A 57671-nucleotide genomic window follows, 5' to 3' on the forward strand; every position below is an offset into this window, starting at 1 on the left:
GGCCGGTCACGCGTGATCTGCTCGCCTGCTACACGACTGTCGTACGCGCCGTTCCGGAACTGGTCCTGATCGTTCTTCTTTACTATGCGGGCACCGATGCCATCAATGCCCTGCTTCGGCTCGCGGGCCTCGGCACCGTGGACATCAGTGGCCTCACTGCGGGCATTCTCGTCATCGGTATCGTGCAGGGAGCCTATTCGACGGAGGTTCTGCGTGGTGCGATCAAGGCGGTGCCGGTCGGGCAGATCGAAGCAGCCCGCGCCTATGGCATGTCGCCATGGAAAGTGATGCGTCGTGTGACCCTGCCGGCGATGTTGCCTCATGCCATTCCCGGTCTGTCCAATCTCTGGCTGATCGCGACCAAAGATACAGCACTGCTTGCGGTGGTCGGCTTCAGCGAATTGACGCTGGTAACCCGCCAAGCTGCGGGAACCACGAAAGCCTATATTCTTTTCTTCTGCGCAGCCGGCGTGCTCTACCTGGCGCTGACGCTGGTTTCCAATGTGATCATCAAGATCATCGAGCGGCGGTCGCGCCGCGGATTTGCTGAGGTGATCTGACCATGAGCACCGTCACTCCGCCGCTCCAGAAGACGGGTGAGTTTGCCAACCCATCGAGCTTCTTCAGACCGCATCGCATCATCTTGATGCTCATTTTCGTTGCCATTGTCGCCAGCTGCGCATGGTTCATGCGCTGGGACTGGCTGCCGCGCTATATTCCGCGTCTTGGGCAAGGGGTCCTGGTGACGCTCGCCATGCTGTTCAGCACTGCGTTCCTGGGTTTCCTGCTTGCTGTTCCTTTGGGGTTGGTGCAGGTGATCGGCCCCTGGCCGATCAAGTGGCTTGCCTCAGGCTTCTGTACCGTCATTCGCGGCACACCACTGTTGCTGCAACTCTGGCTACTTTACTACGGGCTCGGATCGCTGTTTCCTCAGTTCCCCGAGATCCGCCAGTCCTTCCTCTGGCCCTATCTTCGCGAGGCCTGGCCCTATGGCGTTGCCGCGCTGACGATTTCCTTTGCCGCCTATGAAGGCGAAGTGATGCGCGGCGCCTTTGCCGGCGTGCCTGCCGGCGAACTTGAGGCTGGCCGTGCCTATGGCATGAAACCCTTTACGCTGTTTCGCCGCATCTGGCTGCCGCGCGCGATTCACCGAGCGCTGCCGACACTCAACGGTGAGATGGTGCTGCAGCTGAAGTCTACGCCGCTGGTGGCAACCATCACGGTGGTGGATGTCTATGCCATCATTTCGCGTGTACGCCAGGAGACCTTCCTGACTTATGAACCACTGCTACTGCTTGCCTTGATCTACCTTTGCCTGACCGGTGTCCTGGTCTACGGTTTCAAGAAGCTCGAAGATCGCATACCCACTCGTGGCGTATGATTTCGGCGGCTATCGACGGTATCGTGACCAGCGCGCTGTTGCGGTGGACATATTCTTCGTTGTGCCACTGAACGAAGTCAAAGCCTCCAGGTCTCGACCGAAGAAGAGTCTTCGCTGCGGAGTGACGGCTTTTGCACTGCTTATTCTCCGCGCCGCGCAGAGCGCTCGGTTCAGCCGCCAAAGCGCATCGGCGATGCGGGCTCGCTACGTCTGTCGCCTGCCAGATTGAAGAATGCAGCATCGCTCCTTCCAGGAGGCTGCATGATCTATCCGTCTGGCGACAGGCCTCCTCATCAAACAATGTGGGAGTTCATGTCGGACGCGCATCCCTGTCACGTTGGGCTCTCAGATCGCGCGGCGTGATGGAAAACTCCTTGCGGAAGGCGCGTGTCATCGCGCTGGCATCGCGGTAGCCGCAACGCGTCGCGATTTCGGCAACAGAAATGCTGGATTGCTCGACCATTCTTTTCGCCTCGCGCAGGCGCGTTGCCAGATAGAGCCGACCGGGGCCGATCCCGTAGCGGTCGATACAGCGTTTTTCGAAAGCCTTGCGGCTCATGCCGAGTTTGCGGGCAATCTCGATCACCGGAAGAGGCGCTTCGATCGAACGGCGCATCAGTGCGATGCCGGCCTCCGGCACCTTGCCGGGGCGTACCGGTTGCACAGGTGAAGCATCGCCGGTCATGAACAGGGCGCCAAGCTCGAGCCGCAGCATCGCGCCATGATGGATCTCGACAAGATCGAGCACGAGATCGAATGCGGTTGTGGCGCCTCCGCAGGACAGAATATTGCCGTCATGCACGACGCGGTCGGATGATACATCAACGTCTGGAAATCGTTCGGCAAGATTGTTGAGCTCTTCCCAGTGGATCGTGGCACGCCGCCCGGCGAGAAGGCCTGCCGATGCCAGGAGCCAGGTTCCGGTATCCATGCCGACCAGCGTCGTGAAACGATTTTGTGCGGCACGCAGCGAGCGTGCGCAGGGCGCTGTGGCGTGACTGAGGAAGTCGTAGCTTGGCATCACGAAGAGATAGTCGGCGCCCGGATGATCTGTCAGCGCGCTATCGACCTGCACGGTCAGCCCGCTTGATGACGTGACCGGACGGCCGTCCAGGCTCAGATATTTCCAGCGATAGAGGGTTTTGCCCGAGAGGTTGTTCGCCCCGCGAAGCGGTTCGATCGTGTTTGCCAGGCAAAGGTTGGAGAAGGACCGGAAGAGAAGCACGGCGACGTCGCGCGGACTGTCGGAATTTTTCCGTTTCTGCATGATGATCGGCCCGATCTGCATGATGACATATGACCCTGCCTCTCATGTTTCTCAAGGACAGACAAGGCATTTCGCGCCTTGCTTCGCGGCCTTTGATGGAGTTGGCAATGCAATTCGGGTTAACGGACGAACAGGAGATGATCGTCTCCACCGTGCGGAGTTTTGTCGAGAACGAAATCTATCCGCATGAGGCCCTGGTCGAGAAGACAGGCGAGGTCCCGCACGAGCTGGGCGAGGAGATCAAGCGCAAGGTTATCGAGCTTGGTTTCTATGCGCCAAACTTCCCGGAAAGTGTTGGCGGCGCTGGTCTTTCGCATCTGGATTTTGCCCTTGTGGAGCGCGAACTCGGGCGCGGGTCCATGGCGTTGAACCACTTCTTCGGCCGTCCCCAGAATATCCTGATGGCCTGCAAGGGAGATCAGATCGAACGCTATCTCCTGCCGGCTGTGCGCGGTGAGCGCATGGATGCGCTGGCGATGACGGAGCCGGATGCGGGCTCTGATGTCCGGGGCATGAAATGCAGCGCCGTGCGCCAAGGCGGTGACTGGGTGGTCAATGGCTCGAAACATTTCATCTCGGGCGCCGAGCATGCTGATTTCATCATCGTCTTCGTGGCGACCGGCGTCGACGAGACCCCGCGCGGCCCGAAAAAGCGGATCACCTGCTTTCTCGTCGATCGCGGCACACCTGGCTTTGAAATCCGCCCCGGCTATAACTCGGTCTCGCATCGCGGCTACAAGAACAGCATTCTCTATTTCGACAATTGCCGTCTGTCTGACGCCCAGGTTCTGGGGGAGGTCGATGGCGGTTTTGATGTGATGAACGACTGGCTCTATGCGACGCGGATCACTGTTGCGACGATGTCGGTGGGGCGTGCCCGCCGTGTCTTCGACATGGCGGTCGACTATGCCGCGCAGCGTCGGCAGTTTGGTCAGGAGATCGGGCGGTTCCAAGGCGTCAGTTTCCAGATCGCCGACATGATCACGGAGATCGATGCCGCCGATTGGCTGACGCTTGCCGCGGCCTGGCGTCTCGATCAGGGCCTGCCGGCCAATCGCGAGATTGCTTCCGCCAAGCTCTATGCTTCCGAAATGCTCGCCCGCGTGACCGACCGGGCCCTGCAGATTCACGGCGGCATGGGCCTGATGGACGAATTGCCGATCGAACGCTTCTGGCGCGATGCGAGGGTGGAGCGGATCTGGGACGGAACCAGCGAAATCCAGCGTCACATCATCAGTCGCGAACTCTTCCGGCCACTTGGGGTGTGAGCATGCAGATGGAGCCCCTGCATCGTCTCTTCAGTCCTCTGTCCATTGCCGTGATCGGCGGCGGCACCTGGTGCGAGGCGGTTGTCCGGCAGTGCCGTGCGACCGGTTATACGGGTGAAATCTGGCCGGTTCATCCGACAAAGGACATGATCGGTGGCATCAGCGCCTATCCTTCACTCGCCGCCTTGCCGGGTGTTCCGGATGCCGCCTTTATCGGCGTCAACCGCGAGGCGACCGTTACGGTTGCGGGCGAGTTGTCAGCCATGGGCTGCGGTGGCGCTGTCTGCTTTGCCGCCGGCTATCGTGAGGCAATCGCCGAGCTTTCCGATGGGGCCGAATTGCAGGACAGGCTTGTCGCGGCTGCCGGGCCCATGCGCATTCTCGGGCCGAATTGCTATGGCTTCGTCAATGCGCTGGATCGCGTCTCGCTCTGGCCGGATCTGCATGGACTGGTGCCGGTTTCAAGCGGTGTGGCCATCGTTGGACAATCGTCCAATGTGCTGATCAACATGACCATGCAAAGGCGCGGCCTGCCGATTGCGACCGTGGTCGCGGCGGGAAACCAGGCGCAGGCGACGATGGCCGGCATTGGTGCCGCACTGCTCGAAGATCCACGCATCACGGCGCTTGGCCTGCATGTCGAGGGTTTGACCGACCTGCCGGCCTTTACGGCGCTCGCCGCACGCGCCTTTGACTTGCGAAAGCCGGTCATCGTGCTGAAGGTCGGGCGCTCCGATCAGGCCCAGCAGGCGGCGATTTCCCATACCGCCTCACTTGCCGGCTCCCATGCGGGTGCCCGCGCCTTGTTCGAGCGCCTGGGCATGGGCCAGGTTGACAGTCCCGCAGAGATGATGGAGGCGCTGAAAATTGCCCATGTCACCGGTGGTTTGAGATCTGCCCGGATCATGTCGGCCTCCTGCTCGGGGGGGGAGGCCTCGATCATGGCGGATCTAGGCCTGGCAAAAGGCGTCGAATTTCCGCCGCTCATGCCAGACCAGACCGAAGCGCTGCGCAAGGCTCTGGGGCCGAAGGTCGCCCTGGCCAATCCGCTCGACTACAACACCTATATCTGGGACAACGAGCCGGCACTCGTCGATGCCTTCGGGGCCATGATGCACGGTGATCTGGCCATGGGATGCGTGGTGCTGGACCTGCCGCGTGCCGACCGGTTCGAAGCGCCATCCTATGACAAGGTGGTACGCGCGGTGATCACCGTGGCGCAGTCGACCGAAACACCGATGGCGGTTCTCTCCCTGTTGCAGGAGGGGCTTCCGGAGGATGTGTCCGAGCGGTTGATTGCGAACGGTGTCATCCCGCTCTGCGGCATGGCCGATTCCCTGGCCGCAATCCGGGCTCTGGCCGGCATCGGGCAGAGGGCTCCCGGCACAGTCTTGCTGCCGGCTCCCGGCTTTGATGGCGCGGGGCGTGTGATCGGCGAGGCGGAGGCCAAGCGTCTGTTGACGGCGGCGGGCCTTCCGGTTCCGCGCTCCATCGCGGCTTCAAGCCCCGCAGAGGCTGGTGCAGCAGCAGCTGAACTCGGTGGCCTTGTTGTCCTGAAGGGGGAGGGCATTGCCCACAAGACCGAGGCAGGCGCTGTCGTTTTGAACCTCAGCGATCCAGCCAAGGTCACTCTGGCCGCCGAGGCGATGCCGGCCAGGAGCTTTCTGGTCGAGGAGATGATCACCGGCGCCGTCGTCGAATTCCTGGTCGGCGTCCTTCGCGATCCCGCACATGGCTTTGTCCTGACGATCGGGCTCGGCGGGGTTCTCACCGAACTGATGCGGGATACGGTCTCGGTGCTGGTTCCGGCGTCGCCGCAGGATGTCCGCGCGGCCCTGGCATCGCTTAAAATTGCTCCGCTGTTGAGCGGCTATCGCGGCAAGCCGGGGGCATCCATCGATCATGTTGTGGCCGCCATCATGGCGGTCCAGAACTTTGTGACCGCCCATGCCGATACGCTGGACGAGTTGGAAATCAATCCATTGATTGCCACAGTGGACAGGGCCGTTGCGGCTGATGCGCTGATACGAATGGGAGAGGCGGGATGACCATGGAAGCGCTTAAAATCGAACGTCGCGGCGCCGTGCTGGAGGTTACCCTCGACCGGCCCAAGGCCAATGCGATCGACCTTGAGACCAGTCGCGCGATGGGCGAGATCTTCACCGGTTTTCGCGATGATCCGGATCTCAGGGTCGCCATCATCACCGGGGGTGGGCCGAAATTCTTCTGCGCCGGATGGGATCTCAAGGCTGCCGCCGGTGGGGATGCCGTTGACGGCAATTACGGCAGAGGCGGCTTTGGCGGCCTGCAGGAATTGCGTGGCCTGAACAAGCCGGTGATCGCAGCCGTCAACGGCATCTGCTGTGGCGGTGGCTTCGAACTGGCGCTCAGCGCGGACATCATCCTGGCTGCCGAGCATGCCACATTCGCGCTTCCCGAAATCCGCTCCGGCACGGTGGCTGATGCCGCCTCGATCCGGCTGCCGAAGCGCATTCCCTATCACATCGCGATGGAAATGCTGCTGACCGGTCGCTGGTTCGATGCCGAAGAGGCGCATCGTTGGGGCGTCGTCAATCGTATCCTGCCGGCTGACCGACTGATGGCTGAGGCCCGCATCCTGGCCGACGACCTTGCAGCCGGTCCTCCCCTGGTGTTTGCGGCGATCAAGGAGATCGTCCGTGAAGCCGAAGACATGAAGTTCCAGGATGCAATGAACCGCATTACCCGCAGCCAGTTTGAAACGGTCGAACGGCTCTACCGGTCGGAAGACCAGCTCGAAGGCGCACGCGCCTTTGCGGAGAAGCGCGATCCGGTCTGGAAAGGCCGCTAAGGAGAGACGAGACCATGCCGCTGACCATGACCAAAGAGGTCTTCATCACCTGCGCCGTGACCGGCTCCGGCAATACGCAGGATCGTTCGGCCCATGTGCCGCGCAGTCCAAAGCAGATTGCCGACAGCGCGATTGCGGCTGCAAAGGCCGGGGCGGCAATCGTCCATTGCCATGTGCGGGATCCGGAGACTGGTCGGCCCTCGCGCCGTCTTGATCTCTACCGCGAGGTCACCGAGCGCATCCGGGATGCCGAAGTCGATATTGTCCTGAACCTCACGGCAGGCATGGGCGGCGATATCATGCTCGGCCCGGTCGAGACGCCTCTGCCACTATCCGCCGGCACCGACATGGCCGGCGCGACCGAGCGCCTTGCCCATGTCGCCGACTGCCTGCCGGAAATCTGCACGCTGGATTGCGGCACGATGAATTTTGCCGAGGCCGATTACATCATGGTCAACACGCCGGGCATGCTGCGCGCCATGGGGGCGATGATGGAGCAGCTGGGCGTGAAGCCGGAAATCGAGGCTTTCGACACCGGGCATCTGTGGTTTGCCAAGCAATTGGTGGCGGAGGGCGTCTTGTCGAGCCCGGCCCTTGTGCAGCTTTGCATGGGTGTGCCCTGGGGCGCGCCGAATGATCTCAATACCTTTCTTGCCATGGTCAACAATGTGCCCGCCGATTGGTGCTGGTCGGCCTTCAGCCTCGGTCGCGACCAGATGCCCTATGTGGCTGCAGCTGTGCTCGCCGGCGGGCATGTGCGTGTTGGTCTGGAAGACAACCTCTGGCTCGGCAAGGGACAATTGGCGACCAATGCGCAACTGGTCGAGCGGGCGGTCACGATCGCCGAAAATCTCGGCGCGCGGGTGATCGGTCCCGATGAGGTGCGCAAGAAGCTTGGCCTGATCAAGCGCCAGCCGAAGGAAAAGGCTGCATGAGCAAGGCGGCAATCGTCGGCGGCGGGGTTATCGGTGGCGGCTGGGCCGCACGCTTCCTGCTGAATGGCTGGGACGTGGCCGTCTTTGATCTGGACCCTGAGGCCGAGCGCAAGATCTCAGCGGTTCTCACCAATGCGCGCCGGTCCCTGCCGTCCCTTTACGATCGGGCTCTGCCGCCGGAAGGACGACTGACATTCCATGCCGATCTTGCCGAGGCGATTGACGGTGCCGACTGGGTGCAGGAAAGCGTTTCGGAACGGCTGGAGGTGAAGCTGCGGGTTTACCGCGAGATTTCCCGCCATGCGCCGGATCTGCTGATCGGTTCCTCGACATCCGGCTTCAAGGCGAGCGAGCTTACATCCGAAGGCGCAAAGGTCGTCGTCGTCCATCCCTTCAATCCCGTCTATCTGCTGCCGCTCATTGAGCTTTCCGGCGATCCGGCGCTTTGCGCCAGGGCGGAAATCCTGGTTCGGTCGATCGGCATGTATCCCCTGACACTTCGCAAGGAGAACGACGCCTTTATCGGCAACCGCTTCCAGGAGGCCGTCTGGCGCGAGGCCTTGTGGATGATCCGCGATGGCTATGCCACGACAGCCGAAGTCGACGAGGCGATCCGCCTTGGGTTCGGCCTTCGCTGGGGACAGATGGGCATGTTCGAGACCTATCGGATCGCAGGCGGTGAGGCGGGCTTTGAGAGTTATCTGGCACAGTTCGGGCCGTCTCTCTCCTGGCCCTGGTCGAAGCTGACAGATGTGCCGGAGCTTGATGATGCCCTTGTCCGGCAGATCACCAGCCAGTCGGATGCGCAATCGGGCATGCGCTCGATCCGCGAGCTTGAGCAAATGCGCGACGACAATCTCGTCGGCTTCATTCGCTCGCTGCGCCACAGCGGAACGGCGGCAGGCAAGGTCGTCCTCGACCATGAAGCAGGCCTTCCCGAAGGCGGCGACCATCTTGGCCTGCCGATCACCTCGTCCCGCCAGGTTCCCCAGACCTGGACGGATTATAATGGCCACATGAACGAGGCCTGCTATCTGGAGGCCGGCAGTTGGGCGACCGACGGGCTGATGCGCCGGATCGGTGTTGACGCGGCCTATATTTCGAGCGGCTACAGCTTTTTCACCGTCGACACGCGGCTCCGCTATCTGGCCGAGGTCCATGCCGGTGACCGGCTGACCATCACCACACAGGTTCTTGCCGGCGAAGGCCGCAAGATGCAACTGTTTCACCGGATCTGGCGCGGCGATGGTGTCTTGTCAGCGACGATTGAGACGCTGCTGCTGCACACGGATCTCGCCAGTCGACGCAGCTGTCCGCCAATGCCTGCCGTGGCCGACAGGCTGGCTGAGCTGCACGCCGCCCATGCCGGCATGTCGGCTGAGGGAGCCGGCGGCGCGGTGGGCGACCGGGGTTGACGCAGGATGGCCGATTTCCGGCCCAATCTGGGTCTAAAGGAACAACGATGACACCGAGTGCAAACGTCACTATGGCAGCCCCTCGGCGGCTTTAGTCAATCTGGCGATGGCCAAGAGGTTGGTATCTTCGGGATTGGGGATATCCTTGTATCAAACACGCTTCATTGAGCTGATGCGACGCAGCGCAGACTGAACCGCGCCGCGTTTGCCGGAGGCGATTTCGTTTAAGTTATAGAGCCATGGTGGGGTGCCCAGCACGGCGCAGGCCCGCTGCTCGGCCGCGGTTTTTGGTAGCTTTCACGATAACTGTCTAACCCGGGGATGGCTTATTCTTGTGGCTCGACTCCACAAAGTTAGCCCAAGAGAAAAGTATGGGGGCGCGGACTGTTATCCCGATCTGCCAGGGACCGTTCCCCAGAGTTGACATTCCACGAATTCGACAGACGGTCTGCCTCGCTGTTTCAGTGTTCGAGTGGTGCACACAGGCGTCAATACCCGGCTTTGATCTTCTCGAATTCGGCGATCATCTTCTGCCGCAGTTCGGTCGGCATGGGAGACTGGAACAGGGTATTGGCCGTGAATTTGTCGATATCGGCGAAGCCCTTGTCGGCAAGGATGCCGGGGGCGACGGCGGCCATGCCGCGGGCATTGGAGTGACCATAGCCCCAATTCTCCACCATATAGGCGCTGATTGCGGGTTCGGTGATGGCATTGAGAAAGGCATATTGCTGCTCTTGGCTGCCTTCGGCCCCCTTCAGCCGGACATAGCCGCAGACCCAGGTGGATAGACCTTCGACGGTGTCCTTTTTCATCGCCACCGGCACGCCATCGGCCAGAAGCGTGGTCGCCGTTTCATTCCAAGCCCAGGCAAGATCCACCTCGCCGCCGGCAATCGCCTGGCTGAGATCGGTATTGTCCGTCCAATAGAGCCTGACATTCTGATGCACGGCGCGCAGGAAGTCGGAGGCCTGTTTGAACTGCGCGTCCGATAGCGTGGTCCAGTCCCGCACGCCGATGGCAAGGCTTGCCAGCGCATAGGCATCGTCAACATTGTCCCCGATCGATACCCGATCCTTGAACTTGGGATCGGCGAAGGCTTTCAAGGAGGTGACCTCCTCCGGCTTCACCGTATCGGTGCGATAGGTCAGCACGGTATTGCCCCATTCGAAGGGCAGGAAATAGGCGGTACCGTCAGCCGCCGTCATCAGGCCCTGCATCGCCTTGATGCCGGGCAGGACATCGTTCCAATGGGTAAGCTTCGATGTGTCGAGCGGCTCCAGCAGGCCGGCGTCACGCCACTTGGCCACGCTCTGCGAACAGGGATGTGCCAGATCCGCCTTGAAGCCGGAACGCAGCTTCTGGAACGCCTCTTCCTCATCGCCGAAAAAGGAGAAATCGGGCTCCGTTCCGAATTTTTCGGTATAGGCAGGGTGGAAGGCCGGATCCTCGTAGCCGGCCCAGTCAAAGACCACAATGTTATCGGCGGCCATCGCCGGCGGCGCGACACCCGAAAGGAGACCAGACAGCAGGACGGACGGAATGGACAGTCGCATTGCAATGATGGGCTTCATGGCCGGTCTCCTTGATCGATTTCAGGATGTGCTATGCTTTGTTGGGTCCCTCACGGGTGATGTGCTGCGGAAAAAGCCCGACGAGGAATTCGATTGCTGCCGCATGCGCGTCTTCGCGCGTCAGCCCGTCACTCATCATCAACCGCCACCAAAGGCCTTCAAGCGTGGCGCAGAGCGCAAGCGTTGTCGATCTGGGCTCGAGGGCATATCCGCCTTCCGCCTTCAACCCGACGATCAGATCCTCGAACAGCTGCTGGTAACGGGCATCGCGCGCGCCGCAGAGTGCCTGATAGGTCGGTCGCGATTTCGCCTCCCCCCAGAAGGCGCACCAGGCTGCAAGCTTGCGTCGCGTCGTGATCCGGCGGTCGAAATCCGCAGCCACAAGCGCCCAGAGCTTGGCGGCAAGGGAAGGGCCGGCCTTCTCGTAGGCCGCCATCCAATGGGTAGAATACTCATCCGCCATCGACTGCAGGGTCGCGACCAGCAAGCGCTCCTTGCTTTCAAAATGGAAGTTGACGATGCCGCGCGACAGGCCGGCACCATCGGCCACATTGGCAAGCGTCGTCTCGGCATAGCCACGCTTGGCAAGCGAATCGATCGTTGCCTCAATCAGCTGCTGCTGACGGGTTTCCTTGGAGGCCTTGCGCGTTCTCCTGTCCCCTGGAGCTGTCGCATCGGCGAGCGCGCCCGCATCCGAGTGAACGTTTGTCGATTTCATGCTATCGGTCCAGTCCTCAGCGTCTTGTCCTGAATGCAAGGGCATCATCACCTCACACACGGTTCATCAGGACCAAGATGAGTGCGACCGCACGCTTCCCTGTCAAGAACCTTCTGGCCGATCCTGCGGCTCTCCACGCAAAGACGGCGGCCTACATTCGCGGAAACCGGATCTCGTGGGTCTGAACCGCTACCAATCATCGCCATCCTCTCGTCTGACAAGAGATTAGCGCATTAATCGGGCTTTGCAATGATTTTGCTGAATGTTCATTCAGTATCTCTGGACAAACATCCGTTTTCCATGCCAATTTCCGTAAACACGGAGAACGGGGACAAGATGAAAACCCATGACGTGGTGATGATCGGTGGCGGCCATAACGGCCTTGTCGCCGCCTGCTATCTGCAAAAGGCGGGGCTTGATGTCCTGGTGCTCGAGAAAAATGACTGGGTCGGCGGCGCAGCCACCAGCCGTGAGATGACGCCGGGCTTTGTCTATTCAAACTGCTCCTATGTCTGCTCCCTCTTCCGGCCCGAGATCATGCGCGATCTCGAATTGCCGAAACATGGATTGCAGGTCATTTCCTACGAGGGTGGCGCGGTTTTCACGCGTGATGGCGACTACCTCGCCTCCTACCGCGACCATGACAGCCATCGGCGCGAATTCGCCCGCTGGTCGAAACGCGACGCGGAAGCCTATGACCGCTATGCACGCGACGTGACGCGCCAGTGCCGCTTCATCCAGCCGCTTCTGATGCGCACACCGCCCGACCCCTTCTCCTTCAAACCGCGCGACATCGGTGAGCTCCTGTTTCTTGCGAAACGCTTCGGCACATTTTCGCCAGAGGATATGGCCGCGACCCTGCGCTTCTGGACCATGTCGATCTCGGATTTCCTCGACGAATACTTCGAGACCGACCTGGTGAAGGCTTATCTGGCGCTATCAGGCATTATCGGCACGGCGCTTGGGCCCATGTCGCCGGGAACCGCCTATGTGCTTCTGCACCATTACATGGGCGAAGTGGACGGCTCGGTCGGCGCCTGGGGTTATGCGCGCGGCGGCATGGGGGCCATCAGTCGAGCGCTTGCCAGTTCCTTTCAGGCCGCCGGCGGCACGATCCGCACCGGCGCCGATGTGATGAAGGTTCTGACGCGCAACGGCGAGGCGGAAGGCGTCGTGCTGGCCGATGGTGAAGAGATCCGCGGCCGCACGATCGTGTCGAATGCCGACGTCAAGCGGACCTTCCTCAAACTCGTCGACGAAAAGGACCTGCCCGAACGCTTCTTGCACCGGGTCAGGCATTTCAAGATGCGCGGATCCTCGGGCAAGCTGAACATCGCGCTCGACAGCCTGCCGGAGTTTCCAGCCCTGCCACAGGGTTCAAATTGCATTCGTGGCGACATGCATTTCACCGACAGTGTCGAGCGCATGGAACGTGCCTATGACGACTGGAAGGACGGTCGCTGGTCCGCCGATCCCTTTGTTGACATGATGATCCCGACCACGCTCGATCCGACCATGGCCCCGCCCGGCAAACATTTCATGAGCTGCTTCGTGCAGTATTGCCCACCCAAGGTCGAAGGACGCGACTGGACGGATGCCGACCGCGATGCCTTTGCCGAAACCGTCATCAGCCAGATTGCTGCCTATTCCCCCGGCTTCCGGGATCGCATCCTGCATATGGAAGTGCGCACCCCGCGCGAGATCGAGGAAGAGGTCGGTCTGACCGAAGGCAATATCTTCCAGGGCGAACTGACCTTCGACCAGCTTCTCTTCAACCGACCGGTCCCCGGCTACGCCCAGTATCGCAGCCCCGTGAAAGGCCTCTATCTCTGCGGCTCCTCCACCCATCCGGGCGGCGGTGTCATGGGCGCACCAGGCCGCAATGCTGCCGCTGAAATCCTGCGCGACCTCAAACGTGGCCGGCAACATATGAGTGGGGCCCATGACGTCATATGATGCGATCGTGATCGGCGGCGGCCACAATGGCCTGACCGCGGCAGCCGCACTGGCCAGCGCTGGGCGCCGGGTCGTGGTTCTGGAGGCGGATACAGCTGCCGGCGGGATCCTGCGCGGCGACGAGTTTCATCCGGGCTTCCGGTCGAACGGCCCTGCCCAGATCATCAACCGGCTCGACCCCGATGTGATAAAGCTGCTCAGCCTGCCGGCTCATCTGTCCGACGGCCCGCAGCTTGAAACCATCCTCCTGTCGCAGGGCAGGCCTCCGGCCATTCTCGAAGGGGCCTATGGCGAGCGGATCACCGGCGTGCCGGATGATGAGGCTGAGGCCTTCCGCATGCTTCGTGACAAATTGCTGTTTCAGGCCGGCATCTTGCGGCGTTTCCTCAAGCGGACGCCGCCAAGGATGGGCAGTGTGCAAGGCGGCGATCTTGCGGCGTTCGGCGCAGCCGGCCTTGGTCTGCTTGTGACGGGTCGCGAGGAGGGCCGTGATTTCCTGCGCATGCTCTTGATGAATGTCGCCGATGTCGGGGATGAGTATCTGAGTGACGACCGCCTGAAGGCATTGCTCGCCTTCGACGCCACGCTCGGCATCCAGCTGGGACCCCGCTCGCCCACCTCGCTTCTCGGCCTCTATTACCGCCTGACCGGCACGCTGAACGGACGCGCGGGTGGCCAGTTCGTTCCGGAAGGCGGGATAGCGGCACTGGGCGAGGCCTTCGTCGCGGGTGCGATCAAGGCAGGCGTCACCATCCGCACCGGGACACCGGTCGCCCGCATCCTGGCCGACAGGGGCATTGCCAGCGGCGTCGTTCTCGCCGGAGGCGAGACCCTGAGGGCACCGCTTATCGTGTCGGCTGTTCACCCGAAGACCACTTTCCTTACCCTTGTGGATGCCGCAGAAATCGGCACGGGCTTCCGCCGTGCGGTCACCAACATCCGCTCGCAGGGCAACGTCGCGCGGCTAGACCTGGCGCTCGATGGACAGCCTGCCTTTTCAGGCCTGCCGCAGGAGGCGCTTCGGGGTCGGCTGGTCATCGCCCGTTCCATGGACCATGTCGAGACCGCCTTCAATGCGTCGAAATACGGTGAATTCCACGAGGACCCGGTCATGGAAGTGACGGTACCCAGCCTTGCGCAGCCCTCGCTCGCGCCAAAAGGCGCGGCAACCCTGTCCGCGCTGATCCCCTTTGTTCCCTATGCGGCAAAGGGCGGATGGGACGATCAGAGAGCAAGACTTCAGGCCGCCATCCTGTCCGTGCTGGAGAGCCATGCACCCGGGATAACGGCAACGGCAAAGGGCGCAAGGCTGATGCTGCCGCCGGATATCGAGGCTTCGTATCACCTGCCCGGTGGCCATTGGCATCATGGCGAGTTGCAGGCGGATCAGCTTCTCGTCAACCGACCGGTCCATGCCGCTTCACGTTACGCAACTCCGTTGCAGGGCCTTTTCCTTGCCAGTGCAGGCTCGCATCCAGGCGGCGGCATATCCGGCCTGCCGGGACTGCTCGCGGCACGCCAAATTCTCGCTGGAGGCAGATGATGACGCTCACCCCTGCCCTGCGTCGTGTCGGACAAGCCCATATCGCCACGCCACGGCTCGAAACACCGTTCCATCCCAGGCTACAGGCGCTTTCAACCACGAATGACTGGTACACCTGGGCGGGCTACAAGGCGCCGCACTCGGTGTTTGACGAGGAGCTCGAGTATTTCGCAATCCGGTCCACTGCCGCGCTTTTCGATATCTCCCCCATGGTGAAATATCGCATCAGCGGCGGCGACGCCGAGCGCTTTCTCAATCGCGTGACGCTACGGGATGTCCGAAAGCTGCGCCCCGGCCGCGTACAATACACAGCCTGGTGCGACGATCACGGCCATGTGCTGGACGATGGCACGCTGTTCCGGCTGGCCGAAACAGATTTCCGCCTGTGCTGTCAGGAACGTCACCTGCCGTGGTTGGCTGACAGCGCCGAGGGCTTCAGTGTCACGATCGAGGAGGAAACCGAAACGCTCGCGGCGCTCGCGCTTCAGGGGCCAACCAGCTTTTCGGTGCTCGATGCCGCGGGATTTTCGGGCATCGAGACACTGAAACCGTTCCAGCTTGCTGCATTCCTGCATGAGGGCCACGAGATCATCGTATCGCGCACAGGTTTCACCGGCGACCTGGGTTACGAGCTGTTTGCACCAGCCGGCATCGCCCTGTCGCTCTGGGACCGGCTCTGGCAGGCCGGCGAACTCTTCGGCCTTCGGGCGATCGGCTATAACGCCCTCAACCGTGCCCGTATTGAAGCTGGCTTCATCGTCGCCAATGCCGATTTCACCACTGCCGAGACGGCCCTGCGGCCCGATCGCGAACGGATGCCGGACGAAATCGGCCTCGACTGGCTGGTTGATCCCGAAAAGCCGTTCTTCAACGGGCGCGATGCGATCCTGAACGCACGGCAGAAGAAATCGTTGCGCTACAGTCTCGTCGGGCTTGAAATCGAGGGAAATATCCCGGCAGAGCACGCCATCGTCTACCACCGCAAGAGCCGTGAGGCGGGGATTGTCACCGCCGGCATCTGGTCGCCCCTGGCCAAGCGCAATATCGCCATCGCCACGCTGTCGCGGCCCTTCGGCGCGTCCATCGTCGATGACCTCTGGGTCGAAATCTATGCGCTGAAGGAACTGCAATACCAGAAACTGATGAAACGCGCGAAAATCGTACCACGCCCCTTCATCAAACTGGAGCGGCGAACGGCGACGCCGCCGTTTCGGTTCTGAGGCGAAAGCGATGGACAGCGATCCGGATGGCGAAGCTGCAACCCAATGGCAGACAGTCACACTGCTGCCGGGCATAGAATGGTCCGGGCGCGCGCGCTATGCGGCAGCCATGTATTTCCATGCGCGCGGCGACATGGATGGACAAACGCTGGAGGTCTATCGCTACCTCGCGCGCCTTGATGACGAGGATCCCACAGATGTTCTACGGCGCTACAGGATCGGCGCAGACTGGCTCGTCAGGCTGACGGGATCAAGGCTGGACTGACGTCTGCGCCGCCCGTCAGACCAGCGTGCGGATGCGGTCTTCGACCTTGTCGTCGGCCAGCGCGACAAAGGCCTCGGGATCATAGGCAAGCCGGATCCTCTCTCCGATCGGCAGGTCATCGGCCCCATAGGTATTGGTCTCGATCATCTGGAGAGGCTGTTCCAGCCCCTCAACCCGGACGGACAGATGTGTCGTCTCACCGAAATAGGCCCGATCGCTGACGATGCCGTGCAATTCGTGGTCGGCGTGATCTCCGTCCCACAGGAGACGCAGACGCTCTGGCCTGATCCCGAGCGTGATCCGATCCCCCAGCCTGCCACCGGAAGCCGCCGCCGCAAGCCGCAGCCGTCCAAAGCGCTCGGTGTCCACCGCCAGCATGTCACCAACCGTCTCCACGACGCGACCGGAGAGGAAGTTCATACCGCCGAGGAAATCGGCGGTGAGCCGCGTCAGCGGATGCTGGTAGAGCTCCTTCGGCGTCGCGACCTGCGCGATACGCCCGCCGAACATGACGGCGACCCGGTCAGAGAGCGCCAGCGCTTCATATTGGTCATGCGTGACCAGGACAAAGGTGATGCCGACCGCCTTCTGCAACGCGCGCAGTTCGGATTGCATCTCCTCGCGCAGTTTCTTGTCGAGGGCAGACAGCGGTTCGTCGAGCAACAACACCTTGGGTCGAAGCACCAGGGCGCGCGCCAGAGCCACCCGTTGTCGCTGGCCGCCTGACAATTCGTGGCCACGCCGCCTGCCGAGATCGCCAAGCCGCACCTGCTCAAGCGCCTCGGCCACGCGGCGACGCTCCTCGACCTCTCCGAGTTTCAGGCGTTTCAGCCCATAGGAGACGTTTTCCTCGACATTCAGATGCGGAAAGATCGCATAGCTCTGGAACACCATGTTGGTCGGCCTGCGGTTTGGCGGAACGCCGATCACCGACTGACCATCGATGCGGATATCGCCGGAACTGGGGGTCTCGAAACCGGCAATGGAGCGCAGCAAGGTGGTCTTGCCGCAACCCGAGGGGCCAAGCAGCGAGAAGAATTCCCCGGAGGCAATGTCGAGCGAGATATCGGTCAGCGCCTTGTAGATCCCGTAGAACTTGTTCACCCCCGAAATTGCGATCATCGGCATATCAGACATGGGCTGCGGCTCCCGCGGACAGGTGTCGCTCGGCACGCCGGCGCAAGAGCTCGGCGGCAACAAGCAGGCAGATGGACAAGACAAGCATGATGCTGCCAAGCGCCAGGACGCCCGGCAGCTTGGCGGTGAAACGAAGCTGTCCCCAGATGTAGACAGGCAGCGTCGGCTCGGTGCCGGAGAGAAAGAAAGCCAGCAGGAATTCATCAAGCGAGATGGTGAAGGACACAAGAAGACTGGACAGGATGGCAGGAGCGACGACAGGCAGCGTGACCCGGAAAAACGTGCCGAAGGCTGTCTCGCCAAGATCGAGTGATGCCTCCTCCAGCGATCGGTCAAACCCGTCGAAGCCGGCGGTCAGAACGGCCATCGAATAGGGAAGGCAGAAAACCACCTGCCCGAGGATCACGGTGGCGAGTGAAAGCTCCAGGCCAACCTGGAGGATGATCATCAGCAGCGAAACGGCAACGATGATCTCGGGCAGGAACAGCGGGGCCATGATCAGGCCATTTGCAGCCGCCCGCCCCCGGAATCGATAGCGCGTGACCGCACGCGCCGCGCAGATCGCCAGTCCCGTTGACAGGACGGAGACGCAGAGGCCGACGACGAGACTGTTGAAGGCCGCATCGAGCATTTCGCTATTGCCCCAAAGTGATGCGTACCATTTGGTGGTGAACCCGGAGAGCGGAAAACGGGGGGCCGCCGCATCATTGAAGGAAAACACCGGAAGCAGCAGGAGCGGCAGATAGAGAAAGGCAAGATAGATCGCCATGTAGATGGGCAGGAGGCGCCAGCGGGAGGGGTTGAGAACACTCATCGGATCCGCCTCGCCACCAGTTTCACTGCAAGCGCAATGGACAAGGCCATCAACGATACAATGACCATCGTGGTGACGGACAGAGCAGCACCAAGGGGCCAGTTCGCAGCCTTGCCGAATTGCGCCTGGATGGCATTGGCGATCATGACGCCGTCCTTGCCGCCGACAAGACGGGGCGTGACATAATCGCCGACGGTCGGAATCATGACGATCAGCAGTGCGGAAATGACACCCGGCATGGAGAGCGGCAGCACCACACGCAGGAAACTGCGAACCGGCCCGTCGCCGAGATCCCGCGCCGCCTCGACCAGCGATCGATCGATCTTTTCCAGAGAGACATAGATCGGCAGAATGGCAAAGGCCGCCCAGCTATGGACAAGGGTGATCGTCACGGCGGTGGAATTGTAGAGCAGCGAACCGATCGGCTCGGTGATGGCACCCGCCGACATCAGCCCGGTGTTCAAAACGCCCTGATAGCCGAGGATCATCTTCCAGGACATCACGCGCAGAAGGTAGCTGGTCCAGCACGGCACCGTGATGAGGAATAGCAGCAGGTTCTTGTGCCGCCCGCCATGGAAGGAAATGAACCAGGCGACCGGATAGGAGGCGACGAGCGTGATGACGCTGACGACGAGGCTGATGGTCAGCGAGCGGGTCAGCAGATCGCGGTAGATCGGCTCCGTCAGGGCAGCACGGTAGTTTTCCAGCGTGAAGCTGCGGTCGATCTCAAGATAGTTCTGCGACCAGAAACTATAGGCAAAAACCATGAGAATGGGGATGCCGAGCATGAAGAGCGCAAACAGCACCGTCGGTGAAATCAGCGTGAGGCCGACCGCCTCTTCGCTGCGCAGCCAGGCGCGTCGTTGGTCCGTGGGCTCGTCCAGCCCCTTGGCCGATTGATCCGCCGCCAGAACCATCAGGACCCCTCCCCACAACGGCAACAGGCATAAGACAGCAATCGTCGCATGACAGGCCCCCGGCTTTTCGCGGTGTTCGCGTCCCTTGAGCATGATGAACGCAATCGGCAGCAAATTGCAAGCACACCTCTCGATATTTGATTGAACGTCCATTCAATATGATGCTATTACATAAGAAGTTTCAGTTGCTTGAAACGATAGCTGAAAGGCAAGCCCATGGTTGAAATGCGCAAAGTCAAAGGTCTGAGCCAGCAGGCGCGGGACGCATTTGCCGAAAGCGCCAGAGCGCATCTCATTCAACCCTGGCCGGTGGCTGGAGAGATCGGTGCGGAATCGCGCGGCGGCATCGTCTCCGGCAACGGCATTTATGTGACGGATATCGAAGGCCGGCGGCAGATTGATGGCCCGGCTGGCATGTGGTGCACCAATGTCGGTCATGGCTGCGAGCCGATTGCCCGGACGCTTTACGAACAGGCCATGGCGCTTTCCTACAATTCGCCCTGGTACACGGCAAACGACCCGTCGGTCCGCCTGTCAGAGCGCCTAGCGAACCATGCCCCCGGAGATCTCAATCACGTCTTTTATACGACTGGCGGCTCTTCAGCGGTGGAGACCGCGCTGCGCTTCATGCAGTTTGCCAACAACGTGCTGGGGCGAGCCGACAAGAAGATGATCGTGGCGCGCCAGGGCGCCTATCACGGCTCGACCTATCTCTCGGCCTCCTTGAACGGTCGCCCCCGCGATCACGACTGGATGGACAGTGCCGGCGAGTTGGTCATCAAGCTCACTTGCCCCAATCCCTTCCGCCGCCCGGCCGGTGTCTCGGTCGAGGCCTTCTGCGACATGCTCGTCGACGAGTTCCGCAACACGATTGAAACCTATGGCGCCGAGCGCATCGGCGCCTTCATTGCCGAGCCGATCATGGCCTCGGGCGGCGTGATCGTGCCGCCGGAGGGCTATCTTGACCGCATGCGCGCACTCTGCACCGAACACGATATCCTGTTCATTGCAGACGAGGTGGTGACAGCCTTTGGGAGGCTTGGTCATGTCTTTGCCTCGAAGGAAGTCTTCGGCATCGAGCCCGATATCATCACCTTTGCCAAGGGCGTCACCTCAGGCTATTTCCCGCTCGGCGGCGCGATGATCTCGTCACGGCTTCTGGAGCGGCTGCGCCAATCCAATCATGCCGACGCCATGTTCGCGCATGGCCTCACCTATAGCAGTCATCCGATCGGCTGCGCGGTGGCTGAAACCAATCTGGATCTTCTGGAAGGCGGCATTCTCGCCCAGGCGCGCGCGAATGCCCCCTATTTCCAGGCTCAATTGAAAAGCCTGGAAGATCTCCCCCTTGTCGGAGAGGTGCGTGGCCTCGGTCTGATGGCCTGTGTGGAATGCGTGGCCGATCGGGAGAGCAACAATCCGCTGGCACTCGACCTCGAAGTCGGCAAGAGGATCGATGCCCATTGCCAGCAACTGGGCCTGCTGGTGCGCCCGCTCATCCATATGTGCGTGATGTCGCCACCGCTGACGATTTCCAGACCGCAGATCGACGACCTGGTCTCCATTCTTCGGCAGGGCATCTCGCTGACCCAGGATGAACTCACGCGCGAAGGGTTATGGAAGGGCTGCCCCTGAGAAAACGGCACCGTAGCGGAAATGAATTCAGCCTTGCGCCTCCATCATTCCGGCCTTTCGGTCATGTTTCTGTTCCCCCTGGAAGCGGACCTGCAAAGCTATCAGATCGAAGTTTTGATTGTCGTTGTCCTATCGCCAGAACAAGCCCTTGCCGCACACCGCAAACGTTTGCGTGAAAGCCAGTAGTCGCGTCCAACTCCGCAACCAGCCTCCGTCTCACGCCAATTGTTCGACGACCATCCTGATGCCCGAGCAGGTCATGGGCGGTGGCGGATCCCACAATCCGTCCATCCTCCACAACGATGATCCTGTCTGAATGTACGACCGTTGCCAGTGACCTGGGTCCCACTTTCCCTTGAGCTTTAGGATCAGAGCAGTCATTTGCTTATCGCTCGAACAATCAAACAACGGTTGCGTTCGCTCCCAAGCGCCGACCGAAGCACCCAATGAGATACATCGTACGCAACGGATTCTGGCCGTCTGCCGGCTCGCGCCCCAGCGCCCCAACCCAAGCGATATGCTGACGGCATCACGGCGGCGCAATCGTCTGGTCGGACCGCTGCGACCTCTTGCTGTTCGGCGGTGTCGGCGGGTGGACCGCCATGTCTTGAACATTGGGCGCCGGGACTTCGTCGGGCACTCATCATCGACGGCGCTTGAATGACGCTCCTCCAGCGACGACGGAGAGGCAAATGATCGTCACGGGATCTAGGTCGTCCCGGCGGCGAACAGGTGCCGGAAGCATTGCCTGTCAGCGCCCTATCTTGTGGCTTTCGAGAATTTTCAAGTGCCGCTTTTGACCATACGTCTGCGAATTTCGATGATCAGCACGCCAAGCAGAGTGGCTACAATCAAGATGACGCAAAGCGCATTGATCGTTGGTGTGATGCCGCTTCTCACCTTTGAAAATACATAGACCGTCAAGGTATCGTAAGGGCCGCGCGTAAAGAGTGTAACGTTGAAATTTTCGATCGACTGAAAGAAGGCGATGACCGCTCCTGCCCCGAGTGCCGGGTAGAGGTGCGGCATCAAAATGCGGCGTATCACCATCATATGGCTTGCGCCAAGATCAAGGGCCGCTTCCTCCAGCGAACGATCGAAACTCTGCAAGCGCGCGAGGACCAAAAGCATCACGAAGGCCGAGATATAGGAGGCTTGGCCGAGGACGGCGATATGGAGACCGGGCGCGACGCCAAGCGTGTTCCATAGAAGCAGCGTGGAGATCCCGATCACGGCGCCAGGGGTGAGCACGGGTGCGACCATCATGCCGTAGAGCGTGGACCTCAGCGTGCCACGAAGATTGTTGACCAGGATGGCGGCTGCGGTGCCGATCGGCACCGAGATCGCGACGACAGCGAGGGCAACCAGCAGCGTATTCTTGAAGGCGTTGAGCAGGCGGGCGTCGTTCCACAATTCCACGAACCACTGCAGGGTAAACCCATACCAAGGAAAGACGGAGGGGAAACGTGTGTCGTTGAAGGCAGCGCCCCCCATGACCAGCAATGGCAGCAACAGATAGGCCAGAAAGATGACGAGATAGACGCGAAACAGCCAGTCGGATTTCTGGGTCATGCGGTCCTCACTTCGCGATGTCGGACAGTTTGACGCGGAAGATCCGCATGACTGCTGTTACGAAGAGCGTACACAGGATCAGGAGCAGGAAGGCGTAAGCGGCACCCGTATTCCAGTCGAGTGACTCGAACATCCATTGCTGGATGATTTCCGTGAACCAGCGCGAGTTGGTCGAGGCGAGCAAGGTCGGCACGAGGATGGAGCCCGCCGACAGCATGAAGACCATCACGGACCCGGACGCAATGCCGGGTTTGGCATGGGGCAGGATGACGCGCCAGTGGATCCGCCACCACGACGCCCCGAGATCGTCTGCCGCCTCGATCTGGCTCGTGTCGAGCGACTGGATCGCGTTGTAGACCGGGAACAGCATGAACAGGACATAGGTGTAAACGAGGCCGATCATCACGCTGCGGAAGCCCGTCATCCATCGGATTGGGCGTTCGATGATGCCGATATCGAGCAGGATGTAGTTGAGCGGGCCCTTGAGCGACAGGATGATGAACCAGGCGAAGGAGCGCATGATTTCGCTGACCCACAACGGAATGGTGAGCAGCAGGAAGATGGTTGGCAGGCTCTTCGGCGACGCCCTCTTCGAGAGGTAGTAGGCCAGCGGATAGGCAATAGCGAAACAGATGGCGGTCACGATCGAGGAATAGAGGACCGTCCAGACAAAGACAGAGATGTGGATCGGGCTCTGGAAGAAGGTCAGGTAGTTCTTGAGCGTATAGACATCCTTCGGGCCGCCCATCTCCTGCACCGGCAGATAGGGCCGGAAGGAGTTCTCGAACAGATAGAGGTTTGGCACGATCACCAGCAGCAGGAGCCAGAAGGCGACCAGCAGGCACATGATCAGGGTCAGGCCGCCACCATAACGTTCGACGAGGTCCTTCATGCTGGCTCTGCCGCGCTGGTGGTGGTTTCGTCGGCAAGGATGAAGGCGTGGTCCATATCGAAGTTGGCAAACAGCCGGGCGCCGCGTTCCGGAATGGCGGCTGATCCGTCGTTGCGAATTTCGGAGACGAGCACCCGGCCCGAGGCATCCTGCGTCTTGATCGAGATGAAATTGCCCTCAAAGGCAATGTCCGTGACTTCTACCGCAATCGTGTTGCCATCTGCTTCGCCGGCATCCAGGCGCACATGCTCCGGGCGGACGTAGAGTTTTGCGCCACTATCGATGTCAGCGCCAAGCTTGCCGCGAAAAACGCCATTCTCGGTCTGGAAATCGCCGACGGCACCCGAGCGGGCAGAAAGCGTGCCCGTGAAGCAATTGGTTTCGCCGACGAAGGTTGCAACGAAGCCATTTGCAGGATTGTTGTAGACCTCGCGGGGGGCTGCCACCTGCTGCAGCTTGCCATGCGACATGACGGCAACCCGGTCGGACATGGCAAGCGCCTCACCCTGGTCATGGGTGATGTAGATGAAAGTGACATTGGTACGCTTCTGGATCGCGCGCAGTTCGGCGCGCATGTGCTGGCGCAACTTCAGATCCAGCGCCGACAAAGGCTCGTCGAGCAGCATGACGGAGGGTTCGACGGCCAGCGCGCGGGCAATGGCCACGCGCTGCTTCTGACCACCCGAGAGCTGGCTGACCGCCTTGTCGGCCGCGTTCGGCAGATCGACGAGGGCCAGAAGTTCCTCTGCCTTCCGGCGGCGGGTCTTCTTGTCGACACCTCTCGCCTCCAGCCCAAAGGCGATGTTTTCCCAGATCGGCATCAGCGGAAAGAGTGCGAGGTTCTGGAAGATCAGCGCCGTGGGACGCTGATTGGGGCGCTGCCCCTGCATATCCTTGCCGCCGATCCGGATTGTGCCTGACGTTGGCGCGATGAAGCCCGAAACCATGCGCAGAATGGTTGTCTTGCCGCAGCCGGACGGACCGAGAAAGGAGAAGAATTCACCGGCCCCGATTGACAGCGACACATTGTCGACGGCGCGGAACGTGCCGAAATCGGCGCATACATCTTGAAGTTCGACACTGGCACTCATTGCGTGTGGTTCATTCCCTTGGCCCGGCGCGGGCTTCGTTTGGCTCCGATGCCGGCCGCAAAGGCGGCCGGCATGATCCGTCAAATCGCTCAGGCAGCCTTGTACTTGTCGGCATATTCGCCGCGCTTGGCGAGGAACCATGCGGCCTGGCTCGGCCACCAATAGAGCTTGCTCACGGCATCGCCGGGGAAGCTTGCCTTGTAGAATTCGGAGACGGTCGGATCCATGAGGTCGATGCCGCCCTTGCCGACGGGATTTGCCGAGAAGGCGGTGGCCCAGAGGGCGGAGCCTTCTGCCGTCGACACCCATTTGGCGAATTCATGCGCCTGTTCGACATTCTTGGCGTTCTTCAGCAGGACCAGGCCCTGGTTCCAGGCAAAGGCGCCTTCCTTCGGGGCGACGTAGCTGTAGCCGCCTTCCTTCTTCAGGTTGAAGCCGGTGGAATCCCAGCAGAGGCCGAGGACCGCGCCATTGGTGCGGAAGGCCGCCTGTGCGTCATTCTCGCCAGACCAGAACTGGACGATGTTGCCCTTGGCCTTGATCGCCTCTGCAAGGACAATGTCCCAGAGCTCGACCATGGTCGCTTCGTCCTTGTAGCCGTCGATCCACGGCTTCGGAAGCTTGCCTTCGGCATCGAGCCAACGGCCCATGGCGGCAAGGGCCGAATGGCCGCGGACCGTGATCTGGTTGTCCGGGTTGAACAGGTCGGCGAGGCTTGCCTTGCCATATTCCGTCGGGAAGTCGGTGGTGTTGTAAACAAGCGCTTCCGTGCCCCAGACGGAGGGCACGATCAGCTTCTGGCCGTCGATTGTTGCCAGCTCATCAGCGGAGCCATCCGCCAGACCTGGGGCATAGTTGTCGAGAGCGAGCTTGCTCGTATCCCAGCCCTGGAGCAAGCCATTGGAGTTCCAGGCTGAGACACGGTCGAGCGTCGGCTCGACAACATCGGATGTGCCTGTTTCAAGAGAGATCTTCGCCTGGGCGAACATCGTGTCCTGGTCGGGCTGCTCGGTGAAGTTGACCTTGATTCCGGTCGCCTTCTCGAAGGCGGGGAAAACCTTTTCGGCCATGCCAGGATAGCCGGCCCAGCCGGTGAAGTTCAGCTCGCCGGACGAGGCCAGCGCACTGGAGGAAATGAGGGCGGGGGCGGCCAGCAGGCCGGCACCGGCTGCGGAGGTTTTCAAAAGGGTACGGCGTGTCAGCGGTTTGGTAAATAAGGTCATTGCTAAGCTCCCAGTTTCTTCAGGTTCCCGTAGTTGCAACAGCCGGTTTTCCGGTCTTCTGTTCTGATGTGAGTTTCAGCGTCCAGCCTGGCGCGCCTTGCATTCGGCAAGCACGCACAAGAGTTCGAACATGATGGTGACGCCGAGGAAGGCTGTCGCGCCGCTCGTATCGAAAGGCGGCGACACCTCGACCAGATCGGCGCCAATGATGTTGAGGCCTCTCAATCCCCGGACGACTTCCAGCGCCTGGAAACTGTTCGGGCCGCCGATCTCCGGCGTTCCGGTGCCCGGCGCAAAGGCCGGGTCGATGAAGTCGATGTCGTAGCTGACATAGGTTTCGCCGGAGCCTGCGATCGCGCGCGCCTCTGCCATCACGTCTGCGACACCCCGGGCGTGGAATTCCTCGATCGGAATGACCCGGATGCCGACCGCATCGGCAAAGTCGCGGTCTTCGAAATCATAGGCGGGGCCTCTGATGCCGATCATGCAGACGCGCTTGGGATCGAGCAGACCTTCCTCCACCGCGCGGCGAAACGGGGTGCCATGGGTGTATTTGAAGCCACCGAAATAGGAGTGGAAGAGATCCGTATGGCTGTCGAAATGCACCATGCCGAGGGGGCGGTCCTTCGCCAGAGCCCTGAGGATCGGCAGCGTGCAGAGATGGTCGCCGCCGGCGCTCAGAGGACGGATGCCGGCATTGACCACCTTTGAATAAAAGGCGGTGATGCGGGCCATCGAATCCTGAACATCGGCGGGGTTCGGGCCGACATCACCGAGGTCGGCGCAGCGCGCCAGCTCAAACGGCTTGGTTCGCGTCACGCCATTCTGACTGCGGATCATGGTCGAGTAGTCCCGCAACTGGCGCGGCGCATGGCGCGGACCTGGCCTGTTTGTTGTGCCGCCGTCCCAGGGAACGCCGATCAATCCGATCTCGACTTCAGAGATCCTGTCATCGTCGAAGGTGATGTGTGGCAGGCGCATGAAGGTGGCGATGCCCGCAAAACGGGGAAGGTCGAAGCCGGAAACCGGTTGGAAGTCGCCAGAATTCATTCAGTCCTCTGCAGCTTTACGCGCTGTCATTCGACGAACAAGCTAACACGAAGAAGGCGCCTGACAACAATAGATCATCAGCAACATTCGCAATTTTGATGTATACCATCCATATTGCCGCCACATATCCGTAGCCTGTCTAAATAACGCCCTCCTTGATGTTGAAAAATTTCGCACGATGCCGTTATTTTGTGCGCTATTTTTTACTAATTTCGACATCGTCACTTAGTCAAAGTGGATTGATAGCTGAAATCCATATGAAATAAGCACTTCTCTCTGCTGAAGCGCTACCGCCTGCTTCCCGGCTTGACTGGCTCCATGCTTGAAGACGGCTGGATCTGTCAGGTCACGACAGGTGGCCATATGACTGCTTGGCATGGCCGGGCTTCGGCTGGCTCGCGGCGTCAGGGGATTGGCATGGAAGCACTGATCATCGGCGCCGTTACGGTTGCCGCAGGTGCGTTCCGCGGTGTGACCGGCTTCGGCTACGCGCTTGTGGCAGCCCTTGGCCTTGCCGGGATATCCTCACCGACGGGTATGGTGCCGTTCATTCTGATCAATGACCTCATGCTGACTGCGTTTACCGTCGTCGATCGTGGAAGAAGCCCGATCGATTGGCGGGTCACTCGGGTTCTGATGGTCAGTGGCTTGATCGGGGCGCTGTGTGGAACCCTGCTCGTACCCTATCTGGCAGGAGAGGTGGCGCGCATCCTGGTCTCCGCCACGATCGTTGTTGCCGCCTGTGTTGCCCTGATCGCCAATCCGCCGGCCTGGCTTGCGCACAAGGCGCTTGGGATCGGCATCGGATTTATCACAGGCGTTCTTCTCTCCGCTTTCGCAGTCGGCGGCCCGCTCATTGCCGCCTGGCTTCTGGCAGGCGGCGTCAGGCGGGATTGCATTCGTGGAACGCTCGCGGTGTTTTTCGGCGTGGTCGACATCTTCACGTTGGCTGCGCGCGCCTCGATGGGGGAAATCGATGCCAATCTCTTGCATATGCTTGCGATCTACGCACCGCTGACCCTGGCTGGCTTTGCTGCAGGCTATGCCCTGTCGCATAGGCTGCAGCAGCATGTCTGGGATCGTGTGGCCGGTATCGGTCTCGTTTTCATCGCGATCGCCGGCCTGCTGCAAACCATTCATGCCATCGTAACCGCCTGACCAAGACATGCCAAAGCCCAAGGAGACTTCGACCATGCAGAAAACCGTTCTCGTTACCGGCGCCACATCGGGCTTCGGCAAAGCCATCGCGCAGCGCTTTGCCCGTGAAGGCTACCGCCTGGTGCTGACGGGCCGGCGCAAGGATCGGCTGGATACCCTGGTCGAGGAGCTTGGCGGAGCAGAACGCGTCACTTCGCTTTGCTTCGACATTCGCGATGAGAAGGCGACGGCGGCAGCACTTGCGACACTTGCCGAGCCTTTTTCGAAGATCGACGTTCTCGTCAACAATGCCGGGCTGGCGCTGGGAACAGGGCCTGCTCAGGACAGCGATCTCGACCATTGGAGGACGATGATTGACACCAATGTCACGGGGCTTGTGACCATCACGCGACTGTTGCTCGATCAGCTGATCGAGCGGCGCGGGCTGATCGTCAATCTGGCCTCCATCGCGTCGAACTGGCCTTATCCGGGCGGCAATGTCTATGCCGGCACCAAGGCCTTTGTCCGGCAGTTTTCGCTGGGGTTGCGCAGCGATCTGTCAGCCAAGGGCGTGCGCGTGACGTCGATAGAGCCTGGTCTGTCGGAAAGCGAATTCACGCTGGTGCGCACCGGCGGTGACCGCGAGGCCTATGACCGTCTCTATGCCGGAGCCAATCCGCTGCAGCCCGAAGACATTGCCGAGACTGTCGCTTGGGTGGCGTCACTGCCCGCCCACGTCAACATCAACAGCCTTGAAGTGATGCCGGTCAGCCAGTCCTGGGCGCCGTTCCAGATCCATCGGGGATGAGAAGGAGAGACTTGGGCTGCCTCTCCCTTAATCCCTTCTGACCAGCGCTGACCGTCAGCCGAAGACGGTCGTCAGGGCGGTGCCGATGGCGTCGGTGATCTGATCGATATCCTGTTCGGTTGCGATCAGGGCAGGCGCCAGGCACAGCGTGTTGTTCAGGCCGTGCAGCGATCGGTTGGTCGCGCCGATCAGGACACCCTGTGCGGCACAGTTTGCGATAACCGCCTGGACCAGCTTTTCCGGCACCGGCTCCTTGGTCTGCCGATCCGCCACAAGTTCTGCGCCGCAGAACAGGCCAGCGCCGCGAACATTGCCGATGACGGCGTGACGTTCCGACAGATCTTCAAGATTGGCGATCAGCCTTGCGCCCATCTGCAACGTGTTATCGAGAAGCCCCTCGTCCTCGATGATCCGCATGTTTTCCAGGGCCGCAGCAGGGCCGGCCACGCAGCCACCGAAGGTCGAGATATCGCGGAAATGCGACATCGGATCTTCGGGATCGTCCTTGAAAAGGTCGAAGATCTTCTCGGTGGTCGCGGTGCAGGAAATCGCCGCATAACCCGATGCCACGCCCTTGGCCATGGTAACAAAATCCGGCTCGATGCCGAAGTTCTGATAGCCAAACCACATGCCGGTGCGCCCGACCCCGCAGACCACTTCGTCGATGTGAAGCAGGATGTCGTATTTCCGGCAGATCTCACCGACCTTCTGCCAATAACCCGCTGGAGGGACGATCACACCGCCGCCTGCCGTGACCGGCTCCAGGCAGAGGAGGCCAATCGTATCCGGCCCCTCGCGCAGAATGACCTCCTCGATCGCTTCGGCGGCTCGCTCGCCGTAGTTGTCGATCGCGCCGTACTGGCTGCGATATTCGAGGCAATGTGGCACCTCGACGAAGCCGGGTGGCATCGGGCCATATTGCTCACGCCGCTGCGGCTGGCCGGCGGCGGCCAGCGTTCCGATCGTGGTGCCGTGATAATCGCGTTCGCGGTAGAGGATCTTGTACTTGCGTCCGCCATGGTGCCGATGGGCGATCTGACGCACCATCTTGAACACCTTCTCATTCGCTTCCGATCCGGAGTTCGAATAATAGACGCGCGTCAGTCCGGGCATTTTGGAGATCAGCTTGCGGGCAAATTCTGCCCCGGCAATGGAGCCGGCCGAATTGGCGAAGTAGTTGAGCTTGACCAGCTGATCGCGCACGGCATTGGCGATGCTGACCCGCCCGAAGCCGACATTGACGGTCCACACGCCGCCGGAAAGTGCATCGAGAAACTCGCGTCCGGTCGCATCCCAGAGCCGCATGCCGCGGCCTTCAACGAAGATGCGCGGATCATTGGTCTCCAGTGGCTTGTGCTGGAGAAGATGGTGCCAGACATGGGCGCGGTCGGCCTCAATGATGTCGCGGATGTCGTTGGGCTGCTGGACCATGTTCATGGCTGGAACGTCTCCCTTGGATCACGGGGTTGCCTGCCAACAGCCATCGGTTGTTCGCGAAGCGCTTCAGGACCCTGGTTTTACCACAGCGGCAGCGGCATGCCCCCCATGCGGGCCTCTGGCCCCCTCAAAACTCCCTTCTGGTTCCTGCGCTCAGCGTTACCATAGATCCTTGGCGCGTCGGCACTGCTCTTCGACGATCGCGCCGAGCTTGGCGAGTCCGCCCGCAATCCGGCTGGACGCAATGGAGCTGAAACCTATGCGGAAGCAATTGCGCCCCTGTGCTTGGTCTGCATAGAAGATATCCCCGGCCTCGATCAGGATGCCCTGTGCCTTTGCGATGGCGACAACCAAACGTGCATCGAGTTGCGGCGGGCCCTCCACCCAAAAACTTGAGGAACCGGCACCGCGCACCCAACGGCAGGAGGGCATGACGTGCGGCAGGGTCTCCGCAATCAGCCGCGCTCGCTCGGCTATCATCGAGCCGGTTTGGGCAAGATGCTGCCGATAGTGACCGAGCGCAATGAAAGTTGCGAGTGACCTCTGGTTGTTCGTGGGCGGGTGTCGCAGCATCAGCCTGCGCAGAACACGCAACTCCTCGATCACCGGCTTTGTGGCGACGAGATAACCGATGCGCAATCCAGGCGCGAGAACCTTGGAGAAGCTGCCAACATAGATGACCCGTCCGGCCGCATCCATGCTCTTCAGCGAGGGAATATCGCGATCGGCCTCGACCGACAGATCGGCGTCGTAATCATCTTCGACCAGAAGAAGATCGCTCCTGGTTGCCGCTTTAAGCAGCAGCTTGCGTCGTTCTTCCGGCATCACAGCCGTGGTCGGACACTGATGGCCTACCGTCACGAAGGCGATCTGGCATTCGGACAAGATCCGATCTGGAACGACGCCCTGATGATCACTTGTGAGGAAGCGGGCATTGCGGGTAGCAAGGCTCACCATGTTGCGCAGATCCGGGTATCCGGGATTTTCCAGGCCGACTCGGGTTTCCCTGTCGATGAAGAGCTGAACGATCATCGCAAGCGCCTGCTGCGAGCCGATTGTGATGATGATTTCGTCGGGCTGTACGAAGATGCCCCGGCGTGGCAGCACCTGCAGCCTCAACTGCTCGATAAGATCTGGATCGTCGTCGTCAATCATATCGGCGGCCCAACCCTGTATCTCCTGGACAGTCGAGGTCGCCCTCACGGCCTCCCGCCAGTTGTTTGTCGGGAACAGCGCTGGGGCATACTGACCCGACAGGAAAGGATATGGATAGGAGCGCCAGTCGCGCGGCTTGGTAATATGGTGCAGCTGCGAGGGCCTGATGACAAACTTCTCGCCCAAGTTGGCGCAGCGTTTCTGGCTCGTTTTCATGGGTGCCGGTCTGATGTCGGCCGATACGAATATTCCGCTGCGATGATGTGAAACGAGGAACCCTTCGTCGATCAGCTGTTGATAGGCCGAGGTTACGGTGTTGCGCCCGACGCCGAGCATGGACGCAAGGTGTCGCGACGAGGGGAGCCGGGTTTCGGCTGGCAGGGTTCCAGTCTCCGTCCCCCTGACGATCATGCGGCGGATCTGGATATGGAGCGGCGCACCGCCACGGTCGACAGCATCGAATACGCGAGACCATGTGGTGTCTTCGGTTGAGGGCAACTGCGAGATCTTCATGCCCGATCAAACGCAAGAAGCGGGCCATTTCTCGGTCGGCGCTTCACCGGAGTCTTCCTAACTTGGTGTGGCTGGCAAGTCGTCCCCGGTCATTCGGCCATAGACGGGAACGCGAAAAACAGAGTTGGTCGCCCGGTCCGGGCATAGGGTGAAAAGCGTCGTGTCCAACGGTGATAGTGATTGGGTTCAGTCTGCTTGCCGACCATTTTCGGGCATTTGCCCAGATCGCCGGAAGCGGAGCGAAAGCCAGCATGGCTGGTTTTGCCGCGCGAGAAATGCCCGCTAGGGATTACTTGACATCCGCGCATTCACCTCCGCCATCCGCTCCTCCTCAGGCGCCGTCTCCAGCGTCATGACCGGCAGAACGGCCCGCAGGTGATCGTGATGGGTCCGAACGCCATATTCCAGATCCGAGAGATAGAAGCCGGCAAACGAACGGGAAGTCATCGCCTCGTTGGACCAGATGGTGAGTTGAACGTCCTCGGCCATCGTATCGCGGTCGATGCGCGCTGAAAGATAGCGGGCGAGACGCTGTGCCCGCCCCTCGTCCGGATAGCGATAGATCGCGCCGCGAAGCTGGGTCCGACCGCGCGTGACCGGGAATTCCTGATAGAACTGCACCGTCTCCGGTGTCACCGCGATCACATTGTTCGGGAAGAGACCGTAATAGATCCAGGCGCTGCGCAGGTCCGGTGGCAGATGCGTGGCCTCGGGCGCGATGGCCCGGTATCTATCCACGCTCCACCGGCGGCCTGCATGCGGATTGTAGGTGGCAAACGACCGGCAGACCCCATCAACGAAGGGTTCGTCGAAATAGCTCGACCCGTAAAGGTCCTGCAGGGCCGGGTGCGCCATGGCAACGTGGTAGCCTTCATTGTCGACATCACGCACCGACTTCCAGTTGACCGGCGTCTCATGCCCCCAGAACCCGCCTGTCGGGATCATCTCGGCAGTCCGATAGTGGGCAAGCTCCTCCTCGAAAGGCTTCATGAGGTCGGCAACGGAGGGCTGAGGGCCGGGTTTCAGACGAATGAAGACGAATCCGAGCCAGACCTCCGTTTCGATGCCGGACAGGGCGAATTCATGCTTGTCGAGCGGCGGAAAGCTCTCAGGCCGGGCCGGGCCCCGCAGGGTACCGTCGAGATTGTAGACCCAGCCATGAAACGGACAGACCAGAGCCCCCCGGCAATGTCCGGCCTCTGCGGTGACGAGGCGCGATCCGCGATGGCGACAGACATTGTTGAAGGCGCGCACGACGCCATCCTTGTCGCGCAGAACGAGCACCCGCTCCCCGACCAGATCAAGAGTGATGTAGCGCCCCGTCTCGGCCACGTCGCTCACATGGCAGGCGATCTGCCAATGGGTTCGGAAAACATGCTCCTTCTCCAGTTCCAGCAAAGCGTCGGAATGATAACACCACCCCGGAAGGCCGCGTCTGTCCCAGTCCTTCGGAACGGCAATATCCCGGATATGCTCGTTCATGGCGCCCTCATATTTGCTGAACGTTCATTCAATATAAGCACAAATAGCAGGTGATGAAAAGACATCAGACCCCGGCGAGCCCATCCAATCCTGCGAAGGAGCAAGGATGGAGGTCTGATTGCCATCACGTCCGGTGCGAGGGAACGACAAGGCGTTTGCGCGTATCGGAGGGGCTCTCGCGGAAATGTGCGCGGTAGCTGCGCGAGAAGGCTGAGGCCGAATTGAAGCCGGTTGCGGCTGCAATGTCAGCAAAGGCAAGCCGCGTTTCAATCACCTTTCGCCGCGCGGCATTGAGGCGAAGCGCAAGGTAATGAATGTGGGGCGGCGCCCCGATCGCAGCTGTAAACAGCGATTGCAGCCGCCTTTCGCTAAGCCCGATGCGCCGCGCCAGACGCACCAGCGACAAGGGCTGTTCGATATGCTCCTCCATCATGCGCATGGCCTCACTGACACGTGGGTCGGCGAGCCGAATACTGCCTGTTGACGGCATGGCGACCGTCGTCCCGCGGGCACCTCCCTGCTCGTAGATGAACTGCCGCGACACCTCCAGCGCCAGCGAATAGCCATGCCGGCGCCGGATCAGTTCGAGCATGAGATCGAGCGTGGGCAGTGAACCGCCGGTGGTGATCCGCTTGCCATCAATGACGAAACGTTCGCGCACCGCACGGACATTTGGATAGGCGGTGGCGAATTCCTCATAATCCTCCCAGTGAGGCGTTGCGGAAAAACTGTCGAGAAGGGCCGCATCCGCAAGCAACCAGGTGCCGGACTCGATACCCGCCACCACGCTCCTGTGACGCGCCGACTTTGCCAGCAGTCGCTTGAGCTCCGAGGTTGCGTGGCGTTGCCAGTTGTGACTTGAGAGGACAAACAACGGCTCCTCCTCCTTGCCAGGCTGGAAAGCCCCATCGACAGGAATGGGGATATGGCTCTTGGTCTCGATCGGCTGCCCATTGGGGCTCATGATGCGCCAGCGATAAAGCTCCAGCCCACTCACACGGTTTGCAAGGCGCAAGGGTTCGATCACCGAGGCCACGAGTATGAGATTGGTCTCGGGCAAGATGAGGAGATCAAGCATGACGGGAGACGTATTGCTGTCGAACATGAAGGACAGATCTCCGGAAATTTCTGGAAATGTATAGCAAGCATCCGAGAATGCAAAGCATGCTGCCGGATTCTGCCGCGTAATGGGGTCAACCAACGCGGGAGAACTGATTGTGCCCCTAGCCATGAACCGGGATGTTTTCATCACCTGCGCCGTCACTGGCGCCGGTGACACGACCTCCAAGTCTTCGCATGTGCCCATTACCCCCAAGCAGATTGCCGAATCTGCCATTGATGCCGCCAAGGCCGGTGCCGCCATCGTGCACTGTCATGTGCGCGATCCGGACACGGGCGCCGCCAGCCGTCGCAACGATCTCTACCGCGAAGTCACAGACCGCATTCGCTCCGCTGATGTCGATGTTGTTTTGAACCTCACCGCCGGAATGGGCGGCGACATGATTTTCGGCGATGTCGAAAACCCGCTGCCGCTCAACCCTGTGGGTACCGACATGGCCGGCGCCACCGAGCGTGTCTCCCATGTCTCCGAATGCCTGCCGGAGATCTGCACGCTCGATTGCGGCACGATGAACTTTTCGCTCGGCGACTATGTGATGACCAACACGCCCGGCATGTTGCGCGCCATGGCGCGCCGGATGACCGATCTCGGTGTTCGCCCGGAAATCGAAGCATTCGACACCGGTCACCTCTGGTTTGCCAAGCAGCTTGCCGAAGAGGGCCTGATCGAGGATCCGGTGCTGATCCAGCTGTGCATGGGCATTCCCTGGGGCGCGCCTGATGACCTCAACACCTATCTGGCCATGGTCAACAATGTGCCCGCCCATTGGACATTCTCCGCCTTTTCCATCGGTCGCAATGCGCTTGCCTATCCGGCAGCGGCGGTGCTTGCCGGCGGCAATGTCCGTGTCGGGTTGGAGGACAATCTCTATGCCGGAAAGGGCCAGCTCGCCACCAATGCGCAACTGGTTGAAAAGGCCGTGACCGTGATCGAGGGCATGGGAGCACGCATCATCGGCCCCGAAGCCGTCAGACAGAAGTTGAAGCTCACCAAGCGCTAGGCAACCGACAGGTAGCCCCTCCCCGGGCCAGGCTTCGCAACAGGAAGGACCGCAGACAGGATGACAAGGATCAACAAGGCAGCCTGTATCGGCGGCGGTGTCATAGGGGGGGCCTGGGCGGCGCGCTTCATCCTGGCCGGCATCGACACCAAGGTGTTCGACCCGCATCCAGACGCGGAGCGCATCATCGGCGAGGTGATGGCAAATGCCGAACGCGCCTATGGCATGCTGACCATGGCGCCGCTGCCACCCAAGGGCAAACTCACCTTCGCCACCTCGATCGAAGAAGCCGTAAAGGGGGCCGACTGGATCCAGGAAAGCGTGCCCGAACGTCCCGATCTCAAGCGCAGCGTGCTGACACAGATCGATGCGGCAGCGGACAGCAAGGCCCTGATCGGGTCCTCGACCTCAGGCATCCTGCCGACAGACCTGCAGCGCGACATGAAACATCCCGAGCGCATGTTCGTCGCCCATCCCTACAATCCCGTCTATCTGCTGCCGCTTGCCGAACTGGTTGGCGGGGAAAGGACCAGCCGCGCGACGCTGGAAGAGGCAAGAGCCAAGCTTGCGCCGATCGGCATGAAGGGCGTGATCATCAACAGGGAAATCGAGGCCTTTGTCGGCGACCGCCTGCTCGAGGCGCTCTGGCGCGAGGCCCTGTGGCTGATCAAGGACGATATCTGCGATACCGAAACGCTCGACGACGTGATCCGCTATTCCTTTGGCATGCGCTGGGCGCAGATGGGCTTGTTCGAGACCTACCGCATCGCCGGCGGTGAAGCCGGCATGAGCCATTTCCTCGCCCAGTTCGGCCCCTGCCTTTCCTGGCCCTGGACAAAGCTGACCGACGTGGTCGATCTCAACGACGAACTGGTCGACAAGATCGCGGGCCAGTCCGACCGGCAATCCGGCGCCCGCGGCATCCGCGAGCTGGAACGCATCCGCGACCAGAACCTCGTTTCTATCATGCAGGCATTGAAGGCCGGCGATGAGGGGCGCGGCTGGGGCGCCGGCAAACTGCTTGCCGAATTCGAGGACCATCTCTGGAAAACCGCGCCGCCACAGGCCGCAGGCGATGCTGCGCAGCCGATCAGGCTGGCCGAATTCAAGGTTCAGCCGTCCTGGGTCGACTACAACGGCCACATGACCGAATACCGCTATTCACAATGTTTTGCTGACAGCGCCGATGCCCTTCTGCGGATGATTGGTGCGGATATGCAGTATGTTGCCGAAGGCCACAGCTACTACACCGTCGAAAACCACCTGCGGCTGCTGGACGAATGCAAGCTTGGTGACGGGCTCTATGTGACCGCGCAACTCCTGCCTTCGGATGACAAGAAACTGCATTCGTTCCTGTGGCTGCACCGCATATCGGATGATCGGATCGTTGCGACATGCGAGCACCTGATGCTCCATGTTTCCTCCCAGAAGGGCAAGGCTGTGCCGGCACTTGCGCAGATCCAAGCGAGGCTTGAGCCGCTATTGGCCGCGCATGCCCTGCTCGACAAGCCCGAGGCCATGGGACGCCATGTCGGACAGAAGAGGTGATTGCGGCAGATTTGCCAACCACCCGCGAAAGTAGGCCTGGCGATCGGCCTGATGGCGACATCAAACGAACGCCGCGTCACGGACCAAAAGGCCGGATGATCCACTGAACCATAACAAAGGGAACGGACAATGAGCGAATACACGAAACACCTCTCGACCCGTGTCACATCAGCTGGATTGAGCCGGCGCGAATTCATGGGACGGGCCATGGCCGCTGGCATGACACTTGCAGCGGCCAGCACGCTTTATGCGTCGAGCGTATCTGCCCAGGAACCAAAGCGCGGCGGCAACCTGAAACTCGGCCTTGAAGGCGGTGCTGCGACCGACAGCAAGGATCCCGCAAAGTTCCTCTCGCAGTTCATGTTCTGCGTTGGCCGCTGCTGGGGCGACATGTTGGTTGAAAGCGATCCGCTGACGGGTGCTGCGGTGCCTGCCCTGGCCGAAAGCTGGGAGCCCTCCGCCGACGCAGCCACCTGGACGTTCACGATTCGCTCGGGCGTGCAGTTCCACGATGGAAAAACGCTGACCGTCGATGACGTGATCGCCACCCTCAATCGCCATACCGATGAGAAGTCCGAATCCGGTGCGCTTGGCGTGATGAAGTCGATCAAGGAGATCAAGAAGGATGGCGAAAAGCTCGTCCTGATCCTGACCGAAGGCAATGCCGACCTGCCACTGCTGCTCACCGACTATCACCTCGTCATCCAGCCAAATGGCGGCAATGACGATCCATCCGCCTCGATCGGCACCGGCCCCTATAAGCTCGTCAGCTTCGAGCCCGGCGTTCGAGCCACCTTGGAAAAGAACCCCAATGACTGGCGTTCCGACCGCGGCTATGTCGATACGATCGAAATCATCGGCATGAACGACGCGACGGCGCGTATCGCGGCCCTTGCCTCCGGCCAGGTGCATTTCATCAACCGGGTCGATCCGAAGACCGTCACCATGTTGAAGCGTGCCCCGAATGTCGAGATCCTCAGCACATCCGGACGCGGCCACTACGTTTTCATCATGCATTGCAACACAGCCCCGTTCGACAACAACGATCTCAGGCTGGCGCTGAAATACGCCATGGACCGCGAGGCCATGGTCGAGACCGTGCTGGGCGGCTACGGCAAGGTCGGCAATGACTTCCCGATCAACAGCACCTATGCCCTCTTCCCTGATGGCATCGAGCAGCGCACCTATGATCCCGACAAGGCCTCGTTCCACTACAAGAAGTCAGGTCATTCCGGTCCGGTTCTCTTGCGCACCTCGGAAGTCGCCTTCCCCGGCGCGGTCGATGCCGCCGTCCTCTATCAGGGCAGCGCACAGAAGGCCGGCATCGAGATCGAAGTGAAGCGCGAGCCGGGTGACGGCTATTGGTCGAATGTGTGGAACGTGCAGCCTTTCTCCACCTCCTATTGGGGCGGCCGTCCGACCCAGGACCAAATGTATTCCACCGCCTACCTTTCCAGCGCTGACTGGAATGACACGCGTTTCCTGCGACCGGATTTCGACAAGAAGCTGCTTGAGGCCCGCGCCGAACTGGACGAAGGCAAGCGCAAGGAAATGTACCGCGACATGGCCATGATGGTGCGCGACGAAGGCGGCCTGATCCTGCCAATGTTCAACGATTTCGTGAACGCGTCGCAGACCAGCGTCAAGGGTTACGTCCATGACATCGGCAACGACATGTCGAACGGCTATGTCGCGACCCGCGTCTGGCTTGAAGCCTAGTCGCCGGAAATGAGCAGCCACCTTTCGCGCTGCTCCGGTCAATCGGCCCGCAGACAAAGGTCTGCGGGCCCTACCCGTTTTCTGGATCGGCTGGATGACCATGACCCAAATAACCGACGCCGGTGACCCGCCGGCCCGCAAGCTGTCCGAACGTTTTCCGCTGCTCACGCTGGTGATGCAGCGGTTTGCCCTCAGCGTGCTGCTGCTGCTTGCCGTCTCCATGCTCATTTATGGCGGCGTTGAAGCCCTGCCCGGAGATTTCGCCACCACCTATCTCGGCCAGTCGGCGACGCCGCAGGCGGTCGCCAATATCCGCGCCGACCTTGGCCTCGATCGCCCCCTTGTCATCCGATATTTCGAATGGCTTGGCGGCGCGGTCCAGGGCGATTTCGGCACATCCTGGGCCAGCCGCAATTCGGTGACGGAACAAATCGGCAAGCGTCTCGGCAATTCGCTGATGCTGGCAGCACTTGCTGCTGCCATCTCGGTGCCTCTTGCCGTCGGCCTTGGCATGCTGGCCGTGCATTTTCGCAACCGGATGCCGGACCGGATCATCAACGTCGTCTCGCTCGCCGCCATTTCGCTGCCAGAGTTCTTCATCGGCTATCTGCTGATCATGGTCTTCGCCATCAACTTCAACATCGCGACCTTTCCGTCCACCGTGCACGACGGCATGGCAGTACTCGATCGTTTGCAGGCCATGGCGCTGCCGACCGCCACGCTGGTTCTGGTCGTGCTTGCCCATATGATGCGGATGACACGGGCCGCCATCCTCTCAGTCATGTCATCCGCCTATATGGAGACGGCGGAACTCAAGGGTCTCTCCGCCTTTCGGGCCATGCTGCGCCATGCTGCGCCGAATGCGATAGCCCCGATCGTCAATGTCGTGGCGCTCAACCTCGCCTATCTTGTCGTCGGCGTCGTCGTTGTCGAGGTGGTCTTCGTCTATCCCGGCATGGGCCAATACATGGTCGATGCGGTCACCGTGCGCGACATGCCTGTGGTGCAGGCCTGCGGCCTGATCTTTGCGGCAGTCTACATCTTTCTCAACATGCTGGCCGACATCATCGCCATTGTTGCCAATCCGCGATTGAGGCATCCGAGATGAGATTGAGAGATATCCCCGTCAGCGCCTGGATCGGCATCATCGGCATTGCGCTTGCGATTTTCTGCGCGCTCTTTGCTCCCTTCATTGCGCCCTATGGCGAGCGCGAGATCGTTGGAAGCGTCTGGGAGCCGATGGGCGGCACCTATCTGCTCGGCACCGACAATCTCGGTCGGGACCTCCTGTCCCGGATGATCTACGGCACCCGCACGACGCTGATGGTGGCGCTCACAGCGACCGTCATCTCGTTTTCGCTCGGCATCTTCCTGAGCTTCACGGCTGCGGTATCGCGCGGCCTGCTCGATCAGTTCCTGTCGCGGTTCAACGATCTGATGATGTCGATCCCGACCCTGATCTTCGCCCTCGTCGTGCTCGCCGTGCTACCGCAAAACCTGTTTGTCCTGATCATGGTCATGGCAATCCTCGATTCCACCCGTGTCTATCGGCTCGGCCGGGCCGTCGCGCTCGATGTCGCGGTGATGGAATTCGTCGAGGCGGCGAAACTGCGTGGCGAAGGCACGATGTGGATCATCTTCCGCGAGATCCTGCCCAATACGCTGTCGCCGCTCCTGGCCGAATTCGGCCTGCGCTTTGCCTTCTCGATCCTGTTTCTCTCGACGCTGTCGTTTCTGGGCCTCGGCATCCAGCCACCGGCTGCCGATTGGGGTGGCATGGTCAAGGACAACAAGGACGGCATCATCTTCGGCATCTCGGCAGCCCTGGTGCCGGGAGCGGCGATCGCCGCCCTTGCCATCTGCGTCAACCTGGTGGTCGACTGGCTGCTCAATCGAACCTCCAGCCTGAAGGGAGGCCGCGGCGATGCATGATCTGTTGTCCGTCCGCAATCTGAAGATCGAGGCAACCGCCTATCCTCCGGGCGAGCCGCCAAAGGACATCACCATCGTCGAGGATGTCTCTTTCAGCCTGAGCAAAGGCCGGGTTCTCGGCCTGATCGGCGAGTCTGGCGCCGGCAAGTCGACGATCGGGCTGGCGGCGCTTGCCTATGGGCGCGGCGGCGTCCGCATTACCGGCGGTGAGATCCTGCTTGATGGGGAGAATCTTCCGGTCCTCGACAAGGCCGGCATCCGTCGGGTGCGCGGGACGAGGGTCTGTTATGTCGCGCAGTCAGCCGCCGCCTTCAATCCGGCCCATCGCCTGGGCGACCAGGTGATCGAGGCAAGCCTGACACATGGGTTGATGACAAAGGCGGAGGCCCGCAAACGCGCTGCCTATCTTTTCGGCGTGCTGGGTCTGCCAGATCCCGATCGTTTCGGCGACCGCTATCCGCATCAGGTATCCGGAGGTCAGCTGCAGCGGGCCATGACCGCCATGGCGCTCTGCCCCAAGCCCGAACTGATCGTCTTCGACGAACCGACGACTGCGCTCGACGTCACCACCCAGATCGATGTTCTGGCGGCGATCAAGCACGCCATCGAGGCCACGCATACCGCCGCGCTCTACATCACCCATGACCTCGCCGTGGTCGCGCAGATTTCCGACGACATCATGGTTCTCAGGCATGGCAGGACTGTCGAATACGGCAGCACACGGCAGATCATCGAACAGCCGCGTCAAGACTATACTCGGGCTCTGGTCAATGTCAGACAAGCCAAGAAGGGTGAAGCGACTGTTCAAAGTAACACCCAGCTGAAAATCGAACATGTCACCGCAGGCTATTCCAATGGTTTCACGGTGCTGCATGATGTCAGCCTGCATCTGCCGAAAGGCCAGACGCTGGCCGTTGTCGGCGAATCCGGCTCGGGCAAGTCGACGCTGGCGCGTGCCATCACCGGCCTTCTGCCGCCAGTTTCCGGCAGTATCACCTTCGACGGCAAGGCTTTGACCCCGGCGCTGAAACAGCGCAGCCGCGACGACCTCAGGCGCATCCAGCTGATCTACCAGATGGCGGATACGGCGATGAACCCGCGCCAGACGGTGCGTGATATCATAGGCCGCCCCCTGACCTTCTATTTCGGCCTGCATGGCACGGCAAAGACGGAGCGCGTCAAGGAACTACTGGAGCAGATCGAGATGGCGTCGGGCTTCGTCGATCGTTATCCGGCGGAACTGTCCGGCGGACAGAAACAACGGGTTGCAATCGCCAGGGCGCTGGCGGCCAAGCCGGACCTCATCCTTTGTGACGAACCGACCTCGGCGCTCGACCCGCTGGTGGCCGAAGGCATCCTATCGCTGCTGATGCGCCTGCAGGCAGAAACAAACGTCTCCTACATGTTCATCACCCACGACATCGCCATCGTTCGCGCCATTGCCGACAGCGTCGCCGTGATGCATCGCGGGCGGCTGGTGCGCTTCGGACCGAAGTCACAGGTGCTGTCACCGCCCTATGACGACTACACCGATCTGCTGCTGAAATCCGTTCCCGAAATGGAACTGGGCTGGCTGGAACGGGCCATTGCCACACGCAAGATTGAGAGTGCGGGGCACTGACCCCGCGCTGTCCCCGTCCCCATTGTCGCCTGCCCAAGGTCTGATCGTCATGTCCCCTCGCCCATTCACTGTCATCGAAAATCAATGGATCGTCCTTACGGACGGCACCCGGCTTGCCGCCCGTATCTGGATGCCAGACGGCGCCGATGCCGATCCCGTGCCTGCGGTCTTTGAGTTCCTGCCCTATCGAAAGCGCGACGGCACCGCGATGCGCGACGAATCCACCTATCCGGCCTTTGCCGAAGCCGGCATTGCCGGCGTCCGCGTCGATATCCGGGGCTCTGGCGAATCCGACGGCGTCATCGACGGCGAATACACCCCGCGTGAACTCGCCGATGCCTGCGAACTGATCGCCTGGATCGCCACCCAGCCGTGGTCGAACGGGTCCGTCGGCATGATGGGCATCTCCTGGGGCGGGTTCAACGCGCTGCAGGTTGCGGCCCTTCGCCCACCGGCGCTTAAGGCAGTGATTTCGATCGCCTCGACCACCGACCGCTACAATGACGACATCCACTACAAAAATGGCTGCCACCTGTCCGCACAGCTTTCCTGGGCGGCGACCATGCTTGCCTACCAGTCGCGCGCGCCAGACCCGGATGTTGTCGGCGACCGCTGGCGTGCCATGTGGATGGAACGACTGGAGAACGAACCGTTCTTCCTTGAGGACTGGCTTGCCCACCAGCGCCGCGATGATTTCTGGAAACACGGATCGATCAACGAGGACTTTTCCGCGGTTGCCGTGCCGGCGCTGGTGATTGCCGGCTGGGCCGATGGATACCGCAATACGCCGCTGCTTGCGGTCGAGGGGCTGGGGGATGACGCCAAGGCCCTGATCGGGCCGTGGATCCACAAATATCCCCACTTCGCATGGCCCAAACCCCGCAGCGATTTCCTCGGCGAAGCGATCGCCTGGTGGAACCGCTGGCTGCGCGGCGATGACACCGGTCAGGAAACAACGCCGCAGGTGCGTGCCTATATCCTCGACGGCGTGAAACCCGCACCGCGCCGCGATGTCGATCCCGGGTTCTGGATCGCCAAGGAGCGCTGGCAGCCGCCGTTGATGCAGCGCTTGCATCTTGATCCATCGGGTCGACTGGCCGTGGGCGAGGCCGCGACACAGCGTCCGGTCGATGAGATTTTTCTGCGATCGCCGCTCGATACCGGCACCGCGTCCGGCGAATGGTTCACCCTGAAGCCCGATGCCGAACTTGCCGGCGACCAACGTGGCGACGACGCAGGATCGCTGACCTTCGAGACGACACCGCTGCTTGCCAGCCTTGACCTTCTGGGACGGCCTGAGATCGAGCTCACTGTTTCCTGTGATGCCGATCTGGCCAATCTCTGCGCCCGGATCGTTGATATCCATCCGGACGGAACGGCGATGCGCGTTTGCTTTGGCGTGCTCAATCTCGCACACCGCCAGGGGAACAGTGCCCCCCGCTCGATGGAGCACGGCCAACCGACATCAATCCGGCTGCAGCTCGATGCCTGCGGCTATCGTTTCCGACCGGGGCATCGCCTCCGTTTGTCCTTGTCGACATCCTATTGGCCGACCGTGCTGCCAGTGCCTACCGACCCAGGCTTGACGATTGATGCGGCCTCCCTGCGCCTCCTTCTGCCCTTGCTCGGCGAGCATCGCCGGATCGACGTCAAACAACCGGATAATCCCGATCCTCTACCTCGCTATATCGAACATGTCCCACCTGCGACCGCGCGCAAGGTGATCCGCGATCTCTCTGAAAATCGAACCCGGTATCACGTGCTCGAAGACACGGGCTTGGCCGAACATCCCGCAACCGGGCTCTCGACCCGCCAGCTGCGCGAGGAGGTCTGGTCGATTTCGCCCGGCGACCCTCTGTCCTCCGAGGGACTGTCCATCTGGACCTGCGACATGCAGCGGCCCGGATGGTTCGTGCGCACGGTATCCACCGCGCGCATCAGGTGCACGAACAAGGACTGGCTGATCAGCGCTTCGGTTATCGCTTACGAGGGTGATGACAAGGTGTTCGAAAAGACCTTTGCCGAGACGGCCATTCCGCGCGACCACATGTGACGCGCACCGGCGCCATGGCCGGGGCGACAGGCGGGTCAGGGCGCCCCTGCCAACCGGGCGACGGCGGTACTGAGGGCGGCAAACCCTTGATGTGCGCCCTCGCTCATGTAGCGGGCCCTTAGCCAAGCATGCACCATCTGCGGTTCTTCTCGAAAGCACACGTCTACGCCAGCTGCGGCAAGCCGCGCGGCATAGATCCGGCCATCGTCGCGCAAGGGATCAAAATGGGCGACAGTGACAAAAGTCGGAGGCAGCCCCGCAAAGGTCTGCAGCCTCAACGGATGCGCGATCGGGTCATCATCCGGCGTCTGCAGCATGGCGCGGTAATAGGCAACATCCTGTGTCGTCAGCCCCGGCGCCTTCGCCATATCAAGATAAGACCCGGTGACGAGGTCTCCGCCAAGGGCCGGATAGACGAGCGCCTGCCCGACAATGCCCTGAAGCCCTGCATCGCGCGCGCGGATTGCAAGCCCTGCCGCCAGATTGCCTCCGGCGCTGTCGCCGATCAACACGAGCTTGCGACCGGCTGCCAAAAGCCTGCTCAGCACTGCAAAGCAGTCCTCATGCGCTGCCGGCCAAACATGCTCGGGTGCCAGCCGGTAGCTGACCGAAACGAGCTCCGCTCCCGCATCACGGGCCAACTCGGCACAGATAGCATTATGGCTGTCGAGGGATCCGACAACGAAGCCGCCGCCATGAATGTAGAGGAGAATTGTTGGCGTAGATATCAATGAAGGTCGGTAGCGCCGCACCGGAATGCGGCCTTGCACAAGTTCATCCGAAATGGACATGCCATCGGGCAAGGCGCGGTCGAAATGAGCACAAAGCGCATCATACCATCGTCGTTGCTGGGCGATCGGCGCCTTGACCGCATCGGGCGGATAGAAGTCATTGCAGATCGTTACAAAATGCCGGATTCCGGGCTCGTCTGGCATCGGCGGGGGGCGTTGGCTCATGGCAGGCAAGCCTCTCGTGGTTAGGATCAGCGTGTCTAAGTCCCGATCAAGACGGAACCTATTGGTTAGCCTTGGGGACACAGTTCAGCAATGTAAGCAACAGGTCCACGGCCACGAATTCAATCAAAACACAGTTGGCACTTGGTACATCAAAATTTAAATATCATATTGTTATACATAAAGAAAATTCCGACGATCCTTCCAGTTGATCATCGGGTCGGCAGCCTTGACCGCCGCCTGAAGAGTCTCCTCCAGAAGTCGGCTGCGTTTGATTACGCTTGACGGATCTGCCATTTCCCATGCCCTGGATGCGACCAAACGCGACCGCCAACTTTTGTAGCAGCCGGACCACAGGTGGGCAAAAACGTCAATGGGGCGCCGATGGCAGAGTATCAAGCCCCGTTCAGAGACCTTCGATATAGGCCAGGATCTCCGCCTCACTGACGACATCGGCATATTTCGCATTCATGTCGAAGAGATTGGCTTCGTGCGGACCGGAGTGACGATCACCACAGGCCTCTCGGACGACGGTGGTGATGAAGCCATGCGACATGGCGTCGACGCAGGTCGCCCGCACGCAGCCGCTGGTCGTCAGTCCCGTCAAGATGACGTTGTCGACACCCATTGATGTCAGCAGCGAGGCAAGGGAGGTGCCGAAAAAGGCACTCGGATATTGCTTGCTTATGACAAATTCATCCGGTTCAGGAACAAGTCCTTTCGGCCAGGCACCGAGCGGATTGCCGGCGGTAAAGCAGGCCAGCGGTTTCGCCTTCTGGAAAAAACGGCCGCCGTCGAGCCCGGACGGATGGAGCACGACGCCGGTCAGGATGACGGGAAGGGATTTGGCGCGCGCGGCTTCGCGAATGCGCAGGGCACTGGCCAAGGCTGCATCGACACCCGCAAAGAGCGGGCTGTCGGCTTCGAAATAGGCCTGCACGAAATCCACCAGCACAAGCGCCGGCTTTTTGCCAAAACCGATCCGGTTGTCATAGACCTTGGCATAGTTTGCGGCGAGATCCTGGTCGGCCATTGCTTACTCCCCAATTTCCGGAAATTTCTGCTCGAAGGCCCAGATGTCCTCGAAACCCAGCAGCGAATTGAAATCCTTGAACGGATAGAGCTCGACCGCATCCGTGGTGATGCCGTGGTCAAGCAGGTCGCGATAGGCATGGCGCACCGCATGGCCATGGGCGAGGAAGCCGAGTGCCGGATAGATGGCAATGCCGTAGCCAAGCGCCTTCAGATCCTCGGCTTTCATCAGCGGCGTGCGACCACCATTGACCATATTGGCAAGCAAGGGCCGGTCGATCGCAGCGGCGATCTGGCGAACCTCTTGCGCACTTTCGGGCGACTCGATGAAAATGATGTCGGCGCCTGCCGCCGCATAGGCCTGGCCACGGCGGATCGCCTCCTCCAGCCCCAGACCGGTCCGGGCATCGGTGCGGGCAATCACCAGCAGGTCGTCGCTGTGCCGACTGTCGACGGCCACTTCGATTTTGCGGACCATGTCCTTGATCGGCACGACACGCCGGTTTGGCGTGTGTCCGCATTTCTTCGGGAATTCCTGATCCTCGAGCTGGATGGCACTGACGCCGGCATCCTCATAGCCACGCACGGTGTGTCGGACATTGAGAAGACCGCCATAGCCGGTATCGGCATCGGCGATGACAGGTGTCTTCGTCAGCTTGACGATCTGGGCAATGCGCTCGACCATGTCGCGATAGGTGGCAATGCCTGCATCCGGAATTCCGAGCGTCGAGGCGACCGTGCCATAACCGGTGACATAGAGTGCCTTGAAACCCATCTGGTCGGCAATCAGGGCCGAGATCATGTCGTAGACGCCGGGGGCAAGGATGAAGTCGCCGGCGGCAAGAGCGCTCTTCAATGCGGGATCAGGCATGCAGTATCGGTCTTTCATTTCGGGTTGAGGAGAGGATCAACAAGCGTTGCCGCTTCCAGCAGGTGCTTGTCTGCAAAGCGCTGACCGATCAGTGTCACGCCGATCGGAAGCGTCGGCATGGCGAGCGGCACTGGCACATTGAGACAGGGAACGCCGAGCAGCGTCCAGGAGGCATTGAACACGGGATCACCAGGCCGGCGCCCCGGCGGAGCAAAGCCCGGCGCGCTGGGCGCAATCACCAGATCGAACTCCCCGGCCGTCGCATCAAACGCGATCCGGGCCAAAGCCATGGCATCATAGGCGCGGGCAAGATCAGCAAGCTTCGAGCCGTCCCGGTTTTCAACACGATGATGGAAGTCATCATGCAGGGCCGTTCCATGTCGGCGGGCAAGATTGCGAAAGGCCGCCTGCCCTTCGCGGTGCAGGATCACCCGGTGATGGGCATCGAGAGCGACAAATTCCGCCGGGAGTTCCAGCCTGGAGACGGCGTGACCGGCAAGGGCAAGCCGGGTCTCGGTCATATCCAAGGCCTCGATACTCTCCGGCGCCAGGCGGTCATGGTAGGGTCCGCGGGTGATGACGATACGCAGACGACCGGACAGGTCTTTTTCTTCCAGCGTTTCGCCAAGGCCCAGAACATCGGCAAGAAGTGCGATATCCGCAACACTTCGACCATACCAGCCGACCGTATCAAAGCTTTGGGCATAGATCTTCACACCCTCCCGGCTCACCCGACCGAAACTCGGCTTGAAGGCATAGACGCCGCAGAACGAGCCTGGACGGATGGTCGAGCCGCCGGTCTGGGTCGCCAGCGCGAGTGGCACATGACAATCGGCAACGGCGGCAGCCGATCCCGCCGATGAACCGCCGGATGTGCGCGACAGGTCGTGCGGATTGCCGGTGCGCGCGTCACGACCGGCGGCGGCAAACTCCGTCGTATCGGTCTTGCCAAGCACGATCGCCCCTTCTGCACGCAGGAGATCGACCACGGCGGCATCGCCTGCCGGGCGGAAGTTTTCAAAAAGCGGGGAATTGTGCGTGGTTGGCAATTGAACTGTGTCAAAGACGTCCTTGACCGCAATCGGCAGGCCGTGAAGCCGTCCCCTTTGCTCGACCGGCAAGGCATCCAGCCGCTCGGCTTCGGCTATCGCCTGCGGATTGAGCGCAAGCCAAGCCTGCACGTCCATGTCGCGTTCGGCGATGCGGGAGAGACAGGCGGAGACGAGATCGCGTGCTCGGACCTCACCCGTCGCCATCCGGGCAAGAGCCTCGGTCGCTGTCCACCGGTTGAGCCCGAAATAGGCGCCTGATGCCGCGCTCATGCCGGCACCTCCGCAGGTGCTGCGAGATGGAATTGCGTGACCGCCTGAAAGGCGGCGCCAAGGCGCAGGCATGTTGCATCGGCACCCGGCTTGCCGACGATCTGCAGACCAGTCGGCAGGCCTTGTCGCCCCAGGCCCGACGGTAGCATCAGAGCCGGCAGTCCGGTCACATCGAAAATCATCGTGTTGCGGGAAATGACCGTCTGGAAGGCGTGCGGCACGCCGTCAACCTCCACAGTCAGATCATCAAGCCGTCCCGCCTCGCCTCCAAGCCCCGGGGTCACGATCGCATCGAGATCGGCCATGACATCAAGGAAGGCATCAAGGGCGGCAATCCGGGCCTGCAAGGCCTGACCATAATCCACCGCACTATAGGCAAGGCCGTTGCGCAGGCGGTGCAGCAGGCCCTGATCGAAGTGGGTTTCTCGGTCGAGTTGCGGAGAATGGAGCGTTGCCAGTTCACTTTGCAGGATCACCCAGCCGGCGTTATGCCAGGGCTCGATGTCAAGCGGCGGCAAGGTGACCAGCTCGCAACCAAGGTTTTCCAGGGCCGCAAGAGCTCCCTGCCAATTGGCAAGCACGGCGGCATCGACCCGCTCGGTAAACCAGGTCGTTGGAATGCCGATCCGCATGCCCGCGACGGAGGCTTCGACCAGCACGTCGGCGCATGCCTCGACCAGTTGCGGATCGGTAGACGGCGCCATGAAGGGCAGCACACGGGCGATATCGCGGGCAGACCGGGCCATCGGCCCGACATGGTCAAGCGTCCAGGACAAGGGAGCCACACCGTTGCGCGAGACCAGTTCGCGGCTGGGCTTGAGCCCTGTTGTGCCACACCAGCAGGACGGCACGCGGATCGAGCCGCCGGTATCGGTCCCAAGCGCAAGCGGCATCAGTCTTGCGGCCAGTGCGGCGCCGGAACCCGTTGAGGAGCCACCCGTCCAGCGCGTCCGGTCCCACGGATTTGTCACCGCGCCAAATCGCGGATTGTGCGGCGAGCCACAGGCAAATTCCGTCGTCGCCGTCATGGCAAAGGGAATGGCCCCCTGGGCGCGCAGTGCGGCCACGACCGGGGCATCGGCAGGCGCGATCCGTACCCCGGTCAACAGGGAACCGGAGGTCACCATCGTTCCGGCGACATCAATGATATCCTTGACGCCAAAGGGTATGCCTTCGAGCGGGCGCGGTGCACCGGATGCCCAGCGCCGGTCGCTCTCGCGGGCAGCCTCTTCGGCTCCGGCAACAGGGCGCAGCACCGCTTCCTGCCCATCGCGGGTCGTCTCGATTGCATCGCACAGGGTTTGTAGCAGTGTCGAAGGCTTGAGGCTCCGGCTGGCGAATGCCGAGAGCAGGGCCTCCACGCCAGCGTTCCGGACGGGACCTGAGAATGTTTGGGCTTCCGACCTCGGCATATGTGCATCCGGCCGCTTGTCCACAGATGCGCCCCCATGCCGGTCAAAGCGGGTCGGATCAATCAGCAGCAAAGGGTCGAATGCCTCTCCCCGACCGGGCAGGGAGAGGGCATGTGCTGTGCGTGGCGCCGGGGTCACGTCACTCGGCCGCCATCTGGTTCAGAGACCGCGACGCCATCAGCGGCTGGATGCGCTCGCCGAACTGGTCGAGCCCGACGAGGAAGTCGTCGAAGGTCAGCATGATACCCTTGGTGCCGGGAACGGTTCCGGCCTCATCCAGCATGCGGGCGACATTGGCGTAGGAGCCGACCAGCGTGCCCATGTTGAAATTGACGGCACCTTCGGGAAGGTTGATGTGCTTGGCGGTCGAATTGGCGTCCGCCGTCGCGTCCTTACCGCCCTGATCGGCCATCCAGGCGAGCGCATCGACATCGGCGCCGGCGCGGTAGCTTTCCCACTTGGTGCGAGCGAGCTCGTCGGTTTCGTCGGCAATCACCATGAAGAGAACATAGGCCCCGACGTCACGGCCGGTTTTGGCAGCAGCCTCCATCAGCTTGGCGTTGTTGGGCGCATAGGCCGTCGGCGTATTGATGCCCGAACCCATGACGAAGTTGTAGTCGGCATATTCGGCGGCAAATTCCATGCCGCGCGGGCTCTGGCCGGCAGCCACGATCTCGATCTTGTTGGCCGGCATCGGCTTCATCATGCAGTCCTTCATGGTGAAGTGCTTGCCTTCGAAGCTTGAGACGCCCTTCTCCCAGAGCTCCTTCATGATGTGGACATATTCGGTCGAATAATCATAACGATAGCCGAAATAGTCGTCGCCGGGCCACATGCTCATCTGGTCATATTCCGCCATCTGCCAACCGGAGACGATGTTGACGCCGAAACGGCCCGGCGCAACGCTGTCGATCGTCGCGGCCATGCGCGCGACAATGGCCGGCGGCAGGGTCAGGACGGCCGTCGAGGCAAACAGCTTGATCCGCTCGGTGACCGCCGCAAGGCTTGCCATCAGGGTAAAGCTTTCGAGATTGTAGTCCCAGAACTCGGCCTTGCCGCCAAAGCCGCGCAGCTTGATCATCGAAAGCGCAAATTCCAGTCCGTATTTTTCCGCTTTCTGCACCACCTGCTTGTTGAGCTCGAAGCTCGGCATGTATTGCGGCGATGTGGTCGAAATCAGCCAGCCGTTGTTTCCGATAGGAATGAAGACACCGATATCCATGTGGGTTCCCCTGTTTTTGACACCTGAACGCCTGCAATATGTACGAACTAATGCAAAAAATATTTCGCCTGTCCAGCCAAAAATGCCGCATGTTTGTGCGTGCATATTGTTTGTGCAATCGGTGAAAAGGCGCGCAGGAGCGAGTGCCGTCGTTTGGATCAAACGACGCGTCACTGGGCAAAAGCAGAGAGAAAGACGCGTGACGCGCTCATCACGCGCCCGACACAGATCGCTACGCCGGATTTCTGCTCAGGTGCTTCAGGACTCTGCCCGCAGGGTGGTGGTAAAGGTGAAGCGCTCAGCAGGCAGAACCTGGAATGCATATTCCAGCAGGCGACGGCCAGAGCCGTAGTAGCGCCGGGTGACGACAAGAGCGAGATCGCCCGGCTTGACGTCCAGCTTTGCCGCAATCTCGGCATCCAGGATCATGGGCCGGATGTCCTGCTGGATTTCCTGGATCTTCTCGCCGGTAAACTGCTCGATGTAGTGAAAGATCGCACTGCGGGCGACGGTGATGTCCTTGACCGCAGCGGCGAGCTTGGCATCCACATAGACCTCGTTCCAGGAGAAGGGCCTGCTGCGATTGCCTGGATAGCGGATGCCCGCCATATGAAAGAACTTGCGCCCCGGGCGGCAGCCGAGCTCGACGGCCAGCTTGCCCTGCGCGGAAATCTCTTCCTTCGTGTCGATGACGAATTCGGTCTCGGCGGCTATCTCGAAAAGTTCCGAGCGGGAATGGGCGATGAAGCGCTTGCGCTCCGGATCAAACCCGGCCTCGACCCGCGTGCCGACCCCCTTGCGCGCCGAAAGGCGTCCCTTGTTGCGCAGTGTGCCGATTGCCTGGCGCACCGTCTGGCGGCTGACGCTGAGCGCGGTGGCGATCTCGTTTTCCGTCGGCAGGAGCGAGCCGACAGGATAGTCTCCATTGCTGATCCGGCTTTCGAGATGATGGGCGACCTGCAGGTAAAGCGGTGCCGTATCGACCTCCGGCTTCCAGTCCATGCGCTTCTGATCCACGTCCATCGCCGTCCTTGCCGGCCCAACCGCCGCCTTGATGCCATTGCCTGAGTTTCAACCTTCTTTCCCGGCAAAAGGCAAACGGAATCCGGCAGATCGTTGAAACCCGGTCCATCGGCTTGCGCATATCGGCCAAATCAATTAGTACGTACATATCCTAGCAATTTTCCCAGGACATCCCACGCATGTCGGACTTGATCGCCGGAGAGGTTCCGCCCACTCGCCGCGCCTCCTCGCTGATGCAGACGCTCGCCGCTGCAACACTGATCCAGATTGTCGCAACCGCAAGCGTCCTCGCGCTGACGGCAATTGCCCCTGATGTAGCGAGCGATCTTGATATCGGCGCCTACTGGATCGGCTATCAGATCAGCCTGATCTACGCGTCCGGCATGTTCTCATCTGCAATTGCCGGAACCCTCGTCCAGCACTTCGGTCCGATCCGCATCGAACAGATAGCGCTTGTGTGTTTCGTCCTGGGCTTTGCCGGCATTGCCAGCGCCAATATCCCGCTGATCATCATAGCCTCGCTTTTCATCGGCGTTGGTTACGGGCTGAACAATCCGGCGTCTTCGGAAATGCTGAGCCGCGTCACACCACACAACAAACGCAATGTGGTGTTTTCACTCAAACAATCTGGCGTTCCCCTCGGCGGCATTCTGGCAAGTTTCGCTTTCCCGTTTCTGTCGCGGTATGTCGACTGGCATCTGGCCCTGCTGATCGGGGCAGCAGCGCCGCTGGCGACAATGGGTTTTCTGGCCGTGACCCATGCCGCCGAGCCCAGCGCTCCGTCAGCCTCTCGGTCCCTGATTCGTGGCCTGGTCGACGAACAATCGACGATCTGGCGCAATCCGCGGCTGCGGGCGCTATGCGGCCTCGGCTTTGCCTATTCGGCCATGCAATTGTCCGTGTCAGCCTTTGCCGTGGTCACCCTTGTCCATGACGCAGGCTGGTCGCTGTTGTCGGCAGGCTCGGTGGCGGCGGCCATGCAATTGGCGGGCGCACTTGGACGGGTGTTCTGGGGCGTCGTAGCCGACCGCATCGGCGGCGGCTTCATCACGCTTTCCCTGCTCGGACTGCTGGGTGGGCTGGGCTATGCCCTGCTCTTCTGGCTGACCGACCTGCCAAGCTTTGCGCAGGTCGCACTGTTTGTTGCCGTTGGTGGCGTGACGATCGGCTGGAATGGCGTGCTTCTGGCGGAAGTCGCGCACAATGCCCCTGAGGGCCGGGTCGGCGCGATTACCGGCGGCGTGCTGGTCTATACCTTTATCGGCGTCATTGTCGGCCCCTCCACCTTCGGCAGCCTCTATGCCCTGACCGGCCATTATGGCGCGAGCTTTCTGATCTTCTCGCTGTTTGGCATTGGCGGCATGATCCTCGCCTGGCGCGCGCATTGCGCGGGACGCTGAGCCGGAAACACCAATCATATGTACCGACATAATGAAGGCCATAGACCTCTATTGGTCACTGGATTCACAACGGTCCTCGCTTACACTCTTCGCACCTTGAACAACAAACAAGCGCTGCTGTGGTGGGCTTTTCGGCAATCGCCGCTAAATTGTGCAGCGCAAAAAAATAGGCAAAAGTCAGTTGACGGAGACTTGACTATGTACGTACATTATCCTCGAACGCGGTCGCAAACCGCAGCGAAAGACACCGGACAAACCGGGTTTCACAGAGGGGAATGTTGATCATGCGCCTGCTTATCGCCAGTTCGTTCCTGGCCGCTTCGACCGTTGCGGCCGTTTCCACACCCGCTGCGGCAGACCCGATGGCCGATGCAAAGGCCATCATTGAACTGCACCGGGCCATGCCGGTGTTTGAGGCGCCGGGTGATGCCTTTGACGCCAAGGCCTGCATGGCCGGAAAGAAGGTCCTGTCGATCCCGATCTCGATGACGATCCCGTTCAATGTCGAACTGCAGAAGGCAATGGCGACGGCAGCCGAAGAAGTCGGCTTCACCTATACGACCTGGGACAATCAGCTGAAGGTCGACCAGTGGGTCCAGGGCATTTCGCAGGCGATCAGCCAGAAATATGACGTACTCGATCTGGCGGGTGGCCTGAACCCGGAAGTGCTGGGTCCCCAACTTGGCGAAGCGCGTGCGGCAGGCCTGAAGATCAGCACCACGCATTTCTATGACGTGACGCAGCCGCCAATCGACACTGTCGACTATTCCGGCAAGGTGGATTTCACCGGCGCCGGCAAGCTTCTCGCCGCCTGGGCCTATGTCCAGACCGAAGGCAAGCCGAATGTACTGATCATAGGCTCTTCCGATGTCCTGCCTTCGATCCCCTTCGTCAAATCGATCCAGGACCAGTTGACCGCGCTCTGCCCCGATTGCACACAGAAGCATCTCGACGTTCCCGTCTCCGAATGGGCAACGAAGATCCAGTCCGGAACGCAGTCGGCACTGCTCGCCGACCCCTCGATCAACTACATTCTGCCGATCTATGACAGCATGTCGCAATTCGTCGTTCCGGCGCTGCGCATCACCGGCGCCGAGGGTGCGGTCAAGATTGCCAGCTTCAACGGCACGCCCTTCGTGCTCGACATGGTGCGTGAAGGCCAAGTCGAAATGGATATTGGCGAGAGCCTCGGCTGGGCCGGCTATGCTGCTATCGACAACATCATGCGCATGATGTGCGGCAAGCCTGAAGTGGCCAAGCTCAACGTACCGCTTCTGGTCTTCGACAAGAGCAATGTCGAAACGGCAGGCGTACCGGCCAATTTCAACGACGGTTATGGCGATGCCCATCTCGATGGCTTCCGCAAGCTGTGGATGCTGAAATAATCCTTGAAGGACCAAGCGGGAGCCGTCTCCATGACCGAGAACGCCGTGCTCAAGATGGACAATATCCGCATGCGGTTCGGCAGCTATTATGCCTTGAAGGGCGTATCGCTTTCGATCCGGCGCGGGGAAGTGTTTGGGCTTCTCGGACAGAACGGCTCCGGCAAATCCACCATGATCAAGGTGCTGGCCGGCTTTCACCAGCCGGAAGAAGGCAGCCGGATCGAACTCTGGGGCCAGGCCCTGCCGCTTCCGCTTGATCCGATGCTGATCAAGAAGCGCGGCGTGGCCTTCGTCCACCAGCATCTCGGCCTCGTGGCATCGCTCACCGTGGTCGAGAACATGCGGGTGACGGCCCTCGGGCAAAAGACACCCTGGTTCGTCAACTGGCGCAAGGAGGCCGCGGCCATCTCGACGCTGTTTGCCGAGTTCGGACTGGATATCGACCCATTCGAGACCGTCGGCAATCTGCCGCCGGTCGAGCGTGCCTTTGTTGCGATTATCAGGGCTTTCGAGGATCTGCGCGCTTCGGATGCCGGCTATGGCGGCGAAGGCATCCTGGTGCTCGACGAACCGACGCCCTTCCTGCCGGCCGAAGATGTGCAACGCTTGTTCACCCTGATCCGCTCCATCGTCAAGACCGGGGCTTCGGTCGTTATCGTCACTCACGATATCGACGAGGTTCGCGACATCACCGACCGGGTCGCCATTCTGCGCGATGGCGAACTGGTGGATATTCTCGACACCCGGGAGACCGGGCGCCAGTCGATCCTGGATACGATCGTCGGCAGCCGTATCGATGCCTTTGAAAAGAAGCGCATGGCAGTCACCGGGATCCCAAGCCTAGTCAGGGTTCGCGGCCTGACCGATGGGCAGAATACCCCCTTCGATTTCGAGATCCGGCAGGGAGAGACGCTTGGCGTCACCGGCCTGATCGGCTCCGGCTTTGCCGCCCTGCCCTATCTGCTCTTTGGCGCCCTAAAAGGGCTGGGCGAGATCACCGTGGATGGCAAGACCATGCCGGTCTCGGCCATGACACCGCTCGCCGCACAGAAGCTTGGCATTGCCTTCTTGCCCGGAGATCGACTGGGTGCCGCTGGCATCGGCAGCCTTCCGGTCACCGACAATGTCACGCTGCCCATCCTCGACGGATTGACCAGGCCCTATGGACTGGATCGCTCGGGAATGACCCGCGAAGCGGCGAAACTTGCGCAAATCTATGACGTGCGCCCGCAAGATCCGCATCTGAACCTTGGAGCGCTGTCCGGCGGCAATCAGCAGAAAGTGCTGCTGGCGAAGTGGCTGCAGATCAAGCCGAAGCTCCTGATGCTCGACGAACCGACACAAGGCGTCGATTTCGGCGCGCGCCAGCAGATTTTCAAGGCACTCGACAAGGCGAGCGCCGAAGGCACCGCGATCCTCTGCGCCTCGACCGACAATGAACAGCTGGAGCAGATCTGCGACCGCATCATCGTCTTTTCCAAGGGGCGACCGGTCATTGAGCTCAAGGGCTCCGAGATCAGCCGCAAGAGCATTACCGAAGCCTGTTTCCACAGCCATGACGCGGAGGCCGCAGAATGACGACGCTGGATATGCCGACCACCAAGACGGTGCCAAAGGCGAAAAGCCGTTTCACCCTGAAGACCGAGGGAGAACGGTTCGCGCTCGTCGGTGCCTGGCTGTTGCTGATCCTGATCTTCGGCACGCTGATGCCGGATTCCTTCCTCAGCTGGCGCAGCTTCTCGACCCTGTTCGGCTCGCAGGCCGTGCTGGTCGTCCTGACGCTTGCGATCATCATCCCGCTGACGTCTGGCGATTTCGATCTCTCCGGCGCCTCGACCCTGACGATGAGCTGCATGCTGATTGCCGTCCTCAACGTCAAGCTCGGCTGGCCGGTCGTGCCGGTCATGCTGATTGCGCTTTTGAGCGGCGTGGTGATCGGAGCGGTCAATGCCTTTTTCGTTCTCTATTTCCGCATCCACTCGCTGATCGTGACGCTCGGCGTTGGCACTTTCGTCAATGGACTGATCCTCTGGGTCAGCAATTCCCAGACGATCTCAGGCGTCTCCATGGGGCTCGTCGAATGGGTGATCATCAACAGACTTTTCGGCATTCCGCTCGCGTTTTTCTATGCGCTGATCCTTGCCGCCATCATCTGGTATGCGCTGGAATTCACCATTGCCGGGCGCAAGCTGCTGTTTGTCGGTCGCGGGCGGGAAGTCTCGCGGCTGAGCGGGATCAATGTCGACCGGGTCAGGGCCAGCGCCTTCGTGATCTCCGGATTGATCTCTGCCTTTGCCGGCATGCTCTATGCCGGCATGACCGGATCTGCCGATCCCCTGTCCGGGCTTAACCTGCTGCTCCCGGCCTTTGCTGCCGCCTTTCTCGGTGCGACGACGATTTCGCCAGGTCGGTTCAATGCCTTTGGCGCCGTCATCAGCGTCTACTTCCTGGTCACCGGAATCACCGGGCTCACCATGCTCGGGGCGGACACCTATGTGCAGAACCTGTTTTACGGTGGCGCGTTGGTGATTGCGGTGTCGCTCAGCCAGCTTGTACGCAACCGACAACCGCAGGATTTCAGCTGATGGAGATCGAAAAGGTCATGGCGGCGCTGGCCGAAAGCTATTGGGGCCGCCATGCCTCGGAGCCGGAACTGCTGGCCATGACAGGTGAGCTGCGTCGCGACAGTGCAAGCATCGCGCCCGCCGCGCTTGGCAGGAGCGGTGCGCTGTTCACCGTCGAGCCGGCACATTTCGACGCCCTGATGCAGGCGGAGGCGAAGCGATGAGCCTCGACAATCCAGGCTCCCTCTCCGACGCGGCAAAT

49 protein-coding genes (2 of these 49 only partly in view) are annotated in these 57671 nt (G+C 61.0%); 27 read left to right on the forward strand and 22 right to left on the reverse strand.

All coding sequences use genetic code 11. The features are described from left to right. Together J2045_RS04295 and J2045_RS04300 are read left to right on the forward strand one after the other, a co-directional pair. Positions 1-560, forward strand: the 3' portion of a protein-coding gene (locus J2045_RS04295) for an ABC transporter permease (protein ID WP_307369766.1). The gene continues 172 nt to the left of window position 1, outside the view; only the last 560 of its 732 coding nucleotides appear in the window; its start codon lies beyond the left edge, outside the window; its stop codon occupies positions 558-560. Positions 561-562: 2 nt separating this feature from the next. After that, positions 563-1381 (forward strand): ABC transporter permease, encoded by an 819-nt coding sequence (locus tag J2045_RS04300; protein WP_307369768.1) that lies wholly within the window; start codon positions 563-565, stop codon positions 1379-1381. 310 nt (positions 1382-1691) lie between these two features. Here the strand turns inward: J2045_RS04300 and J2045_RS04305 are convergent, their stop codons facing one another. After that, the gene (locus J2045_RS04305; protein WP_307369770.1) at positions 1692-2648 is read right to left on the reverse strand and encodes a GlxA family transcriptional regulator; all 957 of its coding nucleotides are present in this window, start codon (positions 2646-2648) and stop codon (positions 1692-1694) included. Positions 2649-2755: 107 nt separating this feature from the next. Between J2045_RS04305 and J2045_RS04310 the strand changes: the two genes are divergently transcribed. Genes J2045_RS04310 through J2045_RS04330 form a run of 5 tightly spaced genes read left to right on the forward strand, consistent with a single transcriptional unit; the run spans position 2756 to position 9096 of the window. After that, positions 2756-3916, forward strand: a complete 1161-nt coding sequence (locus J2045_RS04310; RefSeq protein WP_166600617.1) for an acyl-CoA dehydrogenase family protein — start codon at positions 2756-2758, stop codon at positions 3914-3916. Between the two features lie 2 nt (positions 3917-3918). After that, complete coding sequence (locus J2045_RS04315) at positions 3919-5964, forward strand: acetate--CoA ligase family protein (RefSeq protein WP_307369773.1); 2046 nt, start codon at positions 3919-3921, stop codon at positions 5962-5964. A gap of 2 nt (positions 5965-5966) precedes the next feature. Further along, positions 5967-6746: a carnitinyl-CoA dehydratase gene (locus J2045_RS04320; protein WP_370872992.1), complete on the forward strand. Its 780-nt coding sequence runs from the start codon at positions 5967-5969 to the stop codon at positions 6744-6746. Between the two features lie 14 nt (positions 6747-6760). Beyond that, positions 6761-7681, forward strand: coding sequence for a 3-dehydrocarnitine:acetyl-CoA trimethylamine transferase BcoG (bcoG, locus tag J2045_RS04325; RefSeq protein WP_307369777.1), 921 nt, complete (start codon positions 6761-6763; stop codon positions 7679-7681). Continuing rightward, positions 7678-9096 carry a carnitine 3-dehydrogenase gene (locus J2045_RS04330; protein ID WP_307369779.1) on the forward strand — a complete coding sequence of 473 codons (1419 nt, stop codon included), beginning with the start codon at positions 7678-7680 and terminating at the stop codon, positions 9094-9096. The genes bcoG (J2045_RS04325) and J2045_RS04330 overlap by 4 nt, the downstream gene beginning before the upstream one ends. A gap of 488 nt (positions 9097-9584) precedes the next feature. On the opposite strand, the gene J2045_RS04335 is transcribed toward J2045_RS04330, so the two are convergent. After that, entirely contained in the window at positions 9585-10667 is a 1083-nt protein-coding gene (locus J2045_RS04335; RefSeq protein ID WP_307369782.1) for an extracellular solute-binding protein, read from the reverse strand. A 31-nt stretch (positions 10668-10698) separates the two neighbouring features. After that, on the reverse strand, positions 10699-11385 hold the full coding sequence (locus tag J2045_RS04340; RefSeq protein WP_307369785.1) for a TetR family transcriptional regulator C-terminal domain-containing protein: 687 nt from the start codon (positions 11383-11385) through the stop codon (positions 10699-10701). Between the two features lie 336 nt (positions 11386-11721). On the opposite strand from J2045_RS04340, the gene J2045_RS04345 reads away from it, so the two are divergent. From J2045_RS04345 to J2045_RS04360, 4 genes are read left to right on the forward strand one after another with little or no spacing between them, the layout of a single operon-like run. Then, complete coding sequence (locus J2045_RS04345; RefSeq protein ID WP_307369788.1) at positions 11722-13341, forward strand: phytoene desaturase family protein; 1620 nt, start codon at positions 11722-11724, stop codon at positions 13339-13341. Next, positions 13328-14884 carry a phytoene desaturase family protein gene (locus J2045_RS04350; RefSeq protein ID WP_307369790.1) on the forward strand — a complete coding sequence of 519 codons (1557 nt, stop codon included), beginning with the start codon at positions 13328-13330 and terminating at the stop codon, positions 14882-14884. Before J2045_RS04345 ends, J2045_RS04350 begins: the two co-directional genes overlap by 14 nt. Continuing rightward, the gene (locus J2045_RS04355; RefSeq protein ID WP_307369792.1) at positions 14884-16104 is read left to right on the forward strand and encodes an aminomethyl transferase family protein; all 1221 of its coding nucleotides are present in this window, start codon (positions 14884-14886) and stop codon (positions 16102-16104) included. Before J2045_RS04350 ends, J2045_RS04355 begins: the two co-directional genes overlap by 1 nt. A gap of 10 nt (positions 16105-16114) precedes the next feature. Beyond that, positions 16115-16369 carry a hypothetical protein gene (locus tag J2045_RS04360; RefSeq protein ID WP_307369794.1) on the forward strand — a complete coding sequence of 85 codons (255 nt, stop codon included), beginning with the start codon at positions 16115-16117 and terminating at the stop codon, positions 16367-16369. A 15-nt stretch (positions 16370-16384) separates the two neighbouring features. On the opposite strand, the gene J2045_RS04365 is transcribed toward J2045_RS04360, so the two are convergent. Genes J2045_RS04365 through J2045_RS04375 form a run of 3 tightly spaced genes read right to left on the reverse strand, consistent with a single transcriptional unit; the run spans position 16385 to position 19237 of the window. Continuing rightward, positions 16385-17491 carry an ABC transporter ATP-binding protein gene (locus J2045_RS04365; RefSeq protein ID WP_307370093.1) on the reverse strand — a complete coding sequence of 369 codons (1107 nt, stop codon included), beginning with the start codon at positions 17489-17491 and terminating at the stop codon, positions 16385-16387. A gap of 7 nt (positions 17492-17498) precedes the next feature. Continuing rightward, positions 17499-18320, reverse strand: a complete 822-nt coding sequence (locus J2045_RS04370; protein WP_166600608.1) for an ABC transporter permease — start codon at positions 18318-18320, stop codon at positions 17499-17501. After that, entirely contained in the window at positions 18317-19237 is a 921-nt protein-coding gene (locus J2045_RS04375; RefSeq protein ID WP_307369797.1) for an ABC transporter permease, read from the reverse strand. Before J2045_RS04375 ends, J2045_RS04370 begins: the two co-directional genes overlap by 4 nt. 225 nt (positions 19238-19462) lie before the next feature. Between J2045_RS04375 and J2045_RS04380 the strand changes: the two genes are divergently transcribed. After that, positions 19463-20872, forward strand: coding sequence for an aminotransferase (locus J2045_RS04380; RefSeq protein WP_307369800.1), 1410 nt, complete (start codon positions 19463-19465; stop codon positions 20870-20872). Between the two features lie 783 nt (positions 20873-21655). Here J2045_RS04380 and J2045_RS04385 read toward each other — a convergent pair. From J2045_RS04385 to J2045_RS04405, 5 genes are all read right to left on the reverse strand, one after another. Continuing rightward, entirely contained in the window at positions 21656-22444 is a 789-nt protein-coding gene (locus J2045_RS04385) for an ABC transporter permease (RefSeq protein WP_307369803.1), read from the reverse strand. A gap of 7 nt (positions 22445-22451) precedes the next feature. Beyond that, entirely contained in the window at positions 22452-23336 is an 885-nt protein-coding gene (locus J2045_RS04390) for an ABC transporter permease (protein WP_307369805.1), read from the reverse strand. After that, positions 23333-24427: an ABC transporter ATP-binding protein gene (locus tag J2045_RS04395; RefSeq protein ID WP_307369808.1), complete on the reverse strand. Its 1095-nt coding sequence runs from the start codon at positions 24425-24427 to the stop codon at positions 23333-23335. Before J2045_RS04395 ends, J2045_RS04390 begins: the two co-directional genes overlap by 4 nt. An 89-nt stretch (positions 24428-24516) precedes the next feature. Next, positions 24517-25650, reverse strand: a complete 1134-nt coding sequence (locus J2045_RS04400; protein ID WP_307369810.1) for an extracellular solute-binding protein — start codon at positions 25648-25650, stop codon at positions 24517-24519. Positions 25651-25725: 75 nt separating this feature from the next. Continuing rightward, the gene (locus tag J2045_RS04405) at positions 25726-26700 is read right to left on the reverse strand and encodes an agmatinase (RefSeq protein WP_307369812.1); all 975 of its coding nucleotides are present in this window, start codon (positions 26698-26700) and stop codon (positions 25726-25728) included. Positions 26701-27117: 417 nt separating this feature from the next. Between J2045_RS04405 and J2045_RS04410 the strand changes: the two genes are divergently transcribed. Together J2045_RS04410 and J2045_RS04415 are read left to right on the forward strand one after the other, a co-directional pair. Next, positions 27118-27858, forward strand: a complete 741-nt coding sequence (locus J2045_RS04410; RefSeq protein ID WP_307369814.1) for a sulfite exporter TauE/SafE family protein — start codon at positions 27118-27120, stop codon at positions 27856-27858. A gap of 34 nt (positions 27859-27892) precedes the next feature. Further along, complete coding sequence (locus J2045_RS04415) at positions 27893-28645, forward strand: SDR family NAD(P)-dependent oxidoreductase (protein ID WP_307369817.1); 753 nt, start codon at positions 27893-27895, stop codon at positions 28643-28645. A 54-nt stretch (positions 28646-28699) separates the two neighbouring features. Here J2045_RS04415 and J2045_RS04420 read toward each other — a convergent pair whose 3' ends face one another. The 4 genes from J2045_RS04420 to J2045_RS04435 all read right to left on the reverse strand — a co-directional run bounded on the left by J2045_RS04420 (position 28700) and on the right by J2045_RS04435 (position 34337). Beyond that, positions 28700-30082, reverse strand: a complete 1383-nt coding sequence (locus tag J2045_RS04420; RefSeq protein ID WP_307369820.1) for an aminotransferase family protein — start codon at positions 30080-30082, stop codon at positions 28700-28702. Positions 30083-30241: 159 nt separating this feature from the next. Further along, positions 30242-31750, reverse strand: a complete 1509-nt coding sequence (gene pdxR, locus J2045_RS04425; protein WP_307369823.1) for a MocR-like pyridoxine biosynthesis transcription factor PdxR — start codon at positions 31748-31750, stop codon at positions 30242-30244. A gap of 282 nt (positions 31751-32032) precedes the next feature. Next, positions 32033-33232, reverse strand: a complete 1200-nt coding sequence (locus J2045_RS04430; protein ID WP_307369826.1) for an aromatic ring-hydroxylating oxygenase subunit alpha — start codon at positions 33230-33232, stop codon at positions 32033-32035. A gap of 124 nt (positions 33233-33356) precedes the next feature. Further along, positions 33357-34337 (reverse strand): GlxA family transcriptional regulator, encoded by a 981-nt coding sequence (locus J2045_RS04435; protein WP_307369829.1) that lies wholly within the window; start codon positions 34335-34337, stop codon positions 33357-33359. A gap of 112 nt (positions 34338-34449) precedes the next feature. Here J2045_RS04435 and bcoG (J2045_RS04440) point away from each other — a divergent pair, with 112 nt between their 5' ends. The 7 genes from bcoG (J2045_RS04440) to J2045_RS04470 all read left to right on the forward strand — a co-directional run bounded on the left by bcoG (J2045_RS04440) (position 34450) and on the right by J2045_RS04470 (position 44225). Beyond that, entirely contained in the window at positions 34450-35352 is a 903-nt protein-coding gene (bcoG, locus tag J2045_RS04440) for a 3-dehydrocarnitine:acetyl-CoA trimethylamine transferase BcoG (protein WP_307369831.1), read from the forward strand. A 60-nt stretch (positions 35353-35412) separates the two neighbouring features. After that, positions 35413-36900, forward strand: coding sequence for a carnitine 3-dehydrogenase (locus J2045_RS04445; protein ID WP_307369833.1), 1488 nt, complete (start codon positions 35413-35415; stop codon positions 36898-36900). 129 nt (positions 36901-37029) lie between these two features. Then, complete coding sequence (locus J2045_RS04450) at positions 37030-38619, forward strand: ABC transporter substrate-binding protein (RefSeq protein WP_166600591.1); 1590 nt, start codon at positions 37030-37032, stop codon at positions 38617-38619. Positions 38620-38719: 100 nt separating this feature from the next. Further along, positions 38720-39727, forward strand: a complete 1008-nt coding sequence (locus J2045_RS04455) for an ABC transporter permease (protein ID WP_307370097.1) — start codon at positions 38720-38722, stop codon at positions 39725-39727. After that, the gene (locus J2045_RS04460) at positions 39724-40551 is read left to right on the forward strand and encodes an ABC transporter permease (RefSeq protein ID WP_307369837.1); all 828 of its coding nucleotides are present in this window, start codon (positions 39724-39726) and stop codon (positions 40549-40551) included. The genes J2045_RS04455 and J2045_RS04460 overlap by 4 nt, the downstream gene beginning before the upstream one ends. Next, positions 40544-42172 (forward strand): ABC transporter ATP-binding protein, encoded by a 1629-nt coding sequence (locus J2045_RS04465; protein WP_307369840.1) that lies wholly within the window; start codon positions 40544-40546, stop codon positions 42170-42172. The genes J2045_RS04460 and J2045_RS04465 overlap by 8 nt, the downstream gene beginning before the upstream one ends. 49 nt (positions 42173-42221) lie before the next feature. After that, the gene (locus J2045_RS04470) at positions 42222-44225 is read left to right on the forward strand and encodes a CocE/NonD family hydrolase (RefSeq protein WP_307369843.1); all 2004 of its coding nucleotides are present in this window, start codon (positions 42222-42224) and stop codon (positions 44223-44225) included. A 35-nt stretch (positions 44226-44260) separates the two neighbouring features. Here the strand turns inward: J2045_RS04470 and J2045_RS04475 are convergent, their stop codons facing one another. From J2045_RS04475 to J2045_RS04505, 7 genes are all read right to left on the reverse strand, one after another. Next, complete coding sequence (locus tag J2045_RS04475; RefSeq protein ID WP_307369846.1) at positions 44261-45181, reverse strand: alpha/beta hydrolase; 921 nt, start codon at positions 45179-45181, stop codon at positions 44261-44263. A gap of 403 nt (positions 45182-45584) precedes the next feature. After that, a complete protein-coding gene (locus J2045_RS04480) occupies positions 45585-46211 on the reverse strand; it encodes an isochorismatase family protein (RefSeq protein ID WP_307369848.1) in 627 nt (208 codons plus the stop codon). Between the two features lie 3 nt (positions 46212-46214). Continuing rightward, positions 46215-47081 carry an isocitrate lyase/PEP mutase family protein gene (locus J2045_RS04485; RefSeq protein ID WP_307369851.1) on the reverse strand — a complete coding sequence of 289 codons (867 nt, stop codon included), beginning with the start codon at positions 47079-47081 and terminating at the stop codon, positions 46215-46217. Positions 47082-47095: 14 nt separating this feature from the next. Then, a complete protein-coding gene (locus tag J2045_RS04490) occupies positions 47096-48403 on the reverse strand; it encodes an amidase (RefSeq protein WP_307369853.1) in 1308 nt (435 codons plus the stop codon). Then, positions 48400-49764, reverse strand: coding sequence for an amidase (locus J2045_RS04495; RefSeq protein ID WP_307369854.1), 1365 nt, complete (start codon positions 49762-49764; stop codon positions 48400-48402). Before J2045_RS04495 ends, J2045_RS04490 begins: the two co-directional genes overlap by 4 nt. Positions 49765-49954: 190 nt before the next feature. Then, a complete protein-coding gene (gene rutA, locus J2045_RS04500) occupies positions 49955-51037 on the reverse strand; it encodes a pyrimidine utilization protein A (protein WP_307369856.1) in 1083 nt (360 codons plus the stop codon). Between the two features lie 258 nt (positions 51038-51295). Next, entirely contained in the window at positions 51296-52054 is a 759-nt protein-coding gene (locus J2045_RS04505) for a GntR family transcriptional regulator (protein WP_166600581.1), read from the reverse strand. Between the two features lie 185 nt (positions 52055-52239). On the opposite strand from J2045_RS04505, the gene J2045_RS04510 reads away from it, so the two are divergent. The 6 genes from J2045_RS04510 to J2045_RS04535 all read left to right on the forward strand — a co-directional run. Next, positions 52240-53460 (forward strand): MFS transporter, encoded by a 1221-nt coding sequence (locus J2045_RS04510; RefSeq protein WP_307369858.1) that lies wholly within the window; start codon positions 52240-52242, stop codon positions 53458-53460. Between the two features lie 284 nt (positions 53461-53744). Continuing rightward, positions 53745-54845 (forward strand): sugar ABC transporter substrate-binding protein, encoded by a 1101-nt coding sequence (locus J2045_RS04515; RefSeq protein WP_307369860.1) that lies wholly within the window; start codon positions 53745-53747, stop codon positions 54843-54845. Between the two features lie 30 nt (positions 54846-54875). Next, on the forward strand, positions 54876-56423 hold the full coding sequence (locus J2045_RS04520) for a sugar ABC transporter ATP-binding protein (protein ID WP_307369861.1): 1548 nt from the start codon (positions 54876-54878) through the stop codon (positions 56421-56423). Next, positions 56420-57430, forward strand: coding sequence for an ABC transporter permease (locus J2045_RS04525; RefSeq protein ID WP_307369863.1), 1011 nt, complete (start codon positions 56420-56422; stop codon positions 57428-57430). The genes J2045_RS04520 and J2045_RS04525 overlap by 4 nt, the downstream gene beginning before the upstream one ends. After that, positions 57430-57633 carry a hypothetical protein gene (locus J2045_RS04530; RefSeq protein ID WP_307369865.1) on the forward strand — a complete coding sequence of 68 codons (204 nt, stop codon included), beginning with the start codon at positions 57430-57432 and terminating at the stop codon, positions 57631-57633. Before J2045_RS04525 ends, J2045_RS04530 begins: the two co-directional genes overlap by 1 nt. After that, positions 57630-57671 carry the start of an amidase gene (locus J2045_RS04535; protein ID WP_307369867.1) on the forward strand. Its footprint extends 1365 nt past the window's final position, so 42 of the gene's 1407 nt are visible here — the first part of the coding sequence; the start codon lies at positions 57630-57632; the stop codon falls past the right edge of the window. The genes J2045_RS04530 and J2045_RS04535 overlap by 4 nt, the downstream gene beginning before the upstream one ends.

Origin of the sequence: Peteryoungia aggregata LMG 23059 (assembly GCF_030814435.1) — a bacterium.
Taxonomy (GTDB): domain Bacteria; phylum Pseudomonadota; class Alphaproteobacteria; order Rhizobiales; family Rhizobiaceae; genus Allorhizobium; species Allorhizobium aggregatum.

Coding starts and splice junctions, on each gene's coding strand:
- J2045_RS04530 (WP_307369865.1), top strand. CDS start 57,430: ATGGAGATCGAAAAGGTCATGGCGGCGCTGGCCGAAAGCTATTGGGGC.
- J2045_RS04410 (WP_307369814.1), top strand. CDS start 27,118: ATGGAAGCACTGATCATCGGCGCCGTTACGGTTGCCGCAGGTGCGTTC.
- J2045_RS04365 (WP_307370093.1), bottom strand. CDS start 17,491: ATGATCGCAATTTCGGGGGTGAACAAGTTCTACGGGATCTACAAGGCG.
- J2045_RS04400 (WP_307369810.1), bottom strand. CDS start 25,650: ATGACCTTATTTACCAAACCGCTGACACGCCGTACCCTTTTGAAAACC.
- J2045_RS04415 (WP_307369817.1), top strand. CDS start 27,893: ATGCAGAAAACCGTTCTCGTTACCGGCGCCACATCGGGCTTCGGCAAA.
- J2045_RS04490 (WP_307369853.1), bottom strand. CDS start 48,403: ATGAGCGCGGCATCAGGCGCCTATTTCGGGCTCAACCGGTGGACAGCG.
- J2045_RS04455 (WP_307370097.1), top strand. CDS start 38,720: ATGACCCAAATAACCGACGCCGGTGACCCGCCGGCCCGCAAGCTGTCC.
- J2045_RS04380 (WP_307369800.1), top strand. CDS start 19,463: ATGCGCAAAGTCAAAGGTCTGAGCCAGCAGGCGCGGGACGCATTTGCC.
- J2045_RS04420 (WP_307369820.1), bottom strand. CDS start 30,082: ATGAACATGGTCCAGCAGCCCAACGACATCCGCGACATCATTGAGGCC.
- J2045_RS04395 (WP_307369808.1), bottom strand. CDS start 24,427: ATGAGTGCCAGTGTCGAACTTCAAGATGTATGCGCCGATTTCGGCACG.
- J2045_RS04435 (WP_307369829.1), bottom strand. CDS start 34,337: ATGTTCGACAGCAATACGTCTCCCGTCATGCTTGATCTCCTCATCTTG.
- J2045_RS04305 (WP_307369770.1), bottom strand. CDS start 2,648: ATGCAGAAACGGAAAAATTCCGACAGTCCGCGCGACGTCGCCGTGCTT.
- pdxR (WP_307369823.1), bottom strand. CDS start 31,750: ATGAAGATCTCGCAGTTGCCCTCAACCGAAGACACCACATGGTCTCGC.
- J2045_RS04470 (WP_307369843.1), top strand. CDS start 42,222: ATGTCCCCTCGCCCATTCACTGTCATCGAAAATCAATGGATCGTCCTT.
- J2045_RS04475 (WP_307369846.1), bottom strand. CDS start 45,181: ATGAGCCAACGCCCCCCGCCGATGCCAGACGAGCCCGGAATCCGGCAT.
- J2045_RS04330 (WP_307369779.1), top strand. CDS start 7,678: ATGAGCAAGGCGGCAATCGTCGGCGGCGGGGTTATCGGTGGCGGCTGG.
- J2045_RS04465 (WP_307369840.1), top strand. CDS start 40,544: ATGCATGATCTGTTGTCCGTCCGCAATCTGAAGATCGAGGCAACCGCC.
- J2045_RS04525 (WP_307369863.1), top strand. CDS start 56,420: ATGACGACGCTGGATATGCCGACCACCAAGACGGTGCCAAAGGCGAAA.
- J2045_RS04320 (WP_370872992.1), top strand. CDS start 5,967: ATGGAAGCGCTTAAAATCGAACGTCGCGGCGCCGTGCTGGAGGTTACC.
- bcoG (WP_307369777.1), top strand. CDS start 6,761: ATGCCGCTGACCATGACCAAAGAGGTCTTCATCACCTGCGCCGTGACC.
- J2045_RS04510 (WP_307369858.1), top strand. CDS start 52,240: ATGTCGGACTTGATCGCCGGAGAGGTTCCGCCCACTCGCCGCGCCTCC.
- J2045_RS04430 (WP_307369826.1), bottom strand. CDS start 33,232: ATGAACGAGCATATCCGGGATATTGCCGTTCCGAAGGACTGGGACAGA.
- J2045_RS04405 (WP_307369812.1), bottom strand. CDS start 26,700: ATGAATTCTGGCGACTTCCAACCGGTTTCCGGCTTCGACCTTCCCCGT.
- J2045_RS04520 (WP_307369861.1), top strand. CDS start 54,876: ATGACCGAGAACGCCGTGCTCAAGATGGACAATATCCGCATGCGGTTC.
- J2045_RS04445 (WP_307369833.1), top strand. CDS start 35,413: ATGACAAGGATCAACAAGGCAGCCTGTATCGGCGGCGGTGTCATAGGG.
- J2045_RS04480 (WP_307369848.1), bottom strand. CDS start 46,211: ATGGCCGACCAGGATCTCGCCGCAAACTATGCCAAGGTCTATGACAAC.
- J2045_RS04335 (WP_307369782.1), bottom strand. CDS start 10,667: ATGAAGCCCATCATTGCAATGCGACTGTCCATTCCGTCCGTCCTGCTG.
- J2045_RS04460 (WP_307369837.1), top strand. CDS start 39,724: ATGAGATTGAGAGATATCCCCGTCAGCGCCTGGATCGGCATCATCGGC.
- J2045_RS04350 (WP_307369790.1), top strand. CDS start 13,328: ATGACGTCATATGATGCGATCGTGATCGGCGGCGGCCACAATGGCCTG.
- J2045_RS04385 (WP_307369803.1), bottom strand. CDS start 22,444: ATGACCCAGAAATCCGACTGGCTGTTTCGCGTCTATCTCGTCATCTTT.
- J2045_RS04485 (WP_307369851.1), bottom strand. CDS start 47,081: ATGCCTGATCCCGCATTGAAGAGCGCTCTTGCCGCCGGCGACTTCATC.
- J2045_RS04375 (WP_307369797.1), bottom strand. CDS start 19,237: ATGGTTCTGGCGGCGGATCAATCGGCCAAGGGGCTGGACGAGCCCACG.
- J2045_RS04315 (WP_307369773.1), top strand. CDS start 3,919: ATGCAGATGGAGCCCCTGCATCGTCTCTTCAGTCCTCTGTCCATTGCC.
- J2045_RS04310 (WP_166600617.1), top strand. CDS start 2,756: ATGCAATTCGGGTTAACGGACGAACAGGAGATGATCGTCTCCACCGTG.
- J2045_RS04390 (WP_307369805.1), bottom strand. CDS start 23,336: ATGAAGGACCTCGTCGAACGTTATGGTGGCGGCCTGACCCTGATCATG.
- J2045_RS04360 (WP_307369794.1), top strand. CDS start 16,115: ATGGACAGCGATCCGGATGGCGAAGCTGCAACCCAATGGCAGACAGTC.
- rutA (WP_307369856.1), bottom strand. CDS start 51,037: ATGGATATCGGTGTCTTCATTCCTATCGGAAACAACGGCTGGCTGATT.
- J2045_RS04515 (WP_307369860.1), top strand. CDS start 53,745: ATGCGCCTGCTTATCGCCAGTTCGTTCCTGGCCGCTTCGACCGTTGCG.
- J2045_RS04300 (WP_307369768.1), top strand. CDS start 563: ATGAGCACCGTCACTCCGCCGCTCCAGAAGACGGGTGAGTTTGCCAAC.
- J2045_RS04370 (WP_166600608.1), bottom strand. CDS start 18,320: ATGAGTGTTCTCAACCCCTCCCGCTGGCGCCTCCTGCCCATCTACATG.
- J2045_RS04355 (WP_307369792.1), top strand. CDS start 14,884: ATGACGCTCACCCCTGCCCTGCGTCGTGTCGGACAAGCCCATATCGCC.
- J2045_RS04345 (WP_307369788.1), top strand. CDS start 11,722: ATGAAAACCCATGACGTGGTGATGATCGGTGGCGGCCATAACGGCCTT.
- J2045_RS04340 (WP_307369785.1), bottom strand. CDS start 11,385: ATGAAATCGACAAACGTTCACTCGGATGCGGGCGCGCTCGCCGATGCG.
- J2045_RS04450 (WP_166600591.1), top strand. CDS start 37,030: ATGAGCGAATACACGAAACACCTCTCGACCCGTGTCACATCAGCTGGA.